This is a genomic window from Streptomyces sp. CWNU-52B (assembly GCF_047444975.1).
In the GTDB taxonomy this organism is placed as follows: Bacteria; Actinomycetota; Actinomycetes; order Streptomycetales; family Streptomycetaceae; genus Streptomyces.
Genome location: NZ_JBLFJV010000023.1, coordinates 113424 through 168338, shown reverse-complemented (window position 1 = coordinate 168338; position 54915 = coordinate 113424). Strand labels below are relative to the sequence as shown.

Below are 54915 nucleotides of genomic sequence, written 5' to 3'. Positions count from 1 at the left end.
GGCTCCGGTGCCTGTCCCGAGGTCGAGGACGTCCATGCCCGGGGCCGGGCCCTCCCGGTCGACGGCGCGGCCCAGCAGGAACGTGTCGGCCTGCGGCGCGTACACGCCCGGCGGTGCCGTCCAGGGGCCGGCGGGGCGTGTCTGGTCGACGAGGAAAGCCATGGGGTGTCCTCCGTCCGGACGCCCCGCCAGGTCCGGGAGTCGGCGCGGGGAAGCGGGTGGGGAAGGTGAGCGCACCGGCGCCGAACGCTGGTCGGGCACGTCTGCTCAGTCGACGAGTGCCCCTGGATCACTCCCCCACACGCCTCGTCCGCATCGGGCGCCCCATCTCCGTCCGAGGGCGCGGGTACAACCCACGGGAACGCCCCCGCCGGTCACGGGTGAGGGCCCGGTGACCGATCGGGGGCGTACGCGTGTGGGGGCCGCGGTTCTACCGGCCGGCCTTCTTGATGCGCTCGGAGGCCTTGGAGGTGAGCTCCTCGGCCTTGCCCTTCATCTGCTCGCCGCGGCCCTCGCCCTCCATGGACTTGTCGTCCGTGACCTTGCCGGCGGCTTCCTTCATCTTGCCCTTCATCTGGCTGGCCTTGCTCTTCGCCTTGCTCATGGTGTTCCGTCCTTCGAACGAGGGTTGGACTGGCGTTTCCCACCCTGCGCCCAGCACCCGGTGTTCGCAATCCGTGAGAGATCGTCACGCTGAGCGACCTCGGATCGGTGCGGTGTCCGTGCACTGGCACACGTCCGACGGAGTGGGGACGATGGACGGTGACCGTGGAGTCCGATCGGGGGACGGCCCCCACGAACCACGTGCCGCGACCCCGGAGGGGAACGAATGACGCCAGACGCCGGTTCGGGTCCCGACGAGCCCGGCGACGGTCCGCAGCGCCGCCCCGCGCCCGAGGACGACGCGCCCCGGATCGTCGAACTTCAGGAGGAGATCGGCCAGCTCAAGGAGGCCGTGACCTCGCACGCCGTGGTGGACCAGGCGATCGGGATGATCGTGGCCCTCGGCCGGGTGACGCCGGATCAGGGCTGGTGCGTGCTGCGGGAGGTGTCGCAGCACACGAACATCAAGCTCCGGAACGTCGCCGAGTTGATCATCGTGTGGGGCCAGAAGGGCGATCTGCCGCCCGAGGTCCGGTCGGCCCTGACGGAGACGCTCGACCGGTACGCGCCCACCCTGCGTCCGGAGTACGACCCGCCGCCCTGACAACTACCGGACAACTACCGCCGTGACGAGGGTGTTTTGTTCGGGCCCTGCTGGTTACCTCGAAGAGTGGCAGGCCGCCGGCGTACCGCTCCCGGGAGGGTTCGGCAGTGAGCTCGCCACGCAGCCGCCCGGCTCGGGAACACCCGCGGCGGGCGGCTGGGTCCGGGGGCGGCCGGGTCCGGTGACTTCGGCACTCCGCCCCCGCATCACGGCCAGGAGGGTGACTCCGGGCAGGAGCCGGGCGCCGGCTCCGGCTCCTGATCCGCGAGGGCCTCTTCGCGCACCTTGGCGCAGCAGCCGCTGAGCAGCCGGGAGACGTGCATCTGCGAGATGCCGAGGTGCTCCGCGATGCGGCCCTGGGTCATCCCCCTGAAGAAGCGCAGATAGAGAATGGTCCGCTCGCGCTCGGGCAGCGCGGCGATACAAGGCTTCACGGCCTCGCGGTCGACGACCAGGTCGAACCCGGTGTCGGACTCACCGAGGGCGTCGCCGAGCGCGTAGCCGTCGTCGCTGCCCGGCAGCTCGGCGTCGAGGGAGAGCGCGGTGAAGCTGTCGAGTGCCTCGAAGCCGGCCCGTACGTCGTCCTCGGACATCTGGGCCTGGGCGGCGATCTCGGCGATGGTGGGCCGACGGCCCGGGATGGTCTGCGACAGTTCCTTCGCCGCGGCGCGGACCCGGTTGCGCAGGTCCTGGACGCGCCGGGGCACGTGCAGCACCCACATGTGGTCGCGGAAGTGGCGTTTGATCTCGCCGGTGATGGTCGGGATGGCGTAGCTCTCGAAGGCGTTGCCGCGCTCGGGGTCGTAGCGGTCGACCGCCTTGACCAGGCCGAGTGCCGCCACCTGGGTGAGGTCCTCGACGGACTCCCCCCTGCCTCGGTAGCGCACGGCGATACGGTTCGCCATCGGCAGCCAGTCCCTGACCAGTCCGTCGCGCAGGGCCTGACGCTCGGGCCCCTCGGGCAGCGTGGCCAGGCGTTCGAAGGCCGCAGCCGTGTCGGGGGCGTCGTCGTGGGGATGCTGCTTCGTTCTGACGGTGATTGGCATGCTGCGTCGCATCTCCCTCAGAGGGTGCTCACGGAAACAGTCACCACGGGAGGGCGCGCGAACGGGCCGGCGGGGACACAGCCGGGGCCTGGCTCACCAGCTCCCACGGACGTGCCTCCAGTCCGAAGCACTATGCCTAAATTCCCCCGAAGGGGACATATCCAAACTCTTCACTTGAAAACATGATGTTCTGGTATTGACCGGTCATTCAGCGTAACGGTCCGGGCGCCGCGGCGGTCGCGAGCCGGACCCGCTGTTTCGGCGGGCGGCGCAGGGTACTCGGCGGAAATGGACTTCACCGTGACACCCGCACCGCCTCCGACACCGCTGGCCGCCTCCGGCGCCGCAGTGGGCGCGATCGTGCCGTTCCTGGTGGGCGTCGTCCTCGTCGGCGGCCTGATCTGGGCCGTGTGGTGGGGCCGCAGGCAGCGTTCCCGGCAGCCGGCCCCGCCCCGCCCCGAGGAGCAGCCCCGCCTCCCCGAGTCGGGTCCCGTCGGCGAGGTGAGCGAACGGCGCGAGCCCGCCGCGATGCCCGAGGACGGGGACCGCCTCACCCCGCACCAGCTGGGCGGCGGTTCCTCGCGCCGCGCGGCGGACCAGCAGCGCCCCACCTGGGACCGGAACGACAGCGGCGGCTTCGGCAGCGGAGGCCCTGGTCGCGCCTGACCGTCGTCTGCTTCACTCGGCCCATGGTGCGTATCGGGTCGGTGGTGATGGGCGTGTCGGACATCCGGCGCGCCGAGGCGTTCTGGACGAGGGCCCTGGGCTACGTACCGCGTGAGGCGGCCGAGGACGACTGGGTGGTGCTCGTCCCCGCCGAAGGGTCCGGCCCTCAGCTGTCCCTCGGGCTGAGCGACACCCCCGTGCAGGAACATCCCCGGGTGCACCTGGACCTGTACGCGGGCGACGCCGCCGACCAGGCCGCCGAGGTCGAGCGCCTGGTGTCCCTGGGCGCGCGCCGGGTCGACTGGGACCTGTATCCGGAGGACCCGGACTTCGTCGTCCTCGCCGATCCCGACGGCAACATCTTCTGCGTCATCGACACCGGCCGCGGTTGAGACCGCCACGGACGAGCGGGCGTCCCCGCAGGTAGGGGTGCTCGATCACGGGTACCCGGTGCCCATGAAACCTGGAGCCGAGCGGCCGGTCGCAGAGCTGGATCTCCCGACGGGCGGCGTGGAACCGGACCTTCCGCCCTCCCGAGGACGGATCTCCGCGGGACTCGTCGCGTACCTGCGCGGCACGGGACCGCTGCCCGACGAGGCCGCGCTCAGGGACGCCGAACCGCTCGGCGACGATCTCCAGCTCGCCCTCTACCTCTGCTACGAGCTGCACTACCGGGGCTTCGCGGGCGTCGACGACGCCCGCGAATGGGACCCGGAGCTCCTGAGGGTCCGCGCGGCGCTTGAACGGCCCTTCCTCGCGGCGTTGCGCGCGGGGGCGACGCGGCACGACCACGCCGACGAGGCCCTGGACGAGCTGCTCGTGGAGCCGGTCGACGGCCAGGGCGTCTCCCATTTCCTCCAGGACAGGGGCGAGCTGTGGCAGCTGCGCGAGTACGCCGCCCAGCGCTCGGTCTACCACCTCAAGGAGGCCGATCCGCACGCCTGGGTCCTGCCGCGCCTGTGGGGACGCGCCAAGGCCGGTATGGCGGCGGTGGAGTTCGACGAGTTCGGGGCGGGGCGCGCCGAGCGCGTACACGCCCGGCTGTTCGCCGACCTCATGACCGACCTGGGCCTTGATCCGGCGTACGGGCGCTATCTCGACGCGAGTGGCGCCGAGGCGCTGGCCGTCGTCAACCTGATGTCGCTCTTCGGGCTGCACCGGGCGCTGCGCGGCGCACTGGTGGGTCACTTCGCCGCGGTGGAGACGACCTCCTCACCCGGTTCCCGGCGGCTCGCGAACGCGATGCGGCGCACCGGCGCGGGCCCGGCGGCCGAGCACTTCTACACCGAGCACGTCGAGGCCGACGCGGTGCACGAACAGGTCGTGCGCCGCGAGGTCGTCGCGGGGCTGCTGGAGGAGGAACCCCGGCTCGACGGTGACGTCGCGTTCGGGGTCGACGCCACCGGATGGCTGGAGGACCGCCTCGCGGACCGGCTGCTGGGGGCCTGGCGGTCGGGCCGGTCGTCGCTGCGGGCCGCCGTATGAGCGGGTCACGCCCAAAGGAGGCCCGAGAAACCTCGCCGGAGAAACCGAGGAATCCGGAGCAGTCGGAGCAGTCAGAGCAACCAGAACAATCGGAACAGCCGGAGGAGAGGGGCGGTGAAGCGGCCGCGACCGAGCGCCCCGCCGCACACCGGCGTCGGATCGTCGCCCGCCGAGAGGGCCCCCTGCTCGTCGAAGGACCGGTCGAGGTCGTCCTGGAGGACGGCACGACCGTGACCTCCGACCGCTTCTGCGTGGCGCTGTGCACATGCCGGCGCAGCCGCGTCCATCCCTGGTGCGACACCAGCCACCGCCGTCACACCCCGGCCGCCCGCCCGGCGGCACCTCCCACTGAATAGCACGCCCGTTCGAATGCGCGGTAGCCTGGAACCATGTCCACGCACCTCCAGGGATCCCTGTTCGACCAGAGCGACGCCATCCGCCTCGGCCCGCTCGCCGGGCCGGCCGCCGGCCCGCACCGGACCGTGCTCGGCGACGGGGCGTGGATCGACCTGCTGCCCGGCTGGCTCCACGGAGCGGACGCGCTCTTCACCCGGCTCGCCGACGAGGTCCCCTGGCGGGCCGAGCGCCGTCAGATGTACGAGCAGGTCGTGGACGTACCCCGGCTGCTGGCGTTCTACCGGGCGGACGACCCGCTGCCGCATCCCGTTCTGGACGAGGCACGCGGCGCCCTGTCCGCCCACTACGCGCACGAGCTGGGGGAACCGTTCACCACGGCCGGGCTCTGCTACTACCGGGACGGCCGGGACAGCGTGGCCTGGCACGGGGACCGGATCGGCCGCGGCGCGCGTCAGGACACGATGGTCGCCATCGTGTCCGTGGGGGCGCCGCGCGATCTGCTCCTGAGACCCCGGCGCGGCGGGGCCGTGGTGCGGCGCCCGCTCGGACACGGCGACCTGATCGTGATGGGCGGCTCCTGCCAGCGCACCTGGGAGCACGCGATCCCCAAGAGCGCACGGGCGGCGGGCCCGCGCGTCAGCATCCAGTTCCGGCCGCACGGCGTGCGGTGACCGGGGGCCGCGCGGCCGGTGTCATGGATGAGGCGCCGGTACTCCGCCGCGGCCGCGCCGCCGCCAGGTACGGGCGCGGCGCGGTTCCTGGTCCGGCAGCCAGCCGAAGGTGAGGCAGCTGCCGACGACACCGAGGAGGAGGCCGATGAGGAATCCGCCCAGGTTCGAGGTGATCCAGGTGCCCAGGGAGAGCAGGACACCGCAGATCGAGTAGAAGAGGCGCTGCGCGGGGTTGAAGAGGATCAGCAGTCCGCAGATCAGCATCAGGCCCGGCAGGAGGTAGCCGGCCAGTCCCTGCATACCGATGTGCAGGACGACCTTCAGCGACGCCTTCTCCGTGACGAGGATCTCCGCCCCGCCGAGGGCGAGCAGCAGCCCTCCCCAGAACGGGCGGGCCGCACGCCAGCGCCGAAAGCCCCGCATCAGCAGCCCTGTTCGCTGAAGCGGAGCCTCAGCCCGGGAAGCTTGAACACCGCTGCCGTGGTGGCGTAGTTGGTCTGCCGCAGGTTGGCGATCTTGACCGTGTCGGCCTGCTGGCTGAAGACACCCTTGGGGCCCTGCACTCCTGCCTTGTCGAGAGTGCTGGCGTCGTTGCCGATCTCGATGTTGTCGAAGGCGGCGTCGCCCGAGAGCTCGGTGGAGTCGGTGACCAGGTCGGTGGCCTTCACCTTCTGGGAGCCCTGGCCCGCGGTGATGAGCAGGTTCGTGCCGCCGAGGTCGACGCTCTGGCACAGCTTGGTGAGCGTCGCGTTCTTGATCGCGGAGACGACCACCAGGACCTGGCCGCCCGTGTCGCCCTCGTTCGGACTCCCCTCGGCCATGTGGTCGAGGGCACCGAACTGCTCGAAGCCCTGGCCGTCGAGGTTCGTCGCGGTCACCGTGAACGCCATACCGGAGATCGCGAACTGCACGCCCAGGGCTCCCTGGGCGGTGAGGATCATGAGGCCGGCGGTGATCGCGGTGGCGGGTACCGCCATCACCGCGGCGCGGCGCAGACGGACCCGCCCCCGTCTCTCGGGGCTTGCGGGGGACTCCGGTGCACTACCGCTCTCCGGCGCTTCGGACGAGGCCATTTCTGCTCCAAGGGCATGGTCGACGCGAGGTGGGGCAACAGGCGGCACGTTGTCCTGGCGCGGACAGCGGGCGCGGCGCACGCCTCCTCGCAACTCCTGCCGGGTGCGAGGGACTTCGCGTTACGCAGCGGTAGCCGCGACGGAAGTTACCCGCGGTAAGCATCAAGGGTCAAGCACCTTGTGCAAAAAGGAGGTCGAAGATGTGACGAACCCGTGGAGTGCTCATCCTCAGCCTCTGACTGAACGTCAACTTCCGTGCGACGTCTTGACGTTGAACATCGGTCAGGTCTAGAACTCTCCCTGGCCGTGCACGGATCCGTGGCGCCGGATCCGTGCGGACACGCACGTCGATCCCCGGCTCCGTCCCGTCACACGGCCGGCAGGTCCCTCACGCGGCCGGCAGGCCGGCTCGGACGGTCGGCGGACCGTCGCCCACAGACCGACCGCACGTGCGATCCGCGTCCACTCCTCCCCGGCACCGGCACGGTCACTTCCCCCTCCGGACCGCGCCCGGTCGCCCCTTCCGCCGGTCCCGTGCCGGGGGCCGTCCTTCGACGCCCCCGGCCGGCCTCCCGGCAGCCACCGCCGGCCCGTCGCGTACGGAGAAGGCGCGACGGGCCGGTGGCGGCCACCCCTCCGTTCCGACAGGGCGCACGTCACCCCTGCCGGGCATCCCCACTCCCTGAAACGAGGCACCCGCATGCGTACTCGCACCTCACTCGCCCTGGCCGCCGCCGTCACGGCCCTCGCCCTCTCGACGGCCGGCCCCGCGTCGGCCGCCGACGGCTCGGTCCTGACCACCGGCGGTACGGGCGGCACGGCGGTCGCCGCCGGTGACGTCCTCAGCGCCTCCCTGGCCACCGGCACCAACGCCACGCTCTACTCCAGCAGCACCGGCACGAGCGGCGTCTCCTGCTCCTCGTCGGCCTTCGTCGCCAAGGTCATCGACAACCCCGCCGCGCCCGGCACGGCCACCGAGTCGGTCACCAGCCACACCTTCAACAGCGCCAGTTGCTCCAGCAATGTCGTCGGCGTGCTCGGCGTCACCAGCATCACGGTCGACAACCTGCCCTACACCACGGCCGTGACCTCCGCGGGCACCCTCACCATCACACCGGCCGGCGGATCGACCATCCAGACAACTGTCGTGCTGCGTACGCTGCTCGGCAGCATCACCTGTGTGTACCGGGCACCCAGCCTGTCCGGCACCGCGGACAACACCGACAACAGCATCTCGTTCAAGAACCAGCAGTTCACGAAGTTCTCCGGCTCGTCGCTGTGCTTCAGCAACGGCTATTTCACCGCCAGGTACGCCCCGGTCACCGACACGACGCAGGGCGGCGGCGCGGCGGTCTACGTCAACTGACCCCACGGGCGCCGGGAACGGCGACGGGGCGGGGAGAAGGATCTCCCCGCCCCGCACCCGTGCGTGACTCAGTCCAGGTCGCCCGGCTTGAGGTAGCCCGAGTCGACCAGCACCTGCTTGTAGTTGGCCTTGTCGACGCTCACCGGCTCCAGGAGGTACGAGGGAACGACCTTCTTCCCGTTGTTGTACGTCCTGGTGTCGTTGAGTGCCGGCTTCTTGTCGTGGACCATGGAGTTGACCATGTAGGCGGTGACGAGCGCGAGCTCCCGCGTGTCCTTGTAGACGGTCTGCTTCTGATCGCCGGCCACGATCGACTTGACCGAGGGCACCTCGGCGTCCTGCCCCGTGACGATGGGCAGCGGCTTGGCGGCGGTGCCGTAACCGTGCTCCTTGAGCGCCTTGATGATGCCCAGCGACATCCCGTCGTACGGGGAGAGGACCGCGTCGATGTCCTGGTCGGCGTACTCCGCGTCGAGCAGCTTGTTCATGCGCTTCTCCGCGGTGGGACCGTCCCAGCGCAGCGTGGTGATCTCCTTCATCTCGGTCTCCCCCGATCTCACGATCAGGTCCCCGCTCTGGATGTACGGCTCCAGGACCTCCATGGAGGCCTGGTAGAAGTACCGGGTGTTGTTGTCGTCGGGGGATCCGGCGAAGAGCTCGACGGTGAACGGGCCCTTCCCGCTGCCGTTGACGAGCCCGAGACCCTCGGCTATGAAGTCGGCCTGCAACGTGCCGACCTTCAGGTTGTCGAAGGACGCGTAGTAGTCGACGTTGGGTGTGCCGAGGATCAGCCGGTCGTAGGAGACCACCGGTATGCCCGCGGCGTTCGCCTTCTCCAGGACGTCGGTGAACACCTTTCCGTCGACGGAGGCGATGACCAGGGCGTCGACACCGCTGTCGATCATGGCCTCGACCTGTGCGACCTGATTCTTCGGGTCGTTGTCGGCGTACTTGAGGGTGGTGGTGTAGCCGAACCCCTTGAGCTCGTCGACCATGTTCTGGCCGTCGTTGATCCACCGCTGTGACGTCTTCGTGGGCATCGTGATGCCCACGGACGCGGCCTTGCCGTCGCTGCCGGTGCCGGAGTCCCCACCACACGCGGTGAGAGAGATGGACAGGACCGTCGATATGGCCGCAGCTACGGTGGTGCGGGCGCGCATGCTCATTGTTCCTCACTGGATGAAAGGCAGTCGGCGGAACTCGGCGCCGGCCGTGCACCGGGGAGTACGCCCCCGGCCGGGCCGGCAGGTCGTGATGGAGCCGTCCGCGGCACACGGTTCCTGGCGGAGTCCGTGGTGCGTTGTGTTCGGTACCGAGTTCGAGCCGAGGCTGCCCTGACGGGGTTCGGGGCGCCGTACCGAAGGACCGCACTGCGCGTACGGACCGGAGGCGGACGCCAAGGTTGATCGGTGCCCGGCTGCGTGGAGCCATCCGGGTCGGACTGGGTTCACCGGGTCGCGGTGAGGGGTGGAGCGTCAAACCGGACGGTATGTATCTCGCGTTGGGGCTCCGTTGAACCCGCACACGAGCAGGCCGGGATGACCGGCCCCCCACGTGCGCGGACTCGAACGTGGGGTGCGCGGGGCAGCGTATCCCGGTGCGGGGCCACTGTGGCCGTCTTTCGTCACATTAGTTGCGACGGCGCACGATCGGCCTGGGCAGACCGGCCGGCACTCGGTGCGTTTTGTGGAGGATCCGGTTCCAACTGCCCGCCCTTGACGACCGGTTGTTCGATCATGCGGACGTCACGATCCGACGTCGTCGCAAGATCGCACGCGAACGCACGAGTGGGCCGGGGCCGAGCCCCGGAGGCCGGCATCACAACTCGTTCGAACACCGTGCGCGTGCGTTCGCATCGTCGGGGGCGGCCCTCTCCCGGACCGGCCGAGGGCGGCCGTGAGCGTTCCGGAACCCGCCTCTCACCAGCCCGTGTCGCAGCACCCCTCCCGGCGCATCAGCCGCCCCACCTCCAGCCAGTCGTCCTCGCCCGGCGCCCGCGACCCGGCGGGCGAGGACCTGGCGGGCGAGGACCCGGGCTCGTACGCCGCCACGAGGTCGGCGGTCGTGTACGGGACCCCGCCCCGCAGCACGGCGACCGTGCGCACGAGGGTGTCGAAGTCGGTGAAGGGGTCGCCGTCCACCACCGTCAGGTCCGCGAGCAGGCCCGGCCGGACCGTGCCGAGGTCACCGGCCAGGCCGAAGAGCCTGGCGGGCAGCACGGTCACCGTACGCAGCGCCTCGGCCGGGGACAGGCCGCCCCGGTGCAGCGCGCGCAGACCCAGGTGGAGGGCGAGGCCGACGGGGACGAGCGGCTGGTCGGTGCCCAGCGCCACGAGGCCGCCGGCGGCCAGGATCCGCCGGTAGACGTCGGTCTCCGTGCGCAGGGTGGCGAGTTGGGCCGGGCTCGGCGGCACGCCCGCCCCCTGCCGGACGAGGGCGCTGTCCCAGGGCGGCATCACGGCGGTGACCCGGGGGTCGTCGGCGAGCGCGGGGTCCGCGCCCAGGAGGGGCGCCGAGGTGAACGGGGTGGCGATGAGACCGAAGTCCGCGCCCCGCGCGGTGTAGATCTCCAGCACATCCTGGCAGGCGCGCCCCGAGGCGGTGACGGCGTGCCCGAACTCGCGGCGCTGGGTGGCCTGCAGATGGGTCGTCAGGTCCTGGCCCAGTTGCACGCCGGGCGACAGCAGGTGGCTTCCCGAGCGCACACCGAGCCGCTCGTGTCCGAACCGGGCGGCCTCCTCCATCACCCAACCGGGCGCCCGTACATAGGTTTTGACGAAGTCCCAGTCCAGCGCGGCGCCGCGCTCCAGCGACCGGCGCAGACCGTCCCTGGTGCGATGGGCGCGCCCCATGCTGTACGCCACCCGGGAGCCGTCCAGGAGTTCGCCCGTGGTCAGCAGCCGGGGTCCGGCGAGCTGACCGGCCGTCACCGCCTCGCGGATTCGCGCCTGTTCGTACGCGAATCCGCCGAGGGACACCGCGGTGGTGATGCCGTAGGTGAGCTGGCCGACCGTCTGCCTGCTGCCGTAGGTGACCTGCCACGGGTGCGTGTGCGTGTCCCACAGTCCGGGCACGACGGTCCGCTCCGAGGCGTCGATCCGGGTGGTCGCCGCACGCCGCCGGTGCGGTTCGACGGCGGTGACCCGTCCGCCGCGCACCACGATGTCGACGTCGTCCCGTACGGAGTCGCCCGTGCCGTCCCAGAGCCGGCCGGCGTGCACCACGGTGTCGGCGGGTACGGGGCGGCGCCCGTCGAGCGGTACCCGGACGGTACGGGCCCGGCCCCCGTCGACGCCGGTCAGCCGCAGCCGGGCGCCGGAGAGGTACAGCAGGGTCCGTGAGTCGCCGGACCAGGAGGGGTGGTCCGCCGGTTCGGTGGTGAGGGTGCGCAGGGCGCCGCGGGGAGTGCCGTCGGGCGCGACGGGCAGCAGACAGAGCGCGGACTCGACGATCACCGCCATCCAGCGGCCGTCGGGCGACCAGACGGGCCCCGAGTCGTACCGGTCGGCGATCGAGACATGCGGTGCCACCGCGTGCAGCCGGTCCTCCCCGGTCGTGGCGTCGACGACGCGGACGAGGTTGTAGCCCTCCCGGAAGCGGAGGTTGAGGCGGTTGCGGTCGCAGAGCGCGAGATACCGGCCGTCGGGCGACCAGCTGGGACGCCCGGGGAGGCCGCCGGCGCCGAGCGGGCTCACGAGCACCCGCTCCGTGCCGCTGCCGAGGTCACGGACGACGAGCCGTCCGGTCAGGTCCAGGCAGGCGAGCCGGCTCCCGTCGGGTGACAGCGCGGGATGGACCCGGCCGCCGGTCGCGAGCGCGCGCTCCTCGCCGGTGGCCAGATCCCGCCGGTACACACCGAGCAGCCCGTCGCGGTCGTCCGCGTACAGCAGGGCCCGTCCGTCGCGTGACCACGACGGACCGAGCAGATACTCCGTGGCCGCCGACCGGCGCAGTCGCTTCGGCGCAGCGCCCCCCGAACTGTCCGCCAGCCAGAGCGAGTTGAGGGCGGCGAAGGCGATGTGCCGTCCGTCGGGCGAGAGCGCGGGCAGATGGATGCCCCGTACCGGACGGGCCCGCCCCTGTCCCAGGTCGTACTCCTTGACGTCGTACCGCGGCCGCTCCACGGGCAGTACGCCCTCGAAGGGGATCACGTCCGTCCGGGCCGGCTCCTCGGGCCGTACGAGGGTGAAGTCGCCGTCCACGGTGAGCAGGAGCTCGCCCGCCGCCGTCCAGCGCGGCGGTACCGGCGCGACGTCCCCGGCGAGCGCGACGGGTGCGCCGTCGACGACCAGCGTGCAGGAACCCTCCGGGGCCGCGGTGGTCCGCAGACAGGCCAGCCGACGGCCGTCCGGCGCGAGCGCGGGAGTCATGATCTGCGCGGTCGTGGTGTCGGTGTGCTCCACGGTGACCGGGCCGGTCCCGTCGGCGGGGACGGCCGCGACGGTCCTGGCGTCCAGCCCTGTGCCGTTCGCGGTGGTGACGCCCTTCGCCCGCACGAACAGGATCCGTTTCCCGTCCGGCGACCAGGTGGGGTCGAAGTCCTCCCACGCCCCGTCCTGCAGCGGTCCCGGCTGACCGTCCAGACCGGTGACCCGCACGGCCGCGCCGGTGCGCAGGTCCAGCACATGGATGCGGTACGGGCTGCCGGTGACCGGGTCGCCGCCGCGCTCGGAGGCGAAGGCGAGGCGGGTGCCGTCGGGCGACCAGGCCGGGCCCCGGTCGTCGAAGGGCCCGTCGGTGCGTCTGCGCACGTCCGAGCCGTCGGGCCGCATCGTCCAGAGGTGGAAACCACCGCCCTGGTAGGCGCAGAAGGCGACGAGGCGGCCGTCCGGCGCGTACACGGGGCGGTTCGGTTCGAGTCCCGCCGGGGTGAGGGGGACGGCTCGGCCACCGGTGCGCGGGAGCGACCACAGCACGTTCTGGATCTCGGCGACCAGCCGGTCGCCGCCGGGCGCGAGGGTCGCCGAACCGTTGGTGGCCGCGCTGAAGGACAGGGAGAGCCCGGTCCGCGGCCGCGCCGCGGCCGGTGCCACGCCGACAGCGGTGACGGCGGTGGCGGCACCGGCCGCTCCGGTGGCGGCGAGGAGTTGACGACGGGAGAGGGGAAGGGTGAGGGGAGGGGCTGCGTCGCCCCGGTCTCGGTCCATGACTCAGCACGCTCGCGCATCTCCCGGCCCGTGGGCAACACCGCCGTTCCTGCCAAACGGGCGACATGTTGACGGGATGTCAGCTCTTCGTGCCGTTTCTCGTGCTGCTCCTCGTACCGCTCCTCGTGCCGTGCAGGGTCCGCGCCACCTTCGGGCCCAGCCAGCGCTTGAGCCTGCGCAGGGATTCGAGCCGCCCGGCCGCCCGGTCGATCCGGTAGTAGAGCTGCGGCGGCACGTACGGCAGCAGGGGCGAGTGCCGCTGGCCGAGGAGCGCGAACATCTGCGCGGGCGGGAGGGTGATGTAGCGCGGCAGGTTCTCGTACCACTGGGCGCTGTGGCGGGCCGCGCTCTGCACGGACAGCAGCGCGGACTTGCGTTCCTTCTCGTACGCGGCGAGGGCCGGGGCGAGTTCGGCCGGCTCGGACCCGGCCCGGGTGTTCAGGGCGGCGGCCAGGGCGATGGCGTCCTCCAGGGCGAGCGTGGTGCCCGCCCCGATGGAGTAGTGCGTGGTGTGGGCGGCGTCGCCGAGCAGGACGACGTTCCCGTGGGACCAGGCGCGGTTGGTGACGGTGCGGAAGTTCAGCCACTGCGCGCTGCCGCCGGCGGTCGCCCGGCCGATGAGCCGGTGACCGTCCAGCAGCTTCACGAAGAGCTCTTCGAGGAGGACGAGCCCCTCCGCCTCGTCGGCCCGGTCGAGGCCGAGGCCCGTCCAGGTCTCGGGCGAGCACTCGACGACACAGGTGCTGCGGTCGTCGCCGAACCCGTAGGCGTAGCACCAGATCCAGCCGTGCGGTGTGTCCACGAAGGCGAAGGTGAACGCCTCGAAGACCTTCGTGGTGCCCAGCCAGATGTAGGTGTTGCGGCCGAGCGTGACATCGGTGCCGAAGTGGGCGCCGTGGCGCTCGCGCACCCCGCTGCGGACGCCGTCGCAGGCGACGACCAGGTCGGCGTCGGGCAGTTCGGCCCCGTCGGCGATCTCGTCCTCGAACTCGACGCGCACGCCCAGGGAGCGGGCCCGCTCGGCGAGGATGTCGAGCAGCCGGCCGCGTCCGATGCCGAAGCCCTCGTCACCGTGGTGCGTGGTCGTCCGGTCGCCGACGTGTGCGACACCGTCGCTCCAGCGGACCGAGTTCTCCCGCACGGCACGGGCCGACTCGGGGTCGCCCGCCGCCAGTTCGGCGAGCAGGCTCCCCCAGTACGTCACGCCCCATCCGTACGTCGAGCCGGCCGGGTTCCTCTCATGGACGGTGATCTCGTGGCCCGGGTCCTGACGTTTCATCAGGATCGAGAAGTACAAACCGGCGGGCCCGCCGCCGACACAGGCGATCTTCACGCGCACATCCCACATTCGCTCAGGAACCACCCAGGAATCACCCTGGAGTCACTCAAGGTGGTCGGTCAAAAGCACAGAGTAGGGGCGCCCGGGAGGGGTCCGCCGCAGCGCGCCGCGTGTCGGAGCGGCCCGGCCGTGAGGACGGGGCGAACCTGGGCAGGCGAAGAGCAGCACTGGGCGAGCCAGGGAAGGGCTCATGGACACCACCACATGGATTCTGATCATCGGCGGCGCGGCCGTACTGGCGGGGGCGCTCGCGGCGGCGGTCGCCCTCACCGTCCGGCTGGTCCGCGCCCGGCGCGACCTCCGCCGCGCCGGGCTGCCGACCGGGCCCCGCTGGGTCTTCTGGGGAGCGGTCGCCTATGTCGTGCTGCCGGCCGATCTGCTGCCCGACCCGATCTACTTCGACGACATCGCCGTGCTGCTCCTGGCGCTGAGGTCGATGCGCGCGTCGTCCGACCCGTTGCGCTGAGGCACGCGCGGGTCTGCTTGGCTGGGTCCGTCAGACGGGGGTTCTCAAGGGCCGGGACGATCATGCAAGCAGACATCCGCCACGTTGCCGACGGCATCCACCTCGTGCACGGCAGCAACACCAACTGGGTGATCCTCACCGAGGGGGACGCCGTCACCCTCGTGGACACCGGCTACCCCGGTGACCGTGAGAAGGTCCTCGCCTCCCTGTCCGCCGTGGGCAGTTCACCCGAAGCGGTCACGGCCGTGCTCGTGACCCACGCGCACAACGACCACCTGGGGTCGGCCGAGTACCTCAGCAGCACCTACGGCACGCCGGTCTACACCCATGAGGCCGAAGTACCGCACGCGCGGCGGGACTTCCTCCACCAGGTGTCCGCCGGGCGGGTCCTCCGGAACGCCTGGCGGCCGGGGGTTGTGCCGTGGGCGGTGCACGCGCTGCGGTCCGGGGGCACCGCCCAGGTCCCGGTGGCCAAGCCGCAGGTGTTCCCCGGCGAGGGGCCGCTCGACCTGCCCGGCCGGCCGGTTCCCGTGCACACGCCGGGCCATACGGCCGGCCACTGCGCGTTCCATCTGCCGGAGGCGGGAGTGGTGATCTCGGGCGACGGTCTGGTCAGCGGCCATCCCACCGCGCGTGCGGCGGGACCGCAGGTGCTGCCCGTGATGTTCCATCGCGACCTGGGGGGCACGCTGGCCTCGCTGGACGTGTTCGCGTCGCTGTCGGGTGACGTCCTGCTGCCCGGACACGGGCCTGTGCACCGTGGCTCCGTACGCGAGGCGGCACTGCGGGCGCGGGACCGGGCGGCCTGAGCCCGGGGCCGCCGATCAGCTCCGCTGGGCGGAGGGCGGGCCGTTGCCGTCGCTGTCGCCGCGTACCGTCGCGAGGTACTCGGCGATGGCGTCGCGGTTGCGGGCGAGGCAGTCGATGCGCCGGGTCATGCGGTCGAGTTCTTGTTCGAGGGTGGCCAGCATCTCCGGGGTCGGGTCCGGGAAGTGGATGGCGCTGGGTTTGTCGAGGCAGGGGAGGATCTGCTTGATGATGCGGGTCGGCAGGCCGGCGTCGAGGAGTCCCCGGATCTGCTGAACGCGGTCCACGAGGCGTTCGTCGTAGGAGCGGTAGCCGTTCGCCCTGCGCTCGGGGGTGATCAGGCCCTGCTCCTCGTAGTAGCGCAGGAGGCGTGGGGGTGTGCCTGTGCGCTCGGCCAGTTGCCCGATCCGCATCCGACCACCTTCCACCTGTGCGTTCTCGCTCCGCGCGTCTGCGGGGCGGCAGTTGACGTTCACGTCGGTGAGAGGGGTCGAGCATACTCGGCGGGGCCCTCACCGGGGGCGAGAGTGCGGTCGTTCGCGAGGCCGCGGGCCGGGGGTGGCTGAGCGCGCCGTTCCTCGCGCCCCTGGCGGGGGCGACCGCGGCGCGTGCCTCTGCGGGAGGCATGTGGCTGAGCGCGCCGTTCCTCGCGCCCCCTACGGGGCCGACCAACCCGCCGTGTACCCCTGCGGGAGGCGTGGGGCTGAGGTGCCCCAGGGGTGTGGGGAACTGCGCGCTCGGTCGCTGGCCGCCTGCGGACGACCCCCTGTCGCCGCCGACGGCAGTCACCCGTCACCAGCGGGTCTGTACCTGCTCCTTGATGCGGTGCTCGTACAGGTCCCCGATCGCCGTCAAGGTCTCCGTCGACAGTGGCGGCAGCTTGCCCGCCGCCGCGTTGGCTCGGGCCTGCTCGGGTGAACGCGCGCCGGGGATCACCGTGGTCACGCCCGGCTGCCCGACGATCCACGCCAGCGCCAGCTGCGCCGGAGTGACGCCCTCCGGAGCGAGCGCGGAGAACTCCGCCGCGGCCTCCACCCCGGTGGTGTAGTCGACGCCGGAGAAGGTCTCCCCCTGGTCGAAGGCCTCCCCGTGGCGGTTGAACGTACGGTGATCGTTCGCCGCGAAGACCGTGTCCTTCGTGTACTTGCCGGTGAGCAGTCCGGACGCGAGGGGCACCCGCGCGATGATGCCGACCCCGGCCTCCCGCGCCGCGGGCAGCACCTGCTGGAGGGGCTTCATCCGGAACGGGTTGAGGATGATCTGGACACTCGCCACGCCCGGCCGGGCGATCGCGGTCAGCGCCTCGTCACAGGTCTCCACGCTCACGCCGTACGCCGCGACCCGCTCCTCCTCGACGAGCGTGTCGAGTGCGTCGAACACCTCGTCCGACGAGTACACCGCGGTCGGCGGGCAGTGCAGCTGCACCAGATCGATGCGGTCGACGCCCAGGTTGCGGCGCGAACGGTCGTTCCAGGCACGGAAGTTGTCCAGTACGTAGTTCTCCGGGACCTGGTCCAGCCGGCGGCCCATCTTCGTCGCGACCAGCACATGCAGGTCGGGCCGGCCCCGCAGGAACGTGGCGATGGTCTCCTCGCTGCGCCCGTCGCCGTACACGTCCGCCGTGTCGAAGAACGTCACCCCCGACTCCGCGGCGGCCTCCAGGACCGCCAGAGCGTCCTTGTCGTCCACGTCGCCCCAGTCGGCACCGAGCTGCCACGTGCCCAGTCCGACCACCGATGCCCGCTGTCCTGACCTGCTGAATTCACGCTCGTCCATGGAGTCAGTCTGGCACCTGCCGCGCGCTCGGGCGGACTCCGCCCCCGGACGCCGGGTCCCAGGAACCCATGCGCACCCCTGAGACGTTGTCCGATCGACGCCCCTCGGGGCGGGCACAGTGTTCCGGCACCCCGACAGGCGGCACGATGAGCGAGCTGGTTCCCGGCGGAAACCTGCCCCTGCCCGGTGGCACCCTGACCCTGCGGGTGCCCGGCCCGTTCGACGTGTCGGCGCTCGTCACCGACGACAGCGGCACCGTCCGCGGTGACGGCGACTTCGTGTTCTACAACCAGCCGGCCGCCCCCGGCGCGCGGCTGAGCGGCGGGACCCTCACGGTGGACCCGACCGCGCTGCGGGCCGGGGCGAGCCGCGTCACCGTCGTCGTCAGCCCCGCCGAGCCCGGGACCCCGCTGGGCCGGCTGCCCGCGCCGACCCTCCTGGTCACCGGCCCCGGCGGCCGTGCCCTCGCGCGGTTCACACCCGCGCGTCCGCAGCGCGAGACCGTGCTGCTGCTCGCCGAGATCTACCGCCGAGGGACCACCTGGAAGCTGCGCGCCCTGGGCCAGGGGTACGCGGACGGGCTGGCGGGCATCGCGCGGGACTTCGGGGTCGACGTGAGCGAGGACCCTGACCGCCCTGACCCGGGGGCCGGCCGCACAGGCCCCGTCGGTTCCGTCGGTTCCGTCGACGGCGGGTTTCTCGTCCTCGTGAATTCCGCCCGCGCCGCCGCCGGTTCTCCGCCCGTCGCCCTCGACTCGCGGCTGACCGCCGCCGCGCGGGCGCACGCCGCGGGCATGGCGGCGCGCGGCCGTCTGGGCTCCGAGGGTCCTGACGGGCTCTCGGTCCACCAGCGCGTCACCGCGGGGGGCTACGCGTATCTCACGATCGGTGAGCACCTCGTCTCCGGGCCGCGCGACCCGGCCGGGTTCGTGGAGTACTGCCTCTCGGACGGGCCGACCCGGCGGACCGTCCAGGACCCGGCGTTCACCGAGGCCGGGGTGGCCTGTGTGCCCGACAGCCGGTCCGGCACGCTCTACTGGACGGCGCTGTGGGCCCGCCCGCTGACCCCCGGCGGGCTGGCGCGGACCGCCGCCGAGGTCGTCGCGCTCACCAACGCCGAGCGGGCCGCGGCCGGGCTGGCGCCGCTCGCCGAGGATCCCCTGCTCACCAGGGCGGCGCAGGCGCACAGCGCGGACATGGTGGCGCGCGCGTTCTACTCCCACACCGCCCCCGACGGCAGCGAGCCCTGGCACCGGGCCGCCGCCGCGGGCAGCACCCGCCGCACCATCGGCGAGAACATCGCCTGCGGACAGCGCTCCGCCGCCGAGGTCGTACAGGGCTGGATGGACAGCCCCGGTCACCGCGCCAACATCCTCAAGCCCGCCTTCACCCACATAGGCGTCGGTTTCGCGGGCGGCGGTTCGGCGGGCACGTACTGGACACAGCTCTTCGGCGCCTGACCCCAACCTCGCCGCGGTACCACATCACCGCAGGTCAGACGCCTGTTAACGATGATGACAACGGTCACCGATGCAGCCTTTGCCGATCTCCGCCAGGTGCGCTTCACTGCGGGTGTCGGACACCGCACCGAGGGGGACCCCATGACCAGCGCGCACCACGGCCACGAGCACGGGGCGGGCGGCCACGCGGGGCACGCGCACGGTGTCACCGCGGACGCGGACCGCCGCTGGCTCGCCATCGCGCTCACCCTGATCACCACGTTCATGGCGGCCGAGGTCGTCATCGGTGTCGTCGCCCGGTCGCTCGCCCTGATCTCCGACGCCGCGCACATGCTCACGGACGCCGTGTCCATCGTGCTGGCGCTCATCGCGATGCGGCTGGCCGAGCGGCCGGCCCGCGGCGGTTTCACCTACGGTCTCAAGCGGGCCGAGATCCTCTCCGCCCAGGTCAACGGCCTGACGCTGCTGCTGCTCGGCGCCTGGCTGGCGTACGAGGCGGTGCGGCGGCTGTTCGATCCGCCCGAGGTGGCGGGCGGGCTGATGTTCTACACGGCGCTCGCGGGCATCGTGGTGAACGTGGCGGCGGCCTGGTGCCTGTCGAGGGCCAACCGCACCTCGCTCAACGTCGAGGGCGCCTACCAGCACATCCTCAACGACCTGTTCGCGTTCATCGGCACCGCGATCGCCGGCCTCGTGGTGCTGCTGACCGGGTTCGCGCGCGCCGACGCCATCGCCACGCTGGTCGTGGTGGCCCTCATGTTCAGGGCCGGCTACGGACTCGTACGGGAGTCGGGGCGGATCTTCCTGGAGGCGGCGCCCGCGCACCTCGACCCGGACGCCATCGGGGACCGGCTGGCCGCGCACTCCTCGGTCGCCGAGGTGCACGACCTGCACGTGTGGACCATCACGTCGGGGCAGCCCGCGCTGTCCGCGCACGTCCTGGTCGAACCGGTCGCGGACTGCCACACGGTCCGCCGTGATCTGGAGAAGATCCTCCAGTGCGACTACGAGGTCGGCCACACCACGCTTCAGGTCGACCACGCCCCCGCGGAGGTCCTGCGGGTCCGCACCGGGGGCGTCGACGACGACGCGCACTGCGAGGCCGCGCACGGTCCGGTGCACCGGGACGAGCCGCACACCCACTGACCGCGGCGCCCGGCCGGGATCCGTGATTCGCCGAGGGCGGAACGCGGCGGCCTCCCCGGATCGGGCCCCGCTTCCTAGGGTGTAGGGGTGAGCAGCCACGCGTCGAACCGAGCCCGTGTCATTCCCCTGCGCCCCGTCCCGGCGGCCGCGGCCCCGACCGCGCCCGAGGAACGGGCGGAGCCGGCAGAACCGCGCAAGCCTGCGTCCAGGGAGCCCCTGTGGCGCGACGTCGTGGGAGAGGTGCTGCGCCGCGAGCGGCTCGCGCAGGAGCGGACGCTCAAGGACGTCGCCGAAGCGGCCCGGATCTCGATGCCGTATCTCTCCGAGCTGGAGCGGGGCCGCAAGGAGGCCTCGTCCGAGGTCCTCGCGGCCGCCGCGCAGGCGCTCGGGCTCGGCCTCGCCGATCTGCTCGCCCTCTCGCATCGCCACCTCATGCGTCAGGTCCGGCCCCGGCCCGTCAGGTCACGCACCGTGCCGCGCGACACCCGGGCACGCTCTCTGTCCGGCGACGTCCGCCTCGCCGCCTGACCCGTACGGCGGCCTCTGGCGGTCCGCGGTCTCAGGCCGCGACCGCCAGGCGGCGGCTCAGCACCTCGTCGGCGAGCCCGTACGCCACCGCCTCCCGCGCGGTGAAGACCTTGTCGCGGTCCATGTCGGCGCGCAGCGTCTCGACGGAGTGGTGGGTGTGCAGGGACAGGACCTCCTCGACCTGGGAGCGGATCCGGACCATCTCCTCGGCCTGGAGGCTCAGGTCGGAGACGGTGCCGCGGGCGCCACCGCTCGCGGGCTGGCCGAGCAGCACCCGCGCGTGCTCCAGGATGAAGCGCCGGCCGGGGTCTCCCCCGGCCAGGAGCACCGCCGCGGTCGAGGCGGCCTGTCCGACGCAGAACGTGGAGATGGGCGCGCCGACGAAGCTCATCGTGTCGTAGATCGCCATGAGCGAGGTGAACGAGCCGCCGGGCGAGTTGAGGTAGACCGCGATCTCCCGCTCGGGCGCCGAGGACTCCAGGTGGAGCAGCTGGGCGATGACGACGTTGGCCACCCCGTCGTCGATCTCGGTGCCGAGGAAGATGATCCGCTCGGCGAGCAGCTTGCTGTAGATGTCGTACGCGCGCTCGCCCTGCGGGGTGCGCTCGACGACGCTCGGGATCGTGTACTGGCTCATGTCAGAGTCCCATCCGTCGCTTCGAGTTGGCCGGGCGTACGTCGTCGAGGGAGGCCACGACCCGGTCGACCATGCCGTACTCCCTGGCCTGTTCGGCCGTGAACCAGCGGTCGCGGTCGCCGTCGCGGGCGATCGTCTCCTCGCTCTGGCCGGTGTGCTCGGCGGTGATGCGTTCGATGGTCTCCTTGGTGAACCGGAGGTTCTCGGCCTGGATGGCGATGTCGGCGGTGGTGCCGCCGATGCCCGCCGACGGCTGGTGCATCATGACGCGGGCGTTCGGGAGCGAGTAGCGCTTGCCGCGGGTGCCGACGGTGAGCAGGAACTGCCCCATGCTCGCGGCGAATCCCATGGCCAGGGTCGACACGTCGTTCGGGATGAGCCGCATCGTGTCGTAGATCGCGAGCCCCGCGTGGACTGAGCCGCCCGGACTGTTGATGTAGAGGCCGATGTCGGTGCGGGGGTCCTCCGCGGAGAGCAGGAGCAGTTGCGCGCAGACCCGGTTCGCGGAGACCTCGTCGACCTGGGTGCCGAGGACGATGATGCGCTGGTTGAGGAGCTGGGCGGCGAGGTGGTCGTCGAACCGTGACGGCGGGGTGTCCCCCTCCTCGGCCCGGGGCGCCAGGGCCGTGGCCCGCCCGTGGCCGGCCCCGGAGCCGAGTCCGTCGTTGATGAGTGTCATCGCTCCTCCTGGTGGTGGCGCGGCCCGGTGTGCCGCGGTGTCTCCACCCTCGGGGCGGCGGCGGCGCCGGGGAAGGAAACTCGGCCCGCAGCAGATTCGCCGACGGCAGAGCGGGCCGCCGAAGGGGTGCTACTCCGTCACCACCAGCGAGAACTCGTACAGGTCGCCCCGGCACAGCGACTCCCCGTACTCCACGATGTGCCCTGTCCCGTCGAACGCCGTGCGCCGGACCAGCAGGGCGGCCGAGCCCTCCTTGATGCCGAGCAGCCGGGCCTGTCGTCCTGTCACGTTCACCGCGCGGATCTGCTGGGTGGCGCGGACGACGCGGACGCCCTGGGTGATCTGCAGGGCCTCCGAGAGCGACCCCCTCAGCAGGGACTCGTCCAGGGCCGGGAAGCGCTCGGCGGAGAGGTGGACCGTCTCCAGGCACATGGGGAAGCCGTCGCCCAGGCGCAGCCGTTCGATGCGGTGGAGCGGGGTGCCGGGGTCGACGCCCAGGGCCGTGGCGTGGTGCAGGTCGGCCTCGACCAGCTCCGCGGAGAGCAGTTCGGCACTGGGCCGGTAGCCCCGCGAGCGCAGGTCCTCGGAGAACGAGGTGAGCCGCGACGTCTTGGTGATCTGGGGGTGCGTGACGAACGTGCCCACGCCCCGCACACTGCGCACGAGGCCGTCCTCACGGAGCGCCTGGAGCGCGCGGCGGGCGGTCGCCCGGCTCACGTCGTAGCGCTCGGCGAGCTGCCGTTCGGTGGGCAGCGCCTCGTCGGGGCGCATCTCGGCGATGTCGGCCTGGAGCCGTCGCCGCAGCGCCTCGTGCTTGTAGGAGTCCGTCGCCGGGCCGTCGTCCGAGCGGCTGTCCTCGACCGTCACATTCACTCCGCGGTTCGCGCCTGTCCGCCATCGCCGTCAGACGCGGTAGCGGGGCATCAGAGTACGCACCACGTCCAGGGTCGTCCCCCCGGTGTCCGGTCCCGGGGCCGACGGCGCGCTCCGGCCGGCCACCCACCGCTCCTCCCTGGCGAGGAGGTCCGCCTCGAACTCCTGGGCTCGGTACGGGGATCCGGTCTCCAGGGCCCGGTCGATGTGCTCGTACCAGCTGCGCCAGCGGGGCAGGTAGAAGGTGCTGACGAGGCCCGCCCAGTGGCGGCCCGAGTAGTCGTGGAGCTTGCTGCGGGTGTGGCCCCAGAGGGTGAGCAGGCGCCGTGCGTCGGTCTCGTACAGGTCGGCCTCGGCCTCGGTGGTGCCCCAGCTCCGGGCGTCGGCCAGCCAGGTGTCCAGGCGGTGTTCGGGACGGGTGGCCAGCAGGGCGTCCAGGTCCTCGATGGTGGCGAGCAGTTCGCCCGCGGCCCGGCGGAAGCCTTCGGCGTCCCGTGCCAGGGCCGCGTCGGCCGCCCGCCACTGCCGCGCGCACGCCAGGTGGGTGAGCACCTGGGCGGTGACGTCGCACAGGTCCCGGCCGAGCGGGCCCGCGCTGTCCCGGTCCGTCGCCTCGCCGGCCAGCAGCGTCCAGGCCTCGGCCAGGGCCGGTGGTACGTCGGGGGACGGGGGGTCGGCCAGGTGGACCGGGAGTTCGTGCCGCAGGTCGCCCTCCAGCGTGGGCCGGCCGATGATCACGGAAGCGGGTGGCCCGGGTCCTTCGGCCGCGTAGACGCTGTCGTGCAGCAGGTCCCAGGCCCGCAGCAGCCCGGGAGTCGCCCTGCCGTACCTGGCCCGGGTCCAGGTCTCCAGCCAGGCCTGTACGTCGTCGACGGAGCCCTGCCAGGCGACGTCCGCCAGCAGCTCGTACAGGACCGGGTCGGCGCCGAACGCCTCCATGCTCGCGCCGATCCCGGCCAGTGAGCCACCGCGTGCGTCGGCGTGCGCGAGGGCGGCGCCGGTGGCGATCCCGTCCAGTTTTCCATAGAGCCCGGGGCGGCCGCCGAGGCTGTGGAGCATGCACCACACCCAGGGTTTCTTGCGGTAGCCGTCGGTGCGCCGCCAGACCGGCCGGTGCTCGGCCCACAGGTCCAGGATCAGCAGTCCGTCGTCCGGGATGGCGTCGAGGAAGGCCCCGGTGCGTTCCGGTGTCCAGTAGCGGGTGCGGTAGAAAAAGGGCCAGGCCTGGAGCACCCAGGTGGCCCGGTCGTCCACCGCGGTCATGACGCCGTGCACCGCCTGCGCGACCCGGGCCAGCTCGGCGGGGTCACCGACCGGGGGTGTCGTCTCGATGAACGGGTCGGCGGCGTAGAGGTGGTCGGTGCCGAACAGGCGGGTCTGCTCGGTCAGGAGGGTGGTGCCGAACTCCGCGAAGAGCGGGTCGCGCGGGTCCAGCATGCCGATCTCGAAGTCCCACCAGGGAAGGGTCGTCGCGCGGGCGCCCCGGTCCGCGATCAGCTCGCGCGGGACGTGCCCGGAGAAGCCCTGGAGGACCGGCCGCATGCCCAGGGCGCGTTCCCGGTCGAGGATGCGCCGGCCGAGGTCGGCGTGTGCGTCGATCCAGCTCTGCGGCAGGGGGCCCGACCAGCCGTCGAGCGAGGCCAGCCAGTTCCACGGCAGGTAGGCGGGTCCGCCGAGGAAGCGCCGGGCGCTCTCGTCGTCGAGGCCGACGCCCAGCAGGGCCCGCTGCCAGGCCGCTTCAAGGCCGGTCATCGCCAGTGGGGTGGTCACGCCGTGCAGGGCCATCCAGTCGATGTGGCGCTCCCAGCGCGCCCAGTCCCAGTACGCCGTGGTGTAGCCGAAGGTGCAGACGTTGAAGTGGTAGCGGTGGAGATGGGGCGAGGTCGTCCGGGCGGCCGTGCCGGTGTGCGGCAGCCGGTCGGGCAGCCGGGGGACGGGGTCGTCCCAGGTGATCTGCGTGCCGCAGACGGTCCGCAGGTACCAGCGCAGCGCCGAGGCGACCGCGACGCCGCTGGACCCGCGCAGCAGCACGCCTCCCGGCCCGGCGTCGACCTCGTACCAGTCACGGCCGGGGCCCTGGAGGATCCCCGGATCCTGGGGGACCACGTCGGCGGTGAACTCGGCGGCCCGGTCCCCCAGCAGGCGCCGCAGCAGCTGCCGGGCGGCCGGGGTTCCCGTGCCTGGTTCCTCGGGAGGTGTCATCGCCGGACCACTCCTGCCTGTGCCACGCCCTGCTGCCCGTACCACTGTGGTACGTACCACGGAACTCTCGAAGCTAGCCGCGCCACTCGGAGCGGTCAAGGAAGTCGACCCGAAAGAAGGCCGATCGGTCGCGAGTCTGGGCAACTCCCCACCCCTCTGGTACGGTCCACAGCCACGCCAGCGGCTCCGTTCGACACCTCGGGTGGCCTCGACACGATGAACGCCGATCTCGCCGATCTCGCCTATTTCGCCGCGCTCCAGGAGCACCTCACCGCGTTGGCCACCGCCGAGCGGCCCGCGATCGAGCGTGCCGCACGGGCGCTCGCGGACAGCGTCGCCGCCGGGGGCGTCGTCCACTACTTCGGCAGTGGCCACTCCCAACTCGTCGCCGTCGAACCGCTGCAGCGTGCCGGAGGTCTCGCGCCGGTCGACGTCATCGCGGACCCGGCGCTCTCCCCCGTGGCCCCGCGTCACGCCGGCGCGGCCGAACGCGTCAGCGGCTACGCGGCGGCGATCCTGCGGACGGCCGACATCAGGGCGGGCGAGGTGGTGGTCGTCGTCTCGAACTCCGGGATCAACCCGGTGCCCGTCGAATTCGCCCTCGGCGCACGGGAGTCGGGTGCGACCGTGGTCGCCGTCACCAGCCGGGCGCACTCCCTGGCCGCCGAGTCGCGGCACACCGGCGGGCTGCGCCTGCTCGACGTGGCGGACATCGTCATCGACACCCACGGCAGCCCCGGTGACACGGTGGTGCCGCTGGGCGAGCTGGCCGTGGGCGCCCTGTCGACCGTGCTGGGGGCGGCCGTCGTCAACGCGCTGACCTGCCGGGCGGCCCAGCTCATCGCCGAACAGCACGGGCAGGAACCGCCGTTGATCATCAGTCAGAACACCGACCGCGACGCGGAGCGCCACAACGGCGAGCTCCTCGACCGGTTCAAGGACCGCTGCCCGAGGGGCTGACGTACCGGCTCCACCGGCTCCACCGCCTCACCGCTGTACCGCGCTCCGAACGACGAGACCACGCTAGGAGGCCGATGATGGACAGCACACGGCGGGTGCGCCGCCGCGTCGCCGCGACGGTCTGCGCCGCCGCTCTCGTGCTCCCGCTCGCCGCGTGCGACGCGCTCACCCCGGGCAGTGCGACGGCGGTTCCCGGGCCCACCAGTGTGCCGTCGTCGACGGCCGTGCCGGACGGGGACGTCACCCTGCGGCTCCAGTTCGCCGACGCCCCCTTGATGGTCGACGCGCTGATCGCCGCGTTCGAGAAGGGCCATCCGCACATCGACGTGGAGCCGCAGTACAAGACGTTCTCGGACTACGTGCAGAACCTCAAGCTGACGATGACCTCCGACACCGCTCCCGACATCGCGCAGTACGCGGTCGGCATGACCGATCTCGCGGCGGACGGCCACATTCTCGACCTGGCGCCCTACCGGGAGGCGTACGGCTGGGACGACGCCATCCCGCCGGTCAGCCTCGACCAGCTCACCGCGGGGCGGACCAGCGAGGCCACCGGCGGGCGGGCCCTGTTCGGGGTGCCGGCCGGGCTGTCCATGACGGGCATCTACTACAACAAGGAACTCGCCGAGAAGGCAGGCATCGACGCTCCGCCCGAGACGCTGGCCGAGTTCGAGAAGCAGCTCGCCGCGGCAAAGGACGCGGACCTGACGCCGCTCGGTGTCGGCGCGCTCGACTCCGGAGGGCTGCATCTGTGGGCCGCCCTGCTCAACCAGTTGATGCCCACGGACGCCTACTGGGACTGGGTGAACGGCAGGAAGGGCGCCACCATCGAGACCGAGGCGGCGACCACCGCCAGTGAACTCATGGTCGAGTGGGGCCGCAAGGGCTACTACAACGCGTCCGCGAACGGCACCGCGCAGGTCGACTCGACCGCCCAGTTCGCCAAGGGCGACAGCGTCTTCCTGATCAACGGCAACTGGGCGGCCGGGCAGCTGGCCACGGTCATGGGGGACGACGTGGGCTTCTTCCCGATGCCCGGTCGGCGCGCGGACTCCCCCACGGTGGCCTCGGGGTTCAGCGTGTCGTACGCCGTGTCGTCCAAGACCGGACACCCCCAGGCGGCAGGCGTGTTCCTGGACTTCCTGACCTCGCCCGAGGCGGGCCAGATCATCAGCGACAACGGCTTCCTGCCGCCCAACCCCGGCGCCGTGAAGAAGCCGCAGGGCGTGCTCGCGGACATCGCGGCGGGCCACCGGAAGGCCGTGGCCGACGACGGGATCACCACGTTCCCCGACTTCGCCGCGCCCGCGATGCTCGACCGGCTCCGCTCCGGCGTGCAGAAACTCATCGCGGACCGCGTCCGGCCCGCGGACTACCTCGACTCTCTTCAGGACGAGTGGGAGGACCATCATGGGGAGTAGGCCGCCGGTCCGCCGCGGGGAGACCCGCAGGCGGTGGCGCGGGTACGTGTACGTCCTGCCCGCCTTCGCCGTCTACTTCGCGTTCGCGGTGCTGCCCGCCCTGCACACGGCGTACCTGTCGCTGTTCGAGTGGGACGGGGTCACGCTCGGCGAATGGGTCGGCCTCGACAACTACGCGGAGATCTTCCAGGACTCGATCCTGCGCCGGTCGGTGTTCAACGCCCTGGTCCTGGTGGTGTTCTTCTCCTTCGTGCCCATCGTGCTCGGTCTCGCGTCGGCGGGCCTGCTGGCGAGGTACCGCAGGCCCGGCATGGGCGCGTACCGCTTCCTGTTCATGCTCCCGCAGGTCGTCCCGCTCGTCGCGGTCGGTGTGACCTGGCGCTGGCTGTACGGGGACGACGGGGTGGTCAACCAGGCGTTCCGCGCGGTCGGTCTCGGCGGGGTGACCCGGGCGTGGCTGGGTGACTTCGACGCGGCGCTGGTCGCCGTGGGGCTCGTCGGGACCTGGGTGCTGAGCGGGCTGTGCATGATGCTCTTCCTCAGCGGCGTACAGAAGGTGGACACCAGCCTGTACGAGGCGGCCCGCATCGACGGCGCGGGCCCGGTCCGTGAGTTCGTCTCCGTGACGCTGCCGCATCTGCGCGGTGAGCTCGCCGTCGCGATGACCGTCACGACGGTGGCCGCGCTGGCCAGCTTCGACATCGTGTACGTGACGACGAACGGCGGTCCCGGCGAGCAGACGACGGTGCCCGGTCTGCTCGTCTACCGGCTGGCGTTCTCCGAGGGGAAGGTGGGGCTCGCCGCGGCTCTGGCCGTCGTCCTGGGCATCCTGATACTCGCCATCGTCTACCTCATCAACCGTCTGTCGAGGGATCGGACATGAACACCGTCGCGCGCTCGGAACGCTGGTCCGGCTACGCGCTGCTGACCGTCATGGCGATCGTCGTCGTGATCCCGTTCCTCAGTGTGTTCCTCGCCTCGCTCCAGCCTGCGGGCACCCCGGTGGTGGGCCTGACCTGGCCTGAGCGGTGGAGCTGGGACAACTACGAGACGGCGTGGTCGGTGGCCGGCTTCTCCCACCTCATCCGGCACAGCCTCGTCATCGCGGTCGGGGTCGTCCCGGCCTGTCTGGTCCTGTCCGCGCTGGCGGGCTACGCCCTGGGCACCATGCGGCTGCCCGGCGGCAACGCGGTGGCGGCGTTCTTCATCGCCGGACTCACGATCCCGGTGGAGCTGATCGTGGTGCCGCTCTACTTCGACCTGCGGGGGCTCGGTCTGACCAACTCGTATCTGGGCGTGATCCTGGTGGAGATCGCGCTGTTCATGCCGTTCAGCGTGTTCTGGATGCGCACGCACTTCCAGTCGACGCCGCCGTCCCTGGTGGAGGCGGCCCGTATCGACGGTGCCTCGTCGGCGACGATCCTGGTACGGATCCTGCTTCCGCTGGCCCGGCCGTCGCTGATGACACTGGGGCTGCTGGTCTTCATGTGGTCGTGGAACCAGTTCCTGCTGGTGCTGGTCCTCATCCAGGACACCACCAAGCACACGGCGCCCGCGGGGCTGGGGTTCTTCGTCGGCCAGAACAGCACGGACATCCCCACCCTGGCGGCGGGGACGATCATCGTGATGCTGCCGATCCTGATCCTGTTCGTGGCCTTCCAGCGCAGCTTCATCGCGGGACTGCTCCAAGGGGCGATGAAGGGCTGACCACGGTCCGAGCCGACGGCTGCGGGGGCGGCGGCTCGGCCCGCGGACGGGCTGGGCGCCCTGGTCAGGCCGCCTTCGGCGCGTCCGCGTGCCAGTCCGGCCGGGGGGCCGCGGCCGCCCACTCCAGGACGAGGCGCTGGTAGTCCCGCCGCTGCTCACCACTCAGCGTGCCGCCGGCCCGGAGCCACAGGGCCCGGATCTCTTCGTTGATCTCGGCGGCTGATCGCTGCGTGGCTCCCGGCGCACGACGGTAAGTGGTGGACATACCGTGAATCATACGGCCCTCTGCGTGAAGACCATGTGAGTAGTGGCTGTGATCCTTACCGCGTTCCGGCGACCGTTTCAAGACCGGCAGGGTCACGGGACCCGATGGCCGGCGGCCGTCGTCACGTTCCGGGCTTGCGTCCGTACACGTAGACGTCGTCGTTCTTCTTCAGGAGCGACCAGTACTTCTTGGCGGCCGTCTTCGTCATGTTGACGCAGCCGTGCGAGCCCGGCGGGTTCCACATGCTCACACCGACGGAGTGGAAGGCCTGGCCGCCGTCGAAGAACTGGCTGTAGGGCATGGGCACGTCGTAGATGGTCGAGACGTGGTCGATGTTCCGCCAGTAGACCTTCTTCAGGCCGGTACGGGTCTCGTAGCCGTCACGCCCCGTGCGCACCGGCACCGGTCCGTACACGAGCGTCCTGCCGTCCTGGACCCAGCTGAGCTGGAGCGTCAGGTTCACACAGGCGATGCGGCCCTTGTCGACCGGGCATCTGCCGTCCTTGTTCGGGTTGTTCCCGACGGCCTTCTGCTTGGTCATCAGGTTCATCACGCCCCAGGTGACGGGGCCCGCGTAGCCGATGTTCGGGGTGATGCCGTGCTTGGTCTGGAAGGCCTTGGTCGCCTTGCAGTCGGCGGCGGACTGCCGGCCGTCTACGGGCCGGGCGAGGAACTTCTCCACCTGCTTCTGATATGGGCCGCTCGTCGTGGTGCAGCTCGCCGCCTGCGCGGGCGTCACGCCCAGCGCGACGGTCAGCGGCGCCACCAGCCCGGTGATCCCCAGCAGGACGGCTGTCCGTCTGCGTGTGTCCCCCATGATCAGGCCTTTCCTCTTCGTTCCGGTCCCTCTGTGCCAGCTAGACCCTCACCGGGGCGTTTCAGTTGTGGAGTCCGCCCGAGCCGGAACGAAACGGTGACATGATCTTGAACCGGCCCCTGGTTCCGTACGGCTGCCCGCCTACGCTGCCGCCATGCACCCCGCACTCGCCGGCGATCTCTCCCGGCTCCCCGAGCTCCTCCAGTCCGCCCGTGACGTCGCCGCCCGCGCGGTCTCGGCGCTCGACGACCGGCCCGTGGTCCATCCCGGCAAGGCACCGCACGCCCTGCCCCTCCCTGCCGAGGGCGCCGGCGCGGAGGGCGCCCTCGGCCGCTTCGCCGAGCGGTGGGCGCCCGGCTTCTCCGCCTCCGCGGGACCTCGCTATCTCGGCTTCGTGACCGGCGGCGCCACTCCGGCGGCGCTCACCGGGGACTGGCTGACCAGCGCCTACGACCAGAACGCCGCCAACGGAGGCGATTCCTCCGCGAGCGCCCTGGAGCGGGAGACCCTGGGCTGGCTGCGGGAGCTGTTCGGCCTGGACGAGGCGCACTCCGGCGCCTTCGTGACGGGCGCGACCATGTCCAACACCGTCGGGCTCGCGCTGGCGCGCGAGTGGCTGGGCGAACGCCTGGGGGTCCGGGTGTCCGAGGCGGGTGCCGCGGCGCTCGGCCCGGTCGACGTGTTCTCGGGCAGCCCGCACTCCAGCATCCCCAAGGCCCTGTCCGTCCTCGGCATCGGCCGCGACCGGTTGCGTACGGTGCCGGCGCTGCCCGGCGGCCGGGAGGCCGTGGACGTGGCGCGGCTGGCCGACGCGCTCGAAGCGCTGGACGGGCGCCCGGCCGTCGTCGTGGCCAACGCCGGGACGGTGAACACGGTCGACTTCGACGATCTGCGGGCGATCGCGGAGCTGAAGGAGCGGTACCACTTCTGGCTGCACGTGGACGCTGCCTTCGGCGGTTTCGCCGCGCTGTCCCCCGAGCACGCGCACCTGACCGACGGCCTCGACGCCGCCGACTCGGTCTGCGTCGATCTGCACAAGTGGCTCAACGTCCCCTACGACGCGGCCGTGCAGTTCACCCGCCACCGCGACCTCCAGGTACGGGTCTTCCACAACGCCTCCCCGTATCTCGGACCGCCCACCGGCGACCCGGACTTCGTGCACCTCACGCCCGAGAACTCACGCCGGCTGCGGGCGCTCCCGGCCTGGTTCTCGCTCGCCGCGTACGGCCGTGCGGGGCACCGGGAGATCGTCGAGCGGAACGTGGCGCTGGCCCGGCGGCTCGGTGAGGGCATCGGACACGTACCGCAGCTGCGGCTGCTCGCGCCGGTCCGGCTGAACGTCGTCTGCTTCACGCTCGCCGCGTCCCCCACCCAGGAGCGGGTGAACGCGCTGAGCCGGGCGGTCACGGAGTCCGGCGAGGCGTTCCTGACCCCGACGTTCCACGAGGGGACGCACGCGCTGCGGGCCGCGTTCAGCAACTGGCGTACGTCCGAGGCCGATACGGACCGGGTGCTCGAAGCGGTGACGCGGGCGGCCGGCGCCTCGGAGTCCTGACAGCCGAGTCCTGACCGGGCCTTCCCCGGCACGGCCCGCTGTGCTTGTCTGGGGGCCGTTTTCGGTGCCCTGGGCGGGAGTTGCCGGATGAGCAAGCCGTGGATGGTCGGAATACGAGCCGGGGTACGGGCCGGGGCAGGGGTACGAGCCGGGATACGGGCGGGAGTGCCGGCGCACGTGCTGGCGGGAGTGCTGACAGGGGTGCTGCTGCTCGGTGCGTGCGGAGACCCCTCCTCGTCCCCCGGGACCGCGTCCACCCCCTCGTCACCCGCCACCGGGTCGACCGGCTCGACCACGCACCAGCGCCCGGCCGCCACGCCCACGACTCCGAACGCAGGGGCCGGGACCGGGGCAGGGGACGGCGGCTCGGGTTCAGCCGCCGGGCGGTCCCGCCCCGGCGTCCTCTACCTCGGCGACTCCCTCGCCATGGAGAACCAGAAGGTCCTCGGCGGACTCCTGCGGGACGGTGCGGGAGCGCGCTACACCAGTGCCCCGTACTCCGGCACCACCCTGTGCGACTACCTGGAGGGCACCGGCGAGGACTCGCTCGTCCCGCCGCAGGACAAGGCGGCCGCCCTGGTGCGCCGACTGCGGCCGGACTTCGTGGTGCTCCAGTTCTGGGGCAACGCGTGGGGCTACACGCCCTGCATGGACGGCATCACGTACGACAAGGAGCGGGCCGGGTACCTCGCGCGCTACAGCGCCGACGCCGGGCGGCTGACCGAGCAGATCGCGGGCGCCGCGAGCGGGGTGCGGATCGTCTGGGTGCTCCAGGGCCCCGACCCGATCACCCCCGACCGGGTCCGGCGCGTCAACGCGGTCTACGAGCGGCAGGCCGGGGCCTCCGGCGATCTGCTCGCGGACGCCGGGAAGGCGGTGAGCCCGGCCTCGGCCCGCTACTCCTGGACCCAGTACCTGCCGTGCACCGCGTACGAACGCGCGCACGAGCCGTACTGCACGCAACCGGGCAGTGGCCGCACCGCCCTGCACCGCGACGACGACTACCTGCACTTCTGCCTGGCGCCCACCACCTCGACGCCCAGGCCCTGCCCCGTCCGCTCCCCCGGCATCCTGCGCGTCACCCGCGCGATCAGCCGCGCCGTGACCTCGGCGGCGGATCGGGTGTAGGTGATCGATACCTGGGCAGAAAGCGCTTGCCCTGTGTTCAACGACTCCCTGGGGAGGGAAGGCCGGCATGGCCTCGTGGGAGAAACCGCTCGACCACCGCTACCGCGGCGAGCACCCGATACGCACCCTCGTCTACCTGTTCCGCACCGACCGGTGGCGGCTCACCGCCGCCGTCGTCGTCTTCACCGTCAAGCACAGCCCGGTCTGGCTGCTGCCCCTGATCACCGCGACCATCATCGACACGGTCGTGCAGCACGGGCCGATCGGAGACCTCTGGCTCAGCGCCGGAGTCATCCTCTTCATCCTGGTGGTCAACATGCCGCTGCACCTGCTCTACGTGCGGCTGCTCTACGGCAGCGTGCGCCGCATGGGCACGGCCCTGCGGTCCGGGCTGTGCACCCGCATGCAGCAGCTCTCCATCGGCTATCACTCACGCGTCAGCGCGGGCGTCCTCCAGGCGAAGGTCGTCCGGGACGTGGAGACGGTCGAGCAGATGGTGCAGCAGACCGCCGAGACCGGCCTCGGCGCGGTCACCGTACTCACGGGCGGACTCGTCATCATCGCCGTGCGCACACCCGAGTTCGTCCCCGTCTTCCTGTGCGTGGTCCCCGTGGCGGCGCTGCTCGTCGCACGGCTGCGGGGGCGGCTGCGCGTCCACAACGAGGACTTCCGCCACGAGGTCGAGCACCTGTCCTCCCGGGTGACGGAGATGACCCGGCTGATCTCCGTCACCCGGGCCCACGGTCTGGAGGTCAACGCCCTGCGGCGGATGGACGGCACCCTGGACAAGGTCCTCACCTCGGGGCTGCGTCTGGACCTCCTCAACGGACGCTTCGCCTCGCTGGCCTGGGTGTTCCTGAACATGATCGGGGTCGTCTTCCTCGCCGCGGCCGCCCTGGTCTCGTACTACAGCGTATGGGCCGTCTCCCCCGGCGACGTCGTCATGCTCAGCGCGTTCCTGACCACGCTGACCAACTCGACGACCACCCTGGCGGGGCTGACCCCCGTCATCACCAAGGGCCTGGAGTCCGTACGGTCCGTCGGCGAGGTCCTTCAGGCCCCCGAGCTGGAGGACAACGAGGGCAAGGCGCGGCTCGACTCACTGCGCGGGGCCGTCGAGTTCGAGGGCGTGGGCTACGCGTACGAGGACAGCGACCGGCCCGCCGTGCGGGACTTCAGCCTCTCCGTCGCCCCGGGCGAGACGATCGCGCTCGTCGGCGCCTCGGGCGCCGGCAAGTCCACGGTGCTCAGTCTCGTCATCGGCTTCATCCGGCCGACCTCGGGCCGGGTGCTGCTCGACGGCTCCGACATGAACACCCTGGACCTGCGCACGTACCGGCGCTTCGTGTCGGTCGTGCCGCAGGAGTCGATCCTCTTCGACGGCACCGTGCGGGAGAACGTCGCGTACGGCATGGACGACGCGGACGCCGACGAGGCAACCGTGCGGGCGGCGCTGCGGGACGCCAACGCGCTGGAGTTCGTGGACCGGATGCCCCGCGGGCTCGACACCGTGGTGGGCGAGCACGGGGCCCGGCTGTCGGGCGGGCAGCGGCAGCGCCTCGCCATCGCGCGGGCCCTCATCCGCAATCCGCGGGTGCTGATCCTCGACGAGGCGACGTCCGCGCTGGACACCCGGTCGGAGGCGCTCGTCCAGCAGGCGCTGGCCCGGCTGGTGAGCGGGCGCACCACTTTCGTGGTGGCACACCGTCTTTCGACGATCAGGGGCGCCGACCGGATCGTGGTGATGGGGGACGGCGCCGTACGGGAGATCGGGTCGCACGAGGAGCTGATGCTGCGCGCGGGCGCCTACACGGCACTGCACGGCGGCCGGCCCGCCTGAACCCGGCCCCGGGGCTGAACCCGGCCCCGGGGCGGCGGCAGGCGGCCGTCTCGCGGTGGCGGGTGTCTCACTTCCCGGCGTACGCCTTCTCCAGGGCGGCGATGTCGAGCTTGTGCATCTTGAGCATGGCCGCCATGGCGCGGTTCGCCTTCTCCTGGTCCGAGTCGCTGATCATCTCGATCAGCCGAGTCGGGACTACCTGCCAGGAGACGCCGAACCTGTCCTTCAGCCAACCGCAGGGACCCTGCTCGCCGCCGCCCTCGATGAGCGCGTTCGAGTAGAAGTCCACCTCGGCCTGGTCCGCGCAGTCGATCTGGAAGGAGACGGCCTCGTTGAACGTGAACTCCGGTCCGCCGTTCAGGCCGATGAACTTCTGGCCGTTGGCCACGAAGTCGACGGTGAGGACGGAACCGGCGGTGCCCGGTCCGGCCTCCGTGTAGCGGCCGATCCTGCCGAGCTCGGAGTTCTTGAAGAGCGAGACGTAGAAGTTCGCGGCCTCCTCGGCCTGTCCGTCGAACCAGAGACATGTGGTGAATCCGTCGGTGCTCATGGGTACCTCCCGGGTCGGGAACGCTGTCCTCGGTGCTGTCATCAGCGCTGTCATCTGTATCGACCGGTCCCAGACGGGAAACTCATCGGTGGCGCGGGCGGCATTTCCGGAATCCGGCGCGGGTGCCACCGCGGAACTAGCATGACCGGCCATGACCTCCCCGCACGGCGACCGTGTCCAGCCCTTCCGTATCGACATCCCCCAGGCCGACCTCGACGATCTGCACGCGCGCCTGGACCGCACGCGGTGGCCGGACGAGCTGCCGGGCGTGGGCTGGGCGTACGGGGTTCCGCGCGCCTACCTCGAAGAGCTGGTGGAGTACTGGCGGCACTCCTACGACTGGCGCGCCGCGGAGGCCAGGCTCAACGAGTGGCCCCAGTTCATGACGGTCATCGACGGGGCGGACCTCCACTTCGCGCACATCCGCTCCCCGGAGCCGGACGCGACCCCGCTGATCGTCACGCACGGCTGGCCCGGCTCGATCGCCGAGTTCCTCGACGTGGTGGGCCCGTTGACCGATCCGCGCGCCCACGGCGGTGACCCGGCCGACGCCTTCCACCTGGTGGTCCCGAGCATTCCCGGGTTCGGTCTGTCGGGGCCCACCCGGGACACCGGCTGGGAGTACCGCCGCATCGCCGCCGCGTTCGCCGTCCTGATGGACCGGCTCGGCCACCGGCGGTACGGCGTGCAGGGCGGCGACTGGGGCGCGGCGATCTCCCGCGAGCTGGGCCGTGTCCACCCCGACCGGGTGATCGGCGTCCATCTGAACCTGCTGCCCGGCGCGCACGCCACGACCGAGCCGACTCCCGGGGAGCTGGCCGCGCTGAGCCCCCGGGAACGCGACCGCACCCTCGCCTCGTGGCGGCGCCACCAGGAGTGGACCCGTGAGCGCCAGGGGTACGCCGACATCCAGTCGACCCGGCCGGGAACCCTCGCCTACGGGCTCACCGACTCACCCGTCGGGCAACTCGCCTGGATCGCCGAGAAGTTCAAGGAGTGGACGGACTCGGACGAGCGTCCCGAGGACGCGGTCGACCGGGACCAGCTGCTCACCGACGTGATGCTGTACTGGCTCACGGGCACGGCCGGTTCGTCCGCGCGGGTCTACTACGAGCGCGCGCACGCGGCCGACGGGGGCGCGCCCGCGGAGCCGTCGACCACACCGACCGCACTCGCCGTCTTCCCCCGGGACAACTTCATCCCGCTGCGGCACAACGCGGACCGCACGGACAACGTGGTGCGGTGGACCGAGTTCGACCGGGGCGGGCATTTCGCGGCGATGGAGGAACCGGAGCTGCTCGTCGGGGACGTACGGGCGTTCTTCCGTCAGCTGCGGGGCGGCGGCTGCCCGGCCGGCCGCGTCGCGGGTCAGGTCCTCGACGGCTCCGGCGGCTGACGGATCCAGCCCGGCAGCAGGGCGTACAGCCGGACGGCGATCTCCTCCGGGGCGCAGTCGGTGTTCCCGCCGACCGCGGCGGAGAAGACTCCGTGGACGCCGGAGGCCGTGTAGACGTCCTCGACCGAGTTCGCGCCCGGCTCCTCCCCTTCGTCGACGCCGAGGTCCCGCCGCAGCAGGCGGAGCTGTTCCAGGAGGAGGTCGCCGATCCCCATCAGCCCGCTGGACGACCGCCAGGTCGAGGCCAGCAGGAAGAGGCTCCTGCGCCGGCGGAGGGTGTCGAGCATGGCGTTCAGTGTCGCCACCGCCACGGCGGCCGGGTCCGCGCCCAGCTGCCGGTCGCTGATGTTCAGGTCGTGCAGGGTCCGGAAGTCGTCGGCGATCACGTACACCGCGGCTTCCTCGACCGAGTCGAAGTGGTTGTAGAAGGTGGCGCGGTGGACGCCCGCCGCTTCGGCCAGAGCGGAGACCGAGGGAGCCGTCTGTGTCCGCTGCATGAGGTCGGCCAGCGTGTCCGCGATCGCCCGTCGCGAGCGGACGAAGCGCGGGTCCGCTTCAGCGGCCGGAGACTGATCACTCGCCATGGACGCACCCTACTCCGAGGCCGGGGGGTCGTTGCGCCGAGGCGGACGGCCGCCTTCCGAGCACTATTCGACACCTGTCAATCAGTGGTCTACGGTGGAGGACACAACACACCACCACCTGCCACCTGAGGAAGCACCATGCCGGACAGCAGCACTCCCCTCGCCTCTCCCGCCTCCCTCACCGCCACCGCCGACAAGCTCGCCGTGGTGGAGACCCTCTACCGGTACGCCGCCGGCCTCGACCTGCGCGACAAGGACCTCCTCGCCTCCGCCTTCGCCGAGGACGCGGTCGCCGACTTCGGGCCCGCCACGGCGAAGGCCGGCCACGCGTACCCGCCGGTGGAGGGCCGGGACACCATCGCCGCCGCACTGTCCGGCTCGCTCAGCCACCTGGACACGACCCACTCCCTGAGCAACCCGCGGGTGACCCTCGACGGCGACACGGCACACCTCGAAGGCATCATGGCCTGCCAGCACCTGCCCCGGGAGGACCACTCCCGCCACGTCCTCATGACCAACCGGTACGACGTCGAACTCGTCCGGCAGGGCGAGGTATGGGTCATCCGGCGCGTCACCGTCGACAACGCCTGGACCGACGGCGACCCCACCGTCCTCTCCGGCATCTAGCACCGGGAGCAATACCCGCTTTCGCGGGTCCGGCCCCGCCGGCCGTACTACCGTACGGATCCATGATCGAGCCAGAATTCCTGCGTACCACCCGGACGGCCTACGACGCGATGGCCGCCCGTTACGCCGAGCTCTTCGCCAACGCCCTGGAGGACTTTCCGCTGGACCGGGCGATGATCGCCGCGTTCGCCGACTTCGTGCGGACGGCTGGCGGCGGCACCGTGGCCGACCTCGGCTGCGGTCCGGGCCATGTGACGTCCTTTCTGCACTCGCTCGGCCTGGACGCGTCGGGTGTCGACCTGTCGGCGGAGATGATCGCCATCGCCCGTTCGGCACACCCGGACCTGCGGTTCGAGGTGGGGTCGATGACCGCGCTGGAACTCGGTGACGGCACGCTCGACGGAGTGCTGGCCCGCTACTCGATCATCCACACTCCCCCGGAGCTGCTGCCCCAGGTGTGCGCGGAGTTCCACCGCGTACTGACACCCGGTGGCCATCTGCTGCTCTCGTTCCAGGCGCACGACGACCCCGCGGAGCTCGTCGAGTCCTTCGACCACAAGGTGGCCCTCGCCTACCGCTGGTCCCCCGACCGGGTGGCCGGCCTGCTGACGGGGACGGGCTTCACCGAGAAGGCCCGCCTGGTACGAGCCCCCCGGGAGGACGAACGCCAGTTCCCGCACGCCCACTTGCTCCTGAGCAAGGACTGACTCCCGCCTCGGGGTCGGGTCGGGCAGGTCGCGTCGATCAGGCCGCCGGGACGGACACGAAGGGCAGGGTGCGCTGCATCCGCAGCGCGTCGACCGACTCCGCGAGCAGTTCGTACTCGGTGGTCTCGTCGCTCGTGACGATGCGCACCAGATGCCCGGCGGCCAACTCCTCGGCGGCCAAATCCTGTTGCTCGATGTCGCCGCACCACAGGCGCAGCATGCCGGGCACATCGGGGGACGTGCCCGCGACGGGCGCCATCGAGTTCGGCGGGAAGTACGGGGCGTCGGGGTCCGGGTCCAGGCGCTCGGCGATCCAGGACGCCCGTTCCCGCAACCACCACATGGCGAGGGCCAGAGTGGGCGCTCGATAGGTGCCGAGGGGGACGCCGACCCACATTCCGCCGCAGACTCCGTACGCGGTGACGTGGCACAGGAATTCGTCGTGCACGATCACTCCCCCATCACATCCGCTCGCCGCCTGTCGGCCTCTCTTTCCCGCGGCTCGTTCTGCCGTGCACCATGGCGCTGTTCTGAGGTGGTCGTTCGATGAAGCGCTGCTCGTAGGGCGAATTGCCCTAGCCTTCGAGTATCGCCACTCCTGACACAGTGTCACCATGCCTTTCCAGCCAGTCTGTTGGCTCAGGAGACATGCTTTTCCCCGCTCGCATGCGAGCGGGGAAAAGCATGGAGTCGGTGGAAGTGGCGGAGCCTAGACGGCCGGCTTCTGCACGATCGCGTCGATGCGTGCGAGGTCGTCCTGCGAGAACTCCAGGTTGCCCGTGGCCGCCACGCTGTCCTCCAGCTGCTGCGGGCTGCTCGCGCCGATCAGCGCGGAGGTGACCCGGCCGCCGCGCAGCACCCAGGCCAGCGCCATCTGGGCCAGGGACTGGCCGCGGGACTCGGCGACGCCGTTCAGGGCGCGCAGGTCGGCGACCAGCTCCTCGGTCAGCTTGTCCGCGCTCAGGAAGGGGCTGTCGCTCGCGGCCCGCGAACCCTCCGGGATTCCGTCCAGGTAGCGGCCCGTGAGCAGACCCTGGTCCAGTGGCGAGTAGGCGATGGACCCGATCCGCAGCTCGTCGAGCGTGTCCAGGAGCCCCTCCTCCTCGGGCCGCCGGTCGAGCATCGAGTAGCGCGGCTGGTGGATGAGGAGCGGGGTGCCCAGCTCGCCCAGGATGCGCGCGGCCTCACGGGTCTGCTCGGGCGAGTAGTTCGAGACGCCGACGTACAGCGCCTTGCCCTGCTGCACGGCCGAGTGCAGGGCGCCCATCGTCTCCTCCAGGGGAGTCTCCGGGTCGGGGCGGTGCGAGTAGAAGATGTCGACGTAGTCGAGGCCCATGCGGTTCAGGCTCTGGTCGAGCGAGGACAGCAGGTACTTGCGGGAGCCCCATTCCCCGTACGGGCCCGGCCACATCAGGTAGCCGGCCTTGCTGGAGATGACCAGCTCGTCGCGGTAGGGCGCGAAGTCCGCCTTCAGGGCCTCGCCGAGGGCCGACTCGGCCGCGCCGGGCGGGGGCCCGTAGTTGTTGGCCAGGTCGAAGTGGGTGACGCCCAGATCGAACGCTCGCCGCAGGATCGCGCGCTGGGTGTCCACCGGCCGGTCGGGGCCGAAGTTGTGCCACAGGCCCAGGGAGAGGGCGGGCAGCTTCAGGCCGCTGCGTCCGGTGCGCCGGTAGGACATGTCCGCGTAACGGTCGGTGTGTGCGGTGTACAACGCGTTCTCCAGAGGGGTCGGTACGGAGTGGACCGGTGTCCACTCTCGCCTGCCCGGCCGACAGCGGTCCAACAGGAGAATCGGATGGGATTCAGCGGATACGCTTCTCAATCATGGAATTGCGCCACCTTCAGCACTTCGTCGCGGTCGCCGAGGACCAGCACTTCACCCGGGCGGCGGAACGCCTCATGGTGTCGCAGTCCGGTCTGTCCGCCTCCATCCGCGCCCTGGAGCGCGAGCTGCGCGCCCCGCTGTTCGTGCGCACCACCCGCCGGGTGACGCTCACCGAGGCCGGGCGGGCCCTGCTGACCGAGGCGGAGCGGATCCTGGCCCAGGTCCGCGCGGCCCACGACGCGGTGGCCGCCGTGCAGGGGGTGCTGCGCGGCAGGCTCTCGCTGGGCACCGAGCAGTGCATCGCCGGTGTGCACGTGGCCCCGTTGCTGGCCGCGTTCCGACGGCAGCATCCGGATGTGGAGATCCGGCTGCGGCAGGCGAGCTCGGGGGCTCTCGCCGAGGACGTCGCCGCAGGCCGGCTGGATCTGGCGTTCGCGGTGACGACCCGCGCCGACACCGAACAGCTGCGGTGTCTGCCCCTGACCCGTGAGCCGATGACCGTCGTGTGCCACCCCTCGCACCGTCTCGCGGACGGCGGCTCCGTCACCCCCCGCGAGCTGGGCGGCGAGGCCTTCGTCGACTTCCACCCCGACTGGGGGCCGCGCCGCACCACCGACGCGGCCTTCGCGGCGGCGGGCGTGCACCGCACGGTCGCCCTGGAGGTCAACGACGTACACAGCCTGCTCGACCTCGTGGAGGAGGGCCTCGGTATCGCCGTCGTACCGCGCCACTTCGCCCACAAGCGGCCGGCGCTGCCGGCCCTGCCGCTCAAGGCCGACACCGAGACGCCGTACGAGACCGTCGCGATGCTCCCGTCACCGGAGGCGACCAGTCCGGCGGCGAGAGCCTTCCTGTCCCTGCTCGACACCCTCGAAACAGGCGAGCGGGCCACGACCGCTCGGAACGCGTAGCCCGGCGTTCCCCGGTCCGGGGGCCGTCCGCCCACCCGGCACCCGGTTCCTGCATGCTGGGGGGCGAGATCCATCGACAGGAGTGACACACCATGTCCGAGACGCCCAGGTCCACCGGGGCACCCGCCCACCAGAACGTCACGTTCCCGAGCGGCGGCACCACCGCACACGGTTACCTGGCACTGCCGCCGGCCGGACGAGGGCCCGGTGTCATCGTGATCCAGGAGTGGTGGGGGCTGACCGACCACATCGCGGACGTCACCGAGCGCCTGGCCCAGGAGGGGTTCGTGGCGCTGGCCCCTGACCTGTACGGCGGCAACGTCGCCCATGAGAGCTCCGAGGCGTTCCGCATGATGCGGGAGCTGCCCGTGGCGCGCGGTGTCGAGCTGCTGTCGGGCGCCGTCGACCATCTGCTGGCGATGCCGGAGGTCACGTCGGAGGCGGTCGGTTCGGTCGGCTTCTGCATGGGAGGCGGCTTCGTCCTCCACCAGGCGGCCACCGACCCGCGCGTGAGGGCCGCTGTCCCCTTCTACGGCGTGATCCAGGGCGAGGCTCCCGACTTCTCGGGGCTCAAGGCCCAGATCCTCGGCCACTACGGCGAGCTCGACACCAGTATCCCCGTCGACTCCCTCGCCCCGCTCGCCGAGACGATCCGCGAACAGTCCGGCGTCACCCCGGACTTCCGCGTCTACCCGGCCGACCACGCCTTCTTCAACGACGGCCGCCCGGCCGTCCACGACCCCGAGTCGTCGGCCCTGGCCTGGCGGAGCACGGTCGAGTTCCTGCACGCACAGCTCGGCTGACCGCACGCCGCACCTCGTCGAGCACTGACGTGGGTGGCTGCCCCCGGTCCCGCCGGGGCCGGCCACCCACGTCAGTACGGGAACATCAGTACGTGGACATCAGTACGTGTACGTGTTCAGCGTCGCCACCGCCGAGGCGGGTGAGCCGAGGTCGTACCGGTCCACCGCGAGGAAGTTGGGCTTCTTGCGCGCCGCGGGCTGGCAGAACCTCCGTGCCCGGTCGGTGAGTTTGGTGTTGTCGGTGCCCGCGGTCGAGGCGATCGCCGTGTCACGGAAGTGGTTCATCACGAAGAGCGGACGGAAGGGCGACGCCGTGGCCGTGAGCGGGACGTTGGTGTTGGCGTCGTACCAGCGGCTGTAGCAGGACCAGTCGGAGTTCCCGAGCCCCGAGCCCATGGACCAGTAGTTCTCCACGGTCCACTCGCGCTGGTACATGACGCCGAAGCTGTCCCGGGTGAGACCGGCCGACTGGTCGGCGGATCGGCTGTGGTCGCTGAACAGGAGCAGCCGGTCGTCGGCCGCGATCAGGTCCGCCACCCGCGGCCAGCCGTTCGCGCGCACACCCGTCTGGTCCGGCCGGTAGAGGACGTCGGACAGGCCGTTCACACGGGCCAGTTCGCTGCGCAGGACGCCCGGGTCGACGTAGTCCTCCAGGAACACGGTGACGATCTCATTCGGATTCTGCCTGAGGAAGTCGACCATGCGCTGGATGTCCACCCACAGCGCCACCGGGCTGCTGACGAGGGTGCAGCTGTTGTGGCAGAGGATCGCGCCGTCCGGGGTCTGGTGGATGTCCAGCATGAACCCGCGTACGCCGTCGGTGAGTTGCTGGTTGATACCGCGGCTCTGGTTCGGGACGAGGTTGACGAAGGGTGGCGCGAAGCCGCCGTCGACGCCGTTCGCGTAGGCGTTGTGGGAGGTGAGGAACGTGACCTGGTCCAGGGTGCGTTGATCCGCGTTCGGCATCGGGGAGGTCGGGGACGTCACCGGGGTGAGGTACCAGGCCGCGGGGTCGCCCGCGCCGCCGACGACCAGCTGCGCCGGGTAGTTGGCGCCGGAGGCCTTCGCCCCGACGCTCAGGTACTGGTCGGCGCCCGGCACCTTGAGCCGGTAGCGGTCGGTGCCCACCGCGGTGATCTCCCACGAGGCGTCGGCGCCCGCGCAGGCCACGGTTCTCGCCTGGCCGCCCGACCTGCCGAGGCAGCTGCCCGCCGTGTCGGTGCTCTCCAGGACGTACGACGTGCCGCTGGACCTGAGCGTCCACTGCTGGCGGTCCTCGTCGCCCTTGGGGTTGCGCTGGAGGACCGCTCCCCCGCTGTCGGCGGCGTTGAGTCCGGTGAGGGCGCTCTGTACGTAGAACACTCCGGAGGCCGGCACGTCAGCCGCGTGGGCGGGAGCGGCCAGAGCGGTGGTCAGTGCCGCTCCGGCGGCGGTGAGGGCGAGCAGGGGGCGGTATCTCCGCATGACGGTCGGATCCCTTCGGCAGCGCGGCGACGCCTGATCAGCCGCCGGGAAAGTGGGGGGTCTGCGCGGGGACACTCAATCGGATTGGTATGTACCGGTCAATACCACGAGCTTGCCGGGTGCGGTCGCGCCGGTGACGCGGGGCCATCGAGTCGCCCGGTGTTTCACGGAGCGTGTGCCGGGCACCGCGGTACTCCTACGGGGAGCGCAAAGCGATCACCTGGCCAGGAGGCTGACATGAGCGACGACAGCACGGGGGACGAGGTCTACCAGCCCGCGGAGGCGGGCGAGGACCAGGCGGACGCCACCGCCCTGGACCTTGAGGACGCGGTGGACGAACGTACGTACGACGACGTGCTCGACGAGGGGTACTCCCCGCCGGAGAAGCCGCTGGGAGTCACCAGGACGGGCGTCACGGCGGCCGAGCAGCACGAGGGCGAGAGCCTGGACGAACGGCTGCTCCAGGAGGTCCCCGAGGAGGAGACCCCGGCCGGCGACGGCGTCGGTGACCTGCCCTACGGCGAGGGAGAGGCCCTCGACCCCGAGGCCGGTGGGGAGCGCGCGGGCCGTCTGGTGGCGCCGGACGAGGGTGCCCACCCGGACACGACGAAGGACGCCGTCGCCTCGGACGTGGGCGTCGACGGCGGAGCCGCGGGCGCGGAGGAGGCCGCGGTCCACGTCGTACCGGAGGAGGACCCGGCCCCCGACGTCTGAGGTCCGCGGGCAGCATGCCGTTCCGGATGCCGGTGAGGAGGTACTCGTACGAACACGGGGACGGCATGGACGGGACAGGACGGAGAATCCGATGGCTGCACGACCACCCTCGGCGGCACAGACGGTTTCGGAGGCCGCCCGTCTCGCGGAGGCGGGTGAGCTGCCCCGCGCCCTGTGCGCCGCGGCCTGCGAAGTCCTGGCCGTCGACGGGGCGACCCTGGCCCTGTTCACCGACACACCCGCCCGGCAGTTGCTGTGCGCGTCCGACGACACCGCTCTGCGGCTGGAGGAGATCCAGTTCACCGTGGCGGAGGGCCCCTGCATCGCCGCCGCGCGGGACGGCGTGCCGGCCGTGGCGAGCGGTCTGCGGCGGCATGTCACGCCCTGGCCGTTCTTCGGCGCGACCGTGGTCGAGCAGCTGCCCGAGGTGGGGGCCGTCTGCGCGTTCCCCCTGCGGGTCGTCGATCAGACGCTCGGCTCGCTGGAGGTCTACACGTGTGCCGACGACGGACTCGACGCGTCGTCCCTACGGGTCGGCGCCCAGGTCGCGGGCGCCGTGGCGCGGGCCCTGCTGCCGGCGCACGGCGACCTCTTCGACGGCTCCGTGTACCCCCAGTGGCAGCCCACGGACGTCGTACGGGCCCACTGGTCCTCGACCCACCAGGCCATCGGGGTCGTCGCCGCCCGGTTCGGCATGAGCGTCGACGGCGCGCTGGCCACGATGCGGGCGGAGGCCTTCCGGACCGGTCGGACGCTCGCGGAGGTCACCGTGTCCGTTCTCAGGGGCCCGCCCCCCGCGTGACCCGCCGGGGTCAGCCCGTCGCCGCTTCGTCCATGTGTCTCCATGCTCTCCCCGCTCTCCCGCGGGTCCCGGTCCCACAGCCGGTGGTGAGCCGGCTGTGGGGCGGCGGCGAGTGGTGCGGACCGCGCGCGAGGGTGTGTCAGCAGTACAGGTTGTTGCCGGCCGTCGTGCCGAGGATCTGGACGAACCGCTGGTAGCTGTCCACGCGGCTCTGCACCTGGGCGGGGTTCTTGCCGTCGCACTCCAGCGAACCGTTGATGGAGCGGATCGTCTGGCCGAAGCCCGCGCCGTTGACCATGGCGTTGTGGCCGGTCATGGTGCCGGGTCCGGACTGCGTGTTCCAGTACCAGAGGCCGGTCTTCCAGGCCACGGCGGAGTCGTTCTGCACGAGCCAGGGGTTGTTGAGGAGGTCGATGCCGAGCGCGTCGCCCGCGGCCTTGTAGTTGAAGTTCCAGCTGAGCTGGATCGGACCGCGGCCGTAGTACGCGCTCTGGCCGGCCGGGCAGCCGTAGGACTGGTTCCAGTCGCAGTAGTGGGGGTAGTTGGCGGTGTTCTGCTCGACCACGTACTGCAGACCACCGGTCTCGTGGCTGACGTTGGCGAGGAAGGCGGCGGCCTCCTGCTTCTTCACCGTGTCGCTGCCGGTGTTCGCGAACGCCGGGTAGGCGCTCATCGCGGCCGTCAGCCCGCTGTAGCTGTAGAAGGAGTTCCGGCTCGGGAACATCTGGTTGAACTGCGCCTCGCTGACGACGAACCCGGAGGGGTTGGTGGGCCCGTTGTCACAGGCGTACGGCTCCCAGAACCAGGTGCTGATGATGGGGTCGTAGCCCGGGTTGTCGTGCTCGGCTATGTACGCCTTGCCGTCGGTGTACCGGACGATGTTCCCGGTCACGTAGGACTGGCCGGCCACCCAGTTGGGGTAGCTCGAACAGGCCGCCGCGGACGCGCCCGGGGCCGGCAGGAGCACCGGTGCGGCGGTTCCGAGGACGATCGCGGCCACGAACGCAGAGATACGGCGCCTCGACACAGGACCAACTCCTTCGCGGAGCACGGCCGCGACCCGTACGTGGGCAGAGCGGAGGAGACCTTGTACGCGTGGGCCGGGAGCACCGGCCGCGGCGTACGGGGCGGCCGTGGTGGGGGTGAGGTAGCACACTCCACCACCTTGGTCTGGACCAGTCAAGGGTGTAGACCAGTCAACTCGCCCCGACGCCACGCCACTTCAGCTCAGCGGCTTCTCCAGTACGGCCTTGCGGTGACTGAACGTCTCGATCGAGTAGCGGCCGTGGTAGTTGCCCATGCCGCTCTCCCCCACGCCCCCGAACGGCAGGTCCGAGACGGTGAGATGGGCGAGCGGCAGACCGAGACCCAGTCCGCCGGACGAGGTCTCGGCGGCGAGCCGCTCCCGGGTGGTGTCCGACTCGGTGAAGGCGTACAGGGCGAGGGGCTTGTCGCGGTCGTTGACGAAGTCGATGGCCTCGTCGAGCCCGGGGACGGTCACGATCGGCAGGATCGGCCCGAAGATCTCCTCGCCCATGACCGGCGCGTCGGGCTCGACGTCGGCCAGGACGGTCGGCGCGATGTACTTCGCGCCGCGGTCGCTGTCGCCGCCCACGACGACCCGGCCGGAGCCGAGCAGCCCGCTGAGCCGGTCGAAGTGCCGCTCGTTGACGATCCGCCCGTACTCGGTGGAGCGCGACGCGTCGGCTCCGTACAGCGCCTCGACGGCCTTCGCCAGTGCGGGCTCCAGGGCGCGGGCCGTCGCCGGGTCGGTCAGGACGTAGTCGGGGGCGACGCAGGTCTGCCCGGCGTTGAGGAACTTGCCGCGCGCCAGACGCTCGGCGACGACGGCCAGGTCGGTGCCCCGGTCGACGAAGGCCGGTGACTTGCCGCCGAGTTCGAGGGTGACCGGGGTGAGGTGGCGCGCGGCGGCGGTCATCACGATGCGGCCGACGGTGCCGTTGCCGGTGTAGAAGATGTGGTCGAAGCGCTCGGCGAGCAGGGCCGTGGTCTCGGGCACGGCGCCCTCCACGACGGCGACCGCCTCGGTGTCGAGGTACCGGGGCAGCAGCCGGGCCAGTACGGCGGAGGTGGCCGGGGCCAGCTCGCTGGGTTTGACGACCACCGCGTTGCCCGCGGCGAGCGCGCCGAGCATCGGGGCGAGCAGGAGCTGCACCGGGTAGTTCCAGGGGGCGATGACCAGGACGACACCGAGGGGGTCGTAGCGGGTCCAGCCCGCCGCGTCGGCGCCGAGGCGCGCGGGTACGGGGGCGGGCTGGGGGCGCAGCCAGTCGTCGAGGTGCTCAAGGGTGTGGTCGATCTCCCGCACGACGAAGTCGATCTCCGTGCGGAAGGATTCGGTGGAGCTCTTCCCCAGGTCGGCGTGGAGGGCTGCGGCGATCTCCGTGCCGTCCTCGGTGAGCATCTCGCGCAGGCGGCGGAGCTGGCCGGTGCGCCACGCGACGGGCTTGGTACGGCCGGAGCGGTAGGTGGCACGCAGTCGCGCCACGATGTCGGCGGGCTGCTCGGGGGTGGGCTGGTTCACGTCGCCTCGCTGGTGGGGGGTGCGGGAAAGCGGGCCGGGCGGCCCGCGCTCGGTGGGTCGAGCGGCAAGCTCGGTGTATAAGCCAACCATCTATCCGGCATCGTAAATTCCGCACCGTCCGAAATCACCGTGCGGGGCCGCCGGGTCACACCAAGGGGCCAGGAGGTCCGCCCGGACGGCGGGTGTCTTCCGACGGTTGGGCAGGAAGCGGGGGGTGTCGCTGGGCGCGCGGTTCCTCGCGCCCCTGGGGGCGGACCCTTCCGGTGGAGCGACGGCTGCGGGTTCGTTGTGGCTGGGTGCGCAGTTCCCCGCGCCCCTGGGGGGGTGGCCCCTCCTCGTAGAGCGTCGGCTGCGGGTTCGTTGTCGCTGGGTGCGCAGTTCCCCGCGCCCCTGGGGGGGGGTGGTCCCTTCCGGCCTAGCGTCGGCTGCGGGTTCGTTGGCGCTGGGCGCGCAGTTCCTCGCGCCCCTGGGGGGTGGCTCGTCCCCGTAGAGCGTCGGCTGCGGGTTCGTTGTCGCTGGTGTGTGGTTCCTCGTGGCCTGGGCCCTTTCGGGGGAGGGGGGCTTCTGGTGCGTTGGCACCAGGACCGGTGCGTGGCTGGTCCGGGTGCACCAAGGGAAGACGGCGACAGGGAACGATGCCCGTCCGGGCGGTGGAGGGAAGTGTGGGAGACGCGCGAATCCCGCGTATTTCCTTTCCTCAGGTGTCTGGAGAGATCGACAGATGGCGACACTTCTTTATCGGATCGGGCGGTGGGCCTTCCGGCGGCGCCGCCTCGTGGGTGGTCTGTGGCTGGGCGCCCTGCTGCTGGCCGTGGTCGCCGCCGCCGTGGCGCCCGAGGCGGAGGAGGAGGACCTCTCCATGCCCGGCACCGAGTCGCAGCAGGCGTTCGACCTGCTCGACGAGCGCTTCCCCGAGAGCAACTCCCAGGGTGCCGAGGCCCGTCTGGTGTTCCGGGCCCCGGACGGGCAGCGAGTGACCGCCCAGGAGAACAAGGCGGCCGTCGCGGACACGCTCGGCTCGCTGGACGGGGGCGGTCAGGTCGCGTCGGCCACCGACCCGTACACGACGGGCGCGGTCAGCGAGGACGGCACCATCGCCTACTCCACGATCACCTACACCGCGGACGCCACCGACCTGACCGAGTCGACGAAGAGCGCCTTGGAGGACGCCGCGAGCCAGGCCCGGGACGCGGGGCTGACCGTGGAGATCGGCGGCTCGGCCCTGGACGCCGAGGTGGAGCCGGGCGGTACGACGGAGCTCATCGGTGTGGCGGTCGCCGCGGTGGTGCTGGTCCTCACCCTCGGGTCGCTGGTCGCGGCCGGACTGTCGCTGATGACCGCCTTCCTGGGCGTGGCCATTGCCTTCGGCCTGGTCTCCGCGCTGGCCGCGCCGCTGGGCCTGACGTCCACCGTGGCCATCCTGGCGCTGATGCTGGGTCTCGCGGTCGGTATCGACTACGCGCTCTTCATCACCTCCCGGTTCCGCGACGAGCGCGCCCGGGGCAGCGAACCGGAGGAGGCCGCGGGGCGGGCCGTGGGCACGGCGGGCTCCGCCGTCGTCTTCGCCGGCGCGACCGTCTTCATCGCCCTGGTCGGCCTCGGGGTCGTCGGAATCCCCGAACTCACCAAGATCGGCATGGGTGGCGCGGGCGCCGTGGCCCTCGCCGTACTCGTCGCGCTGACCCTGGTCCCGGCGCTGTTCGGCTTCTTCGGCCGGCGCGTACTGTCCCGCTCCGCCCGCAAGGCCGCACGCCCTGGCGGCGAGCACCCGCACCGGCTGCCCACCGCGGCCGGCCGGGCCGGGCTCGGCGTCCGCTGGGCGCGGTTCGTGCTGCGCCGCCCCGTGGCCGTGCTGCTGGTCGCCGGACTCGGTCTCGGCGCCGTCGCCCTGCCGGCCCTGGGCCTCGAACTCGGGCTGCCCGGTGACGAGTCCAAGCCGGTGGAGACCACCCAGCGCCGCGCCTACGACCTGCTGTCGGACGGCTTCGGCCCCGGCTTCAACGGCCCGTTGACCGTGGTCGTGGACACGTCGGAGTCCGGGGACACCCGGGCCACCACGGACCTGGTCGTCAAGACCGTACGGGCGGTGGACGGGGTCGAGTCGGTCGGTGATCCGGTGCTCAGCGCGACCAAGGACACGGCCGTCCTCACCGCCGTCCCGCAGACCGCGCCGAACAGCGGCGAGACCAAGGACCTGGTGCACGCGATCCGGGGCGCGCTCTCCGACGTCGAGGCCGACACGGGCGCCGGTATCGCGGTGACCGGCACCACCGCGCTGAACATCGACATCTCAGAAGCCATGTCCGACGCCCTCCTCCCCTATCTGAGCGTGGTCATCGGCCTCGCGGTGCTCCTGCTGATGGTGGTCTTCCGCTCGATCCTGGTCCCGGTCAAGGCCGCGCTGGGCTTCCTGCTGTCGGTGGGGGCCGCCTTCGGTGTCCTCGTCGTCGTCTTCCAGTGGGGCTGGGGCGCGGACCTGATCGGCATCGAGCAGACCGGGCCGGTCATGTCGCTGATGCCGATCCTGATCATCGGCATCGTCTTCGGCCTCGCCATGGACTACGAGGTGTTCCTCTTCACCCGGATGCGGGAGGCCTACGTCCACGGCGCCTCCCCCGGCGACGCGATCGTCGACGGCTTCCGGCACAGCGGACGCGTGGTGGCCGCGGCGGCGATCATCATGATCAGCGTCTTCGCCGGGTTCATCGGGATCACCATGCCGACCATCCAGACGATGGGCGTCGGCCTCGCCTCCGCCGTCGCCTTCGACGCCTTCGTGGTCCGGATGGCGATCGCACCCGCGGTCCTGGCCCTGCTCGGCCACCGGGCCTGGTGGCTGCCCCGTATCCTGGACCGTGTGCTGCCGAACGTGGACATCGAGGGCGAGGCCCTGAACAAGCGCGTCCAGGTCTCGGCGACCGAGCCGGACGCCGCGGTGCCGCAGTTCCCCGTCGGCCGGCACTGAGCCGGCGATGACACACACGGGTGGCGCCCTCCCTCGACCACGTGGCTCGTGGTGGCGGGAGGGCGCGATCACGACGACGGCGTTCGTGCTCTGTCTGCTCGGCGGCGTGGTGCAGGTCGACGACACGTTGGCGGCGCCGCCCGCCGCCACCTACTTCATGGCCGTGGTGTCCTGTGCCGTGCTGCCGATGCGGCACCGGGCGCCCCTGGCCACCCTGGCGGCCACCACTCTGACCGGCGTGCTGGCGCAGCCTCTGGGGCTCCTGCTGAGCCCGCTCATCGTGGCCCCCGCCGTGATCACCACGTACACCTACACGCTCACCGCGCGCTCCGAACGGCGCGCGGTGGGCGTGGTGTCGCTCATCTCCGCGGCACTGCTGGTCGCCACCACCCCCCTGTTCGGGGACCTCTCGTGGAAGGACGCGAGCAGGATGGGCACGATGGCGGCGTTCCCGCTGATGGCCGGCGTGCTCGGTCGCTCGGTGCAGAACCGGCGCGCCTATCTGGCAGCCGTGGAGGAGCGGGCCCGGCGGGCCGAGGAGACCCGGGACAGCGAGGCGCGCCGGAGAGTGGCCGAGGAACGGGTGCGCATCGCCCGGGAGCTGCACGACCTGGTGGCCCATCAGATCACCCTGGCCAACGCGCAGGCCACGGTCGCCGCCCATCTCTTCGACACCCGCCCGGAGCAGACCCGCAAGAGCCTCAAGGAACTCGTCGCGACCACCAGCGACGCGCTCGACGATCTGCGGGCCACGGTCGGTCTGCTGCGGCAGACCGGGGACTCGGCCTCGCCCGCCGAACCGGCGCCCGGACTGTCCCGGCTCCCCACGCTCCTCGCGTCCTTCCGCCGCGCGGGTCTTGAGGTGTCGCTGCACCAGGAGGGCACGGCCAGACCGCTGCCGCCGGGCATGGACCTCACCGCCTACCGCATCGTCCAGGAGGCCCTGACCAACGTGACCAAGCACGCCGCCACCGGCAGCGCCCGGGTGCGCCTCGACTGGACCCAGGACCACGTGAGCATCAGCGTCGCCGACGACGGAGGCGGCGCCCGTACGACGTCGGCCACGTCCAAGGGGTCCAGGGGGTCCACGGCGCGCAGCGCGGCCCAACTGCCGGAGCGTCCGCCCGGTTACGGTCTGATCGGGATGCGTGAACGGGCCACCGCGGTCGGGGGACACCTCTCGGCCGGCAGGCGCCCCGAGGGCGGCTTCCTCGTCTCCACCCGGCTGCCGCTCCCGCCCGCCAAGGACCCGACGCGCGGGACACACGGAACGACAACCATCGAGGGGCACATGGCCGACGACGACACGACCGGCTACGAACGGACGGGCGACACACCTACGGGCGACGCAGAGGCCGGGGGTGCCCTGTGACGATCCGGGTGCTGCTCGCCGACGATCAGGCCCTGCTGCGCGGTGCCTTCCGGATCCTTCTCGACACCGCCGCCGACATCATCGTGGTCGGCGAGGCCGCCGACGGCAGGGAGGCCGTACACCTCACCCGGAAGCTGCGCCCGGATGTCGTCGTCATGGACATCCGGATGCCCGAGGTGGACGGTCTCACGGCCACGTCGCAGATCTGCGCGGACCCGGAACTGCGTGACAGCCGCATCCTGATCCTCACCACGTACGAGACCGACGAGTACGTCGCCCAGGCGCTGCGCGCGGGGGCCGGCGGCTTCATCGGCAAGGGCATCGGAGCCGTGGACCTGCTGGACGCCGTACGGACGATCGCCGCCGGCGACACGCTGCTGTCCCCCGCCGCGACCCGCTCCCTGGTCACCCGTTTCCTGGCCAGACCGGACGACGTCCCGCCGCACGACCCCGAACAGCTCGCCGTGCTCACCCCGCGCGAACGGGAGATGGTGGCTCTGGTCGCGACCGGCCTGTCCAACCAGGAGATCGCCGACCAGATGTTCCTCAGCCCCTTCACCGTCCGCGCCCATGTGCAGCGGGCTATGACGAAGCTGGAGGCCCGCGACCGGGCACAGCTCGTCGTGATCGCCTACCGGACGGGCCTGGCCCAGGCGTCCCCCGACGCCGGTACCGGTTCCGGCACCGACCGCCTGTCGTAGTCCGGCGCCGGGGAGCGCGGGCCGGGTGCGGGCCGCCCGCCGTGTCAGGTCACCGCGTGGGGGCGAGGTCGGGCAGCGTGAGGGCCGAGTGGGCCGGCCGCGGTGCCGACGCGGGCAGGGTGACGAGGTCTCGCAGCATGGTGTTGCGCTGCTCCAGGGCCTGTTCGGTGGTGGGGAAGAGCCGGGCCCCACCGTTGTCGACCAGTGCCTGGTTCATGGCCACGAACGCGCGGGTGTCGCTTTCGTAGGCGGCGAAGGCCGCGGTGTGGTCCGCGTTCCTGGCCAGGGCGTCGGCGAGCATGTAGGCACCGACCAGCGCGAGGCTGGACCCCTGTCCGGTGAGGAACGAGGGTGCGTACGCGGCGTCGCCGACGAGTGCGACCCGGCCGTTGGACCAGTGGGGCATACGGATCTGACCGGCCGTGTCGAAGAACAGGTCGTCCGCGCCGCGCAGCGCGTCGACCATCCGGGGGACCTCCCAGCCCGCGCCCGCGAAGGCGGTGGCGACCAGTTCCCGCTGGGCGTCGGGGTTCCGCAGGGCGTCGACCGGCGGTTCTGGCCGGTGGAAGGTCAGGAAGGCGTGCACCTGGTCGTGGTCCCCCACCGCGTAGAGGGCCGCGGCCTTCCCGGGGGTGTTCCACAGCACGACCTCGCGGGAGAGCCCGAAGGTGTTCGGCATGGTGAAGAGCGCGAAGCAGTAGCCGAGGTAGCGCTGGAACTGTTCCTCGGGGCCGAACAGGGACCGCCGGGTGTGCGAGTGCATACCGTCGGCGCCCACCACCAGGTCGAACGTGCGCCGTCGCCCGCTGTGGAAGGTGACGTCGACCTCGTGCTCGGACTGGTCGAGGGTGTCGATGGAGTCGTCGAACAGGAATTCCACGTCGTCGCGGATCGCGCCGTGGAGGGCGGTGGCCAGGTCCCCCCGGCGTACTTCGAGGTCCTGTCCCTCGACGCCGCCGGCGACGGCGCTCGGGCTGACCGAGGCCACCTCCCCGCCGGCGGCGTCGAGGAAGGTGCAGCGGAGCGAGTCGATGTGCGCGGCCCGCAGCATCGGCAGTAAGTCCATCCGCCGGACGACCTCGATCGCCGTACCGCGGAGGTCGATCGGGTAGCCGCCGGCGCGCAGCGCGCCCGCCTTCTCCACCACGGTGACCGCGAATCCGGACCGGTGCAGCCAGTAGGCCAGCGCGGGTCCGGCGATACTGGCCCCGGAGATCAGCACGGTGCGCTGCGCGGTGGTCCTCACGTCCGTCGACGGACCGGTGAATGTCATGACTGGGCTTCCTTCTTCGTGAAACGGACGACGAGCAGGGACAGTGCGGCGACGAGGCCGGAGACCGCGAAGCCGGTGACGAAGGCCGATTCGGTCGGCAGGCCCGTTCCCGGGTCGGCCCCGGCGTCGAGGATCGCGCCGGCGCCCTGGGCACCCACGGCGACACCGATCACGCGCGTCACCACGAGCAGGCTGGTGGCGATGCCGGTGTCCTTGGCCGCGACGGCGGTGGCGGTGCCGGCGAGCAACGCCGTGGTGCCGACGCCCGCGGCGAACGCGGTCAGCACCTTCGCGAGGACGAGATGCCACTGCGCGGTGTGCAGCGAGGTGAGGGCGAGCATCGTGGCCGCCGTGGCGACGGTGCCCGCGACGATCACGGCACGCGGACCGAAGCGCCGCGCCGCGATCCCGCCGACCGAGTCGCTCACCGCCCCGGCGACGGCGCCGGGCAGCAGGAACAGTCCGATGCCGGTGGTGCCGGCTCCGAAGCCGTATCCGTCGGCCGGCAGTGCGAACAGCTGCGGGATCAGAAAGAGCGCCATTCCGAGGCTGACGGTGATGACGAGGGTGAGCACGCACGCGTGCCACATCGCGGGCTTCGCCAGCATGCGCAGATCGACCATCGGCGAGGCCGTCCGCCGCTCGACGGCGACCCAGCCGGTCCCGAGGGCGGCCACGGCCAGGGCGATGGCACCGACCGCGAAGGGCGGCAGGCCGCCGTCCCTCGTCACGGTCACGAGCCCGACCATGAACGCGAGCAGCGTGCCGCTCAGCAGGACGACGCCGGGCCAGTCGATCCTGTCGTCGGACGGGAACGGCGGATCGTGCGGCATCAGCCGCGCCACGACCAGCGTCGACGCGATGACCGCGATCGTCGGCAGCGCGAACATCCAGTGCCAGGACAGTCCTTCGGCGACCGGCCCGGCGAACAGCATGCCCACCATGCCGCCGCCCGTGAACAGCGCGACGACCAGACCGATCGCCACCTGTGTCTCGCCGATCGGCAGGTGTTTGCGGACCAGGATGAACGAGAGGGGCAGCGCGCCCACCAT

At 71.7% G+C, this 54915-nt stretch carries 54 protein-coding genes (2 of these 54 running past the window's edge); 29 read left to right on the top strand and 25 right to left on the bottom strand.

Going from position 1 to position 54915, the window contains the following annotated elements; genetic code table 11:
* Positions 1 to 162 carry the 5' portion of a HemK2/MTQ2 family protein methyltransferase gene (locus ACLVWQ_RS23135; RefSeq protein WP_414111036.1) on the bottom strand. The gene continues 525 nt to the left of window position 1, outside the view, so only the first 162 of its 687 coding nucleotides appear in the window; the start codon lies at positions 160 to 162; its stop codon lies off the left edge, out of view.
* Between the two features lie 268 nt (positions 163 to 430).
* Positions 431 to 604, bottom strand: coding sequence for a CsbD family protein (locus ACLVWQ_RS23130; protein WP_414111035.1), 174 nt, complete (start codon positions 602 to 604; stop codon positions 431 to 433).
* A gap of 225 nt (positions 605 to 829) precedes the next feature.
* Between ACLVWQ_RS23130 and ACLVWQ_RS23125 the strand changes: the two genes are divergently transcribed.
* A complete protein-coding gene (locus tag ACLVWQ_RS23125) occupies positions 830 to 1207 on the top strand; it encodes an ANTAR domain-containing protein (protein WP_414111034.1) in 378 nt (125 codons plus the stop codon).
* Between the two features lie 206 nt (positions 1208 to 1413).
* Here ACLVWQ_RS23125 and ACLVWQ_RS23120 read toward each other — a convergent pair whose 3' ends face one another.
* Entirely contained in the window at positions 1414 to 2253 is an 840-nt protein-coding gene (locus ACLVWQ_RS23120; protein ID WP_414111033.1) for an RNA polymerase sigma factor SigF, read from the bottom strand.
* A 288-nt stretch (positions 2254 to 2541) separates the two neighbouring features.
* On the opposite strand from ACLVWQ_RS23120, the gene ACLVWQ_RS23115 reads away from it, so the two are divergent.
* The 5 genes from ACLVWQ_RS23115 to ACLVWQ_RS23095 all read left to right on the top strand — a co-directional run bounded on the left by ACLVWQ_RS23115 (position 2542) and on the right by ACLVWQ_RS23095 (position 5432).
* A complete protein-coding gene (locus ACLVWQ_RS23115; protein ID WP_414111032.1) occupies positions 2542 to 2919 on the top strand; it encodes a DUF6479 family protein in 378 nt (125 codons plus the stop codon).
* Between the two features lie 23 nt (positions 2920 to 2942).
* Positions 2943 to 3311, top strand: coding sequence for a VOC family protein (locus ACLVWQ_RS23110; RefSeq protein ID WP_414111031.1), 369 nt, complete (start codon positions 2943 to 2945; stop codon positions 3309 to 3311).
* Between the two features lie 64 nt (positions 3312 to 3375).
* Complete coding sequence (locus ACLVWQ_RS23105) at positions 3376 to 4404, top strand: iron-containing redox enzyme family protein (protein ID WP_414111030.1); 1029 nt, start codon at positions 3376 to 3378, stop codon at positions 4402 to 4404.
* A gap of 158 nt (positions 4405 to 4562) precedes the next feature.
* Positions 4563 to 4760, top strand: coding sequence for a CDGSH iron-sulfur domain-containing protein (locus ACLVWQ_RS23100; RefSeq protein WP_414111053.1), 198 nt, complete (start codon positions 4563 to 4565; stop codon positions 4758 to 4760).
* A gap of 33 nt (positions 4761 to 4793) precedes the next feature.
* Positions 4794 to 5432, top strand: coding sequence for an alpha-ketoglutarate-dependent dioxygenase AlkB (locus ACLVWQ_RS23095; RefSeq protein ID WP_414111029.1), 639 nt, complete (start codon positions 4794 to 4796; stop codon positions 5430 to 5432).
* 21 nt (positions 5433 to 5453) lie between these two features.
* On the opposite strand, the gene ACLVWQ_RS23090 is transcribed toward ACLVWQ_RS23095, so the two are convergent.
* Entirely contained in the window at positions 5454 to 5855 is a 402-nt protein-coding gene (locus tag ACLVWQ_RS23090; RefSeq protein WP_414111028.1) for a DUF6114 domain-containing protein, read from the bottom strand.
* Entirely contained in the window at positions 5855 to 6505 is a 651-nt protein-coding gene (locus ACLVWQ_RS23085) for a DUF6230 family protein (protein ID WP_414111027.1), read from the bottom strand. Before ACLVWQ_RS23085 ends, ACLVWQ_RS23090 begins: the two co-directional genes overlap by 1 nt.
* A 700-nt stretch (positions 6506 to 7205) precedes the next feature.
* On the opposite strand from ACLVWQ_RS23085, the gene ACLVWQ_RS23080 reads away from it, so the two are divergent.
* Positions 7206 to 7871, top strand: a complete 666-nt coding sequence (locus ACLVWQ_RS23080) for a Tat pathway signal sequence domain protein (protein ID WP_414111026.1) — start codon at positions 7206 to 7208, stop codon at positions 7869 to 7871.
* A gap of 68 nt (positions 7872 to 7939) precedes the next feature.
* Here the strand turns inward: ACLVWQ_RS23080 and chvE are convergent, their stop codons facing one another.
* From chvE to ACLVWQ_RS23065, 3 genes are all read right to left on the bottom strand, one after another.
* Positions 7940 to 9037 carry a multiple monosaccharide ABC transporter substrate-binding protein gene (gene chvE / locus ACLVWQ_RS23075; RefSeq protein ID WP_414111025.1) on the bottom strand — a complete coding sequence of 366 codons (1098 nt, stop codon included), beginning with the start codon at positions 9035 to 9037 and terminating at the stop codon, positions 7940 to 7942.
* Positions 9038 to 9790: 753 nt separating this feature from the next.
* On the bottom strand, positions 9791 to 13018 hold the full coding sequence (locus tag ACLVWQ_RS23070; protein ID WP_414111024.1) for an amidohydrolase family protein: 3228 nt from the start codon (positions 13016 to 13018) through the stop codon (positions 9791 to 9793).
* A 79-nt stretch (positions 13019 to 13097) separates the two neighbouring features.
* Positions 13098 to 14351, bottom strand: coding sequence for an FAD-dependent monooxygenase (locus ACLVWQ_RS23065; RefSeq protein ID WP_414111023.1), 1254 nt, complete (start codon positions 14349 to 14351; stop codon positions 13098 to 13100).
* Between the two features lie 196 nt (positions 14352 to 14547).
* Between ACLVWQ_RS23065 and ACLVWQ_RS23060 the strand changes: the two genes are divergently transcribed.
* Both ACLVWQ_RS23060 and ACLVWQ_RS23055 read left to right on the top strand, forming a co-directional pair.
* Complete coding sequence (locus tag ACLVWQ_RS23060) at positions 14548 to 14823, top strand: YkvA family protein (RefSeq protein WP_414111022.1); 276 nt, start codon at positions 14548 to 14550, stop codon at positions 14821 to 14823.
* Positions 14824 to 14885: 62 nt separating this feature from the next.
* On the top strand, positions 14886 to 15632 hold the full coding sequence (locus tag ACLVWQ_RS23055; RefSeq protein WP_414111021.1) for an MBL fold metallo-hydrolase: 747 nt from the start codon (positions 14886 to 14888) through the stop codon (positions 15630 to 15632).
* Between the two features lie 15 nt (positions 15633 to 15647).
* On the opposite strand, the gene ACLVWQ_RS23050 is transcribed toward ACLVWQ_RS23055, so the two are convergent.
* Together ACLVWQ_RS23050 and ACLVWQ_RS23045 are read right to left on the bottom strand one after the other, a co-directional pair.
* Positions 15648 to 16043 (bottom strand): MerR family transcriptional regulator, encoded by a 396-nt coding sequence (locus ACLVWQ_RS23050; protein ID WP_414111020.1) that lies wholly within the window; start codon positions 16041 to 16043, stop codon positions 15648 to 15650.
* 379 nt (positions 16044 to 16422) lie between these two features.
* Positions 16423 to 17406 carry an aldo/keto reductase gene (locus tag ACLVWQ_RS23045; RefSeq protein WP_414111019.1) on the bottom strand — a complete coding sequence of 328 codons (984 nt, stop codon included), beginning with the start codon at positions 17404 to 17406 and terminating at the stop codon, positions 16423 to 16425.
* 146 nt (positions 17407 to 17552) lie between these two features.
* On the opposite strand from ACLVWQ_RS23045, the gene ACLVWQ_RS23040 reads away from it, so the two are divergent.
* From ACLVWQ_RS23040 to ACLVWQ_RS23030, 3 genes are all read left to right on the top strand, one after another.
* A complete protein-coding gene (locus tag ACLVWQ_RS23040) occupies positions 17553 to 18866 on the top strand; it encodes a CAP domain-containing protein (RefSeq protein ID WP_414111018.1) in 1314 nt (437 codons plus the stop codon).
* A gap of 141 nt (positions 18867 to 19007) precedes the next feature.
* Positions 19008 to 20012, top strand: a complete 1005-nt coding sequence (locus ACLVWQ_RS23035; protein ID WP_414111017.1) for a cation diffusion facilitator family transporter — start codon at positions 19008 to 19010, stop codon at positions 20010 to 20012.
* An 87-nt stretch (positions 20013 to 20099) separates the two neighbouring features.
* On the top strand, positions 20100 to 20540 hold the full coding sequence (locus tag ACLVWQ_RS23030) for a helix-turn-helix domain-containing protein (RefSeq protein WP_414111016.1): 441 nt from the start codon (positions 20100 to 20102) through the stop codon (positions 20538 to 20540).
* Between the two features lie 31 nt (positions 20541 to 20571).
* Here ACLVWQ_RS23030 and ACLVWQ_RS23025 read toward each other — a convergent pair whose 3' ends face one another.
* The 4 genes from ACLVWQ_RS23025 to ACLVWQ_RS23010 form a co-directional block, all read right to left on the bottom strand.
* A complete protein-coding gene (locus tag ACLVWQ_RS23025) occupies positions 20572 to 21177 on the bottom strand; it encodes a ClpP family protease (RefSeq protein WP_414111015.1) in 606 nt (201 codons plus the stop codon).
* Position 21178: 1 nt separating this feature from the next.
* On the bottom strand, positions 21179 to 21856 hold the full coding sequence (locus ACLVWQ_RS23020) for an ATP-dependent Clp protease proteolytic subunit (RefSeq protein ID WP_414111014.1): 678 nt from the start codon (positions 21854 to 21856) through the stop codon (positions 21179 to 21181).
* 129 nt (positions 21857 to 21985) lie between these two features.
* Positions 21986 to 22723 carry a GntR family transcriptional regulator gene (locus ACLVWQ_RS23015; protein ID WP_414111013.1) on the bottom strand — a complete coding sequence of 246 codons (738 nt, stop codon included), beginning with the start codon at positions 22721 to 22723 and terminating at the stop codon, positions 21986 to 21988.
* Positions 22724 to 22759: 36 nt separating this feature from the next.
* Entirely contained in the window at positions 22760 to 24931 is a 2172-nt protein-coding gene (locus ACLVWQ_RS23010; RefSeq protein WP_414111012.1) for an alpha-N-acetylglucosaminidase, read from the bottom strand.
* A gap of 216 nt (positions 24932 to 25147) precedes the next feature.
* On the opposite strand from ACLVWQ_RS23010, the gene ACLVWQ_RS23005 reads away from it, so the two are divergent.
* The 4 genes from ACLVWQ_RS23005 to ACLVWQ_RS22990 all read left to right on the top strand — a co-directional run bounded on the left by ACLVWQ_RS23005 (position 25148) and on the right by ACLVWQ_RS22990 (position 29019).
* A complete protein-coding gene (locus ACLVWQ_RS23005) occupies positions 25148 to 25891 on the top strand; it encodes a sugar isomerase domain-containing protein (protein WP_414111011.1) in 744 nt (247 codons plus the stop codon).
* Between the two features lie 74 nt (positions 25892 to 25965).
* Positions 25966 to 27312 (top strand): ABC transporter substrate-binding protein, encoded by a 1347-nt coding sequence (locus tag ACLVWQ_RS23000; protein ID WP_414111010.1) that lies wholly within the window; start codon positions 25966 to 25968, stop codon positions 27310 to 27312.
* Positions 27302 to 28195, top strand: coding sequence for a carbohydrate ABC transporter permease (locus ACLVWQ_RS22995; RefSeq protein WP_414111009.1), 894 nt, complete (start codon positions 27302 to 27304; stop codon positions 28193 to 28195). Before ACLVWQ_RS23000 ends, ACLVWQ_RS22995 begins: the two co-directional genes overlap by 11 nt.
* Entirely contained in the window at positions 28192 to 29019 is an 828-nt protein-coding gene (locus tag ACLVWQ_RS22990) for a carbohydrate ABC transporter permease (protein WP_414111008.1), read from the top strand. Before ACLVWQ_RS22995 ends, ACLVWQ_RS22990 begins: the two co-directional genes overlap by 4 nt.
* A gap of 64 nt (positions 29020 to 29083) precedes the next feature.
* Here ACLVWQ_RS22990 and ACLVWQ_RS22985 read toward each other — a convergent pair whose 3' ends face one another.
* Both ACLVWQ_RS22985 and ACLVWQ_RS22980 read right to left on the bottom strand, forming a co-directional pair.
* Positions 29084 to 29296: a hypothetical protein gene (locus ACLVWQ_RS22985; protein WP_414111007.1), complete on the bottom strand. Its 213-nt coding sequence runs from the start codon at positions 29294 to 29296 to the stop codon at positions 29084 to 29086.
* Between the two features lie 109 nt (positions 29297 to 29405).
* Entirely contained in the window at positions 29406 to 30101 is a 696-nt protein-coding gene (locus ACLVWQ_RS22980; RefSeq protein WP_414111006.1) for a L,D-transpeptidase family protein, read from the bottom strand.
* Between the two features lie 154 nt (positions 30102 to 30255).
* Here ACLVWQ_RS22980 and ACLVWQ_RS22975 point away from each other — a divergent pair, with 154 nt between their 5' ends.
* From ACLVWQ_RS22975 to ACLVWQ_RS22965, 3 genes are all read left to right on the top strand, one after another.
* Positions 30256 to 31656: a pyridoxal phosphate-dependent decarboxylase family protein gene (locus ACLVWQ_RS22975; protein ID WP_414111005.1), complete on the top strand. Its 1401-nt coding sequence runs from the start codon at positions 30256 to 30258 to the stop codon at positions 31654 to 31656.
* An 87-nt stretch (positions 31657 to 31743) separates the two neighbouring features.
* Positions 31744 to 32784: an SGNH/GDSL hydrolase family protein gene (locus tag ACLVWQ_RS22970; protein ID WP_414111004.1), complete on the top strand. Its 1041-nt coding sequence runs from the start codon at positions 31744 to 31746 to the stop codon at positions 32782 to 32784.
* 67 nt (positions 32785 to 32851) lie between these two features.
* On the top strand, positions 32852 to 34624 hold the full coding sequence (locus ACLVWQ_RS22965; protein WP_414111003.1) for an ABC transporter ATP-binding protein: 1773 nt from the start codon (positions 32852 to 32854) through the stop codon (positions 34622 to 34624).
* Positions 34625 to 34691: 67 nt separating this feature from the next.
* Here ACLVWQ_RS22965 and ACLVWQ_RS22960 read toward each other — a convergent pair whose 3' ends face one another.
* Positions 34692 to 35174 (bottom strand): VOC family protein, encoded by a 483-nt coding sequence (locus ACLVWQ_RS22960; protein WP_414111002.1) that lies wholly within the window; start codon positions 35172 to 35174, stop codon positions 34692 to 34694.
* Between the two features lie 151 nt (positions 35175 to 35325).
* Between ACLVWQ_RS22960 and ACLVWQ_RS22955 the strand changes: the two genes are divergently transcribed.
* Positions 35326 to 36570: an epoxide hydrolase family protein gene (locus ACLVWQ_RS22955; protein WP_414111001.1), complete on the top strand. Its 1245-nt coding sequence runs from the start codon at positions 35326 to 35328 to the stop codon at positions 36568 to 36570.
* On the opposite strand, the gene ACLVWQ_RS22950 is transcribed toward ACLVWQ_RS22955, so the two are convergent.
* Complete coding sequence (locus tag ACLVWQ_RS22950) at positions 36543 to 37154, bottom strand: TetR/AcrR family transcriptional regulator (protein WP_414111000.1); 612 nt, start codon at positions 37152 to 37154, stop codon at positions 36543 to 36545. The genes ACLVWQ_RS22955 and ACLVWQ_RS22950 overlap by 28 nt on opposite strands.
* A 138-nt stretch (positions 37155 to 37292) precedes the next feature.
* On the opposite strand from ACLVWQ_RS22950, the gene ACLVWQ_RS22945 reads away from it, so the two are divergent.
* The gene (locus ACLVWQ_RS22945; RefSeq protein WP_414110999.1) at positions 37293 to 37781 is read left to right on the top strand and encodes a nuclear transport factor 2 family protein; all 489 of its coding nucleotides are present in this window, start codon (positions 37293 to 37295) and stop codon (positions 37779 to 37781) included.
* A gap of 62 nt (positions 37782 to 37843) precedes the next feature.
* Positions 37844 to 38488: a class I SAM-dependent DNA methyltransferase gene (locus ACLVWQ_RS22940; protein WP_414110998.1), complete on the top strand. Its 645-nt coding sequence runs from the start codon at positions 37844 to 37846 to the stop codon at positions 38486 to 38488.
* Between the two features lie 37 nt (positions 38489 to 38525).
* On the opposite strand, the gene ACLVWQ_RS22935 is transcribed toward ACLVWQ_RS22940, so the two are convergent.
* The gene (locus ACLVWQ_RS22935) at positions 38526 to 38936 is read right to left on the bottom strand and encodes a hypothetical protein (RefSeq protein ID WP_414110997.1); all 411 of its coding nucleotides are present in this window, start codon (positions 38934 to 38936) and stop codon (positions 38526 to 38528) included.
* Positions 38937 to 39197: 261 nt separating this feature from the next.
* Positions 39198 to 40199 (bottom strand): L-glyceraldehyde 3-phosphate reductase, encoded by a 1002-nt coding sequence (gene mgrA / locus ACLVWQ_RS22930; protein ID WP_414110996.1) that lies wholly within the window; start codon positions 40197 to 40199, stop codon positions 39198 to 39200.
* Between the two features lie 113 nt (positions 40200 to 40312).
* On the opposite strand from mgrA, the gene ACLVWQ_RS22925 reads away from it, so the two are divergent.
* Together ACLVWQ_RS22925 and ACLVWQ_RS22920 are read left to right on the top strand one after the other, a co-directional pair.
* Positions 40313 to 41224, top strand: a complete 912-nt coding sequence (locus ACLVWQ_RS22925; protein ID WP_414110995.1) for a LysR family transcriptional regulator — start codon at positions 40313 to 40315, stop codon at positions 41222 to 41224.
* A 92-nt stretch (positions 41225 to 41316) separates the two neighbouring features.
* On the top strand, positions 41317 to 42027 hold the full coding sequence (locus ACLVWQ_RS22920) for a dienelactone hydrolase family protein (protein WP_414110994.1): 711 nt from the start codon (positions 41317 to 41319) through the stop codon (positions 42025 to 42027).
* A gap of 99 nt (positions 42028 to 42126) precedes the next feature.
* Here the strand turns inward: ACLVWQ_RS22920 and ACLVWQ_RS22915 are convergent, their stop codons facing one another.
* Positions 42127 to 43491 (bottom strand): RICIN domain-containing protein, encoded by a 1365-nt coding sequence (locus ACLVWQ_RS22915; protein WP_414110993.1) that lies wholly within the window; start codon positions 43489 to 43491, stop codon positions 42127 to 42129.
* Between the two features lie 237 nt (positions 43492 to 43728).
* On the opposite strand from ACLVWQ_RS22915, the gene ACLVWQ_RS22910 reads away from it, so the two are divergent.
* Together ACLVWQ_RS22910 and ACLVWQ_RS22905 are read left to right on the top strand one after the other, a co-directional pair.
* Positions 43729 to 44205 carry a DUF5709 domain-containing protein gene (locus tag ACLVWQ_RS22910; protein WP_414110992.1) on the top strand — a complete coding sequence of 159 codons (477 nt, stop codon included), beginning with the start codon at positions 43729 to 43731 and terminating at the stop codon, positions 44203 to 44205.
* A 91-nt stretch (positions 44206 to 44296) separates the two neighbouring features.
* Complete coding sequence (locus ACLVWQ_RS22905) at positions 44297 to 45007, top strand: GAF and ANTAR domain-containing protein (protein WP_414110991.1); 711 nt, start codon at positions 44297 to 44299, stop codon at positions 45005 to 45007.
* A gap of 139 nt (positions 45008 to 45146) precedes the next feature.
* Here ACLVWQ_RS22905 and ACLVWQ_RS22900 read toward each other — a convergent pair whose 3' ends face one another.
* Entirely contained in the window at positions 45147 to 46034 is an 888-nt protein-coding gene (locus ACLVWQ_RS22900) for a glycoside hydrolase family 19 protein (RefSeq protein ID WP_414110990.1), read from the bottom strand.
* 195 nt (positions 46035 to 46229) lie between these two features.
* Positions 46230 to 47552 carry an aldehyde dehydrogenase family protein gene (locus tag ACLVWQ_RS22895; protein ID WP_414110989.1) on the bottom strand — a complete coding sequence of 441 codons (1323 nt, stop codon included), beginning with the start codon at positions 47550 to 47552 and terminating at the stop codon, positions 46230 to 46232.
* Between the two features lie 721 nt (positions 47553 to 48273).
* Between ACLVWQ_RS22895 and ACLVWQ_RS22890 the strand changes: the two genes are divergently transcribed.
* Genes ACLVWQ_RS22890 through ACLVWQ_RS22880 form a run of 3 tightly spaced genes read left to right on the top strand, consistent with a single transcriptional unit; the run spans position 48274 to position 52590 of the window.
* On the top strand, positions 48274 to 50517 hold the full coding sequence (locus ACLVWQ_RS22890) for an MMPL family transporter (RefSeq protein ID WP_414110988.1): 2244 nt from the start codon (positions 48274 to 48276) through the stop codon (positions 50515 to 50517).
* A 7-nt stretch (positions 50518 to 50524) separates the two neighbouring features.
* On the top strand, positions 50525 to 51889 hold the full coding sequence (locus ACLVWQ_RS22885) for a sensor histidine kinase (protein ID WP_414110987.1): 1365 nt from the start codon (positions 50525 to 50527) through the stop codon (positions 51887 to 51889).
* Positions 51886 to 52590, top strand: a complete 705-nt coding sequence (locus ACLVWQ_RS22880) for a response regulator (RefSeq protein ID WP_414110986.1) — start codon at positions 51886 to 51888, stop codon at positions 52588 to 52590. Before ACLVWQ_RS22885 ends, ACLVWQ_RS22880 begins: the two co-directional genes overlap by 4 nt.
* Positions 52591 to 52639: 49 nt before the next feature.
* On the opposite strand, the gene ACLVWQ_RS22875 is transcribed toward ACLVWQ_RS22880, so the two are convergent.
* Both ACLVWQ_RS22875 and ACLVWQ_RS22870 read right to left on the bottom strand, forming a co-directional pair.
* On the bottom strand, positions 52640 to 53863 hold the full coding sequence (locus tag ACLVWQ_RS22875) for an FAD-dependent monooxygenase (RefSeq protein WP_414110985.1): 1224 nt from the start codon (positions 53861 to 53863) through the stop codon (positions 52640 to 52642).
* Positions 53860 to 54915 carry the 3' portion of an MFS transporter gene (locus ACLVWQ_RS22870; RefSeq protein WP_414110984.1) on the bottom strand. Its footprint extends 312 nt past the window's final position, so only the last 1056 of its 1368 coding nucleotides appear in the window; its start codon lies off the right edge, out of view — the gene reads right to left on this strand; it ends in the stop codon at positions 53860 to 53862. The genes ACLVWQ_RS22875 and ACLVWQ_RS22870 overlap by 4 nt, the downstream gene beginning before the upstream one ends.

Coding starts and splice junctions, on each gene's coding strand:
- ACLVWQ_RS23035 (WP_414111017.1), top strand. CDS start 19,008: ATGACCAGCGCGCACCACGGCCACGAGCACGGGGCGGGCGGCCACGCG.
- ACLVWQ_RS23010 (WP_414111012.1), bottom strand. CDS start 24,931: ATGACACCTCCCGAGGAACCAGGCACGGGAACCCCGGCCGCCCGGCAG.
- ACLVWQ_RS22970 (WP_414111004.1), top strand. CDS start 31,744: ATGAGCAAGCCGTGGATGGTCGGAATACGAGCCGGGGTACGGGCCGGG.
- ACLVWQ_RS23040 (WP_414111018.1), top strand. CDS start 17,553: ATGAGCGAGCTGGTTCCCGGCGGAAACCTGCCCCTGCCCGGTGGCACC.
- ACLVWQ_RS23095 (WP_414111029.1), top strand. CDS start 4,794: ATGTCCACGCACCTCCAGGGATCCCTGTTCGACCAGAGCGACGCCATC.
- ACLVWQ_RS22985 (WP_414111007.1), bottom strand. CDS start 29,296: ATGATTCACGGTATGTCCACCACTTACCGTCGTGCGCCGGGAGCCACG.
- ACLVWQ_RS23130 (WP_414111035.1), bottom strand. CDS start 604: ATGAGCAAGGCGAAGAGCAAGGCCAGCCAGATGAAGGGCAAGATGAAG.
- ACLVWQ_RS22950 (WP_414111000.1), bottom strand. CDS start 37,154: ATGGCGAGTGATCAGTCTCCGGCCGCTGAAGCGGACCCGCGCTTCGTC.
- ACLVWQ_RS23020 (WP_414111014.1), bottom strand. CDS start 21,856: ATGACACTCATCAACGACGGACTCGGCTCCGGGGCCGGCCACGGGCGG.
- ACLVWQ_RS23115 (WP_414111032.1), top strand. CDS start 2,542: ATGGACTTCACCGTGACACCCGCACCGCCTCCGACACCGCTGGCCGCC.
- chvE (WP_414111025.1), bottom strand. CDS start 9,037: ATGAGCATGCGCGCCCGCACCACCGTAGCTGCGGCCATATCGACGGTC.
- ACLVWQ_RS22955 (WP_414111001.1), top strand. CDS start 35,326: ATGACCTCCCCGCACGGCGACCGTGTCCAGCCCTTCCGTATCGACATC.
- ACLVWQ_RS22925 (WP_414110995.1), top strand. CDS start 40,313: ATGGAATTGCGCCACCTTCAGCACTTCGTCGCGGTCGCCGAGGACCAG.
- ACLVWQ_RS23045 (WP_414111019.1), bottom strand. CDS start 17,406: ATGGACGAGCGTGAATTCAGCAGGTCAGGACAGCGGGCATCGGTGGTC.
- ACLVWQ_RS23125 (WP_414111034.1), top strand. CDS start 830: ATGACGCCAGACGCCGGTTCGGGTCCCGACGAGCCCGGCGACGGTCCG.
- ACLVWQ_RS22980 (WP_414111006.1), bottom strand. CDS start 30,101: ATGGGGGACACACGCAGACGGACAGCCGTCCTGCTGGGGATCACCGGG.
- ACLVWQ_RS22885 (WP_414110987.1), top strand. CDS start 50,525: ATGACACACACGGGTGGCGCCCTCCCTCGACCACGTGGCTCGTGGTGG.
- ACLVWQ_RS23055 (WP_414111021.1), top strand. CDS start 14,886: ATGCAAGCAGACATCCGCCACGTTGCCGACGGCATCCACCTCGTGCAC.
- ACLVWQ_RS22945 (WP_414110999.1), top strand. CDS start 37,293: ATGCCGGACAGCAGCACTCCCCTCGCCTCTCCCGCCTCCCTCACCGCC.
- ACLVWQ_RS22975 (WP_414111005.1), top strand. CDS start 30,256: ATGCACCCCGCACTCGCCGGCGATCTCTCCCGGCTCCCCGAGCTCCTC.
- ACLVWQ_RS23070 (WP_414111024.1), bottom strand. CDS start 13,018: ATGGACCGAGACCGGGGCGACGCAGCCCCTCCCCTCACCCTTCCCCTC.
- ACLVWQ_RS23025 (WP_414111015.1), bottom strand. CDS start 21,177: ATGAGCCAGTACACGATCCCGAGCGTCGTCGAGCGCACCCCGCAGGGC.
- ACLVWQ_RS23105 (WP_414111030.1), top strand. CDS start 3,376: ATGAAACCTGGAGCCGAGCGGCCGGTCGCAGAGCTGGATCTCCCGACG.
- ACLVWQ_RS22990 (WP_414111008.1), top strand. CDS start 28,192: ATGAACACCGTCGCGCGCTCGGAACGCTGGTCCGGCTACGCGCTGCTG.
- ACLVWQ_RS23120 (WP_414111033.1), bottom strand. CDS start 2,253: ATGCCAATCACCGTCAGAACGAAGCAGCATCCCCACGACGACGCCCCC.
- ACLVWQ_RS22995 (WP_414111009.1), top strand. CDS start 27,302: ATGGGGAGTAGGCCGCCGGTCCGCCGCGGGGAGACCCGCAGGCGGTGG.
- ACLVWQ_RS23060 (WP_414111022.1), top strand. CDS start 14,548: ATGGACACCACCACATGGATTCTGATCATCGGCGGCGCGGCCGTACTG.
- ACLVWQ_RS22915 (WP_414110993.1), bottom strand. CDS start 43,491: ATGCGGAGATACCGCCCCCTGCTCGCCCTCACCGCCGCCGGAGCGGCA.
- ACLVWQ_RS22965 (WP_414111003.1), top strand. CDS start 32,852: ATGGCCTCGTGGGAGAAACCGCTCGACCACCGCTACCGCGGCGAGCAC.
- ACLVWQ_RS22875 (WP_414110985.1), bottom strand. CDS start 53,863: ATGACATTCACCGGTCCGTCGACGGACGTGAGGACCACCGCGCAGCGC.
- ACLVWQ_RS22910 (WP_414110992.1), top strand. CDS start 43,729: ATGAGCGACGACAGCACGGGGGACGAGGTCTACCAGCCCGCGGAGGCG.
- ACLVWQ_RS22890 (WP_414110988.1), top strand. CDS start 48,274: ATGGCGACACTTCTTTATCGGATCGGGCGGTGGGCCTTCCGGCGGCGC.
- ACLVWQ_RS22905 (WP_414110991.1), top strand. CDS start 44,297: ATGGCTGCACGACCACCCTCGGCGGCACAGACGGTTTCGGAGGCCGCC.
- ACLVWQ_RS23005 (WP_414111011.1), top strand. CDS start 25,148: ATGAACGCCGATCTCGCCGATCTCGCCTATTTCGCCGCGCTCCAGGAG.
- ACLVWQ_RS23110 (WP_414111031.1), top strand. CDS start 2,943: ATGGTGCGTATCGGGTCGGTGGTGATGGGCGTGTCGGACATCCGGCGC.
- ACLVWQ_RS23000 (WP_414111010.1), top strand. CDS start 25,966: ATGATGGACAGCACACGGCGGGTGCGCCGCCGCGTCGCCGCGACGGTC.
- ACLVWQ_RS22940 (WP_414110998.1), top strand. CDS start 37,844: ATGATCGAGCCAGAATTCCTGCGTACCACCCGGACGGCCTACGACGCG.
- ACLVWQ_RS22920 (WP_414110994.1), top strand. CDS start 41,317: ATGTCCGAGACGCCCAGGTCCACCGGGGCACCCGCCCACCAGAACGTC.
- ACLVWQ_RS23050 (WP_414111020.1), bottom strand. CDS start 16,043: ATGCGGATCGGGCAACTGGCCGAGCGCACAGGCACACCCCCACGCCTC.
- ACLVWQ_RS23090 (WP_414111028.1), bottom strand. CDS start 5,855: ATGCGGGGCTTTCGGCGCTGGCGTGCGGCCCGCCCGTTCTGGGGAGGG.
- ACLVWQ_RS22960 (WP_414111002.1), bottom strand. CDS start 35,174: ATGAGCACCGACGGATTCACCACATGTCTCTGGTTCGACGGACAGGCC.
- ACLVWQ_RS23085 (WP_414111027.1), bottom strand. CDS start 6,505: ATGGCCTCGTCCGAAGCGCCGGAGAGCGGTAGTGCACCGGAGTCCCCC.
- ACLVWQ_RS23080 (WP_414111026.1), top strand. CDS start 7,206: ATGCGTACTCGCACCTCACTCGCCCTGGCCGCCGCCGTCACGGCCCTC.